Below are 53,925 nucleotides of genomic sequence, written 5' to 3' on the forward strand. Positions count from 1 at the left end.
CATGCTCAGCCTCGGCGGCCACAAACCAGTGCTCCCCGGCCGGGTTTAACCCACGGAAGCAGCAGGAGAGCCGAGATTTTGCCCGGATCGGGCGCAGACACACGGGAAAAGCCGTTTTTCCGGAGAATCTCCGTCGAATTCGTTCGAGACACGGCACCGAGTTCGGCAAGCGTGCGGCCGGGGTAGCAGATCGATGCACTCCGGGGAGAATCAGGGCACCTAGGCTGGGAGTGTGACCGGGCCGACTCAGAGCATCCTCCTGCCCGAGTGGTGGGATCCGGCCCGCGTCTTCGACACCCTCTACCGCAACAGCCCGTACGCGTTCTGGTTGGATGCGGGCAACGGCGCCGAAACCGGCCTCAGCTATCTTGGGTCTGCGTCGCGCGGGTCCCGGTTCGTCACCGCCTCGGTGCCGGAGGGGACCGTGACGGTCTCGGTCGCCGGCGATCCGTCCGTGCCGGGCCACCTCTCACCCGGGACGATCTTCGAGTTCCTGCGCGCGGAGCCGCCCGGCTTCCACGACGATGCCACCGACGATACCGGCACCGACGATACCGGCGGCTTTCGGCTGGGCTGGGTGGGCTGGCTCGGATACGAACTCGGCGCCCAGACCCTCGGCACGCCCGTGCACGACTCCCACTACCCGGATGCCGCCCTGCTCGAGGTGCACCAAGTGCTGGTGTTCGATCACGCGGCACGCACGGTCAGGGCGCTCGCTCGCCGCGCTTCCGGCGACGCGACGGATGCCCCGCAGGTGTGGGCCGATGCCGTGCTCAAGGCTCTCGCCGCGTCGGAGCCGCAGCCCGCAGCATCCGCGACCCGGCCGGTCACGTGGCCTGTCGGCCCCGCTGCCGGCCCCGTTGCCGCTGCCGGCGCAGCCCGGTGGCGGCACGACGTGCACCGCTACGCCGAGCTGATCGAGGAATGCCAGGCGTTCATCCGGGCCGGTGACGCCTACCAGCTCTGCCTCACCAACGAGATCCTGGTCGACGTGCGGCCGCATCCGGTCGACGCCTACCTGGCGTTGCGCGCCGGCAGCCCCAGCCACCACGGCGGGCTGCTGCGTTTCGGGGACACTGCCCTGCTCAGCGCCTCCCCGGAACAGTTCCTGACCGTGACCCCGGGCGGCCTGATCACCACGAAGCCGATCAAGGGCACCCGGGCACGCTCCCGGATGACCGACCGGGACCGCGAGCTCCGCGACGAGCTCGAGGGCAGCGACAAAGAGCGCGCCGAGAACCTGATGATCGTCGACCTGATGCGCAACGACCTCGGCCGGATCGCCGAGCTCGGCAGCGTGCAGGTCACGAACTTGCTCGCCGTGGAGAGTTACGCGCACGTGCACCAGCTGGTCAGCACGGTCGAGGCGCGCCTGGCCGCGGGGCTGACCGGGGTGGATGCCGTTGCGTCCTGCTTCCCCGCCGGGTCCATGACCGGGGCACCCAAGATCAGTGCAATGACCATCCTCGACGCCCTCGAGTGCGGACCGCGCGGGCTCTACGCCGGGGCCTTCGGCTATCTGGGGCGAAACGGCGCGGTCGACCTGGCCATGGTCATCCGCAGCATCGTGCTCAGCCCGGACGGGGCCTCCATCGGCACGGGCGGCGGCATCACGGCGCTGTCCGATCCGCTGGAGGAGATCGAGGAAACCCGGCTGAAAGCGGCGGCGCTCCTGGCCGTCCTCGGCGTTCCTCGATCCGGCGCCGCCACGGGCCAGGGCCAGGTTTAGTAACCTAAGAGCTTGGACGCCGCCTCCGCGCGGCCCTGTGCCTGCTGGCGCAATCCCCACTGCAACGAAGAGAGTCACGTGGCACACGAGTACGACCACACCCGCACCGGCCAGGACAGCGAAGAAAAAGTTTACGATTTCGCCGCCATCCAGGCGAAGTGGCAGCCGATCTGGGAAGAGCTCGACCCCTTCCGCACGAACGATCCCGACGACGTTCGTCCGCGCAAGTACGTGCTCGACATGTTCCCGTATCCCTCCGGCGACCTGCACATGGGCCACGCCGAGGTCTACGCGCTCGGCGACATCGTCGCCCGGTACTGGCGTCAGCAGGGCTTCAACGTGCTACACCCCATCGGCTGGGACTCCTTCGGGCTGCCCGCGGAGAACGCCGCGATCAAGCGCGGCATCGACCCGCGCGGCTGGACCTACGACAACATTGCGCAGCAGAAGAAGAGCATGAAGCTCTACGCGGCATCCTTCGACTGGTCCCGCGAGCTGCACACCAGCGACCCCGAATATTACAAGTGGAACCAGTGGCTGTTCCTGCAGCTGTACAAGAAGGGCCTCGCCTACCGCAAGGACAGCTGGGTGAACTGGGACCCGGTAGACCAAACCGTCCTCGCCAACGAGCAGGTGCTCGCCGACGGCACCTCGGAGCGCAGCGGCGCCGTGGTGGTCAAGAAAAAGCTCACCCAGTGGTACTTCAAGATCACCGACTATGCGGACCGCCTGCTCGACGACCTGAACCAGCTCGAGGGCACCTGGCCGGCGAAGGTGCTGAACATGCAGCGCAACTGGATCGGCCGCTCCATCGGCGCCGACGTGGACTTCGTGATCGAAGGCCGCGAGGAGCGCATCAGCGTCTTCACGACCCGCCCCGACACCCTCTACGGCGCGACCTTCATGGTCGTCGCCCCCGACGCGGACCTCGCCGTCGAGCTGGTCGCGGATGCCTCGCCCACCGTCAAGGAACGGTTCCAGGAATACCTGGTACAGGTTCAGAACAGCACCGAGATCGAGCGTCAGGCCACCGACCGGGAGAAGACCGGCGTGTTCCTCGAGCGCTACGCCGTCAACCCGGCCAACGGCGAACGCCTGCCGATCTGGGCCGCGGACTACGTGCTCGCCGACTACGGCCACGGTGCCGTGATGGCGGTGCCGGCCCACGACCAGCGCGACCTCGACTTCGCCCGCCGTTTCGACCTGCCCGTGGTCGTGGTCGTCGACACGACCGCCGCGGTCACCGGCATGATCCCCGTGATCACGCAGGACATGATCGACGGCACCGAGGAGCTCACCTCCCTCGACCCGGCTCGCACTGGCATCGCTATGACCGGGGAAGGCCGCCTGATCAACTCGGGCGCGCTCAACGGCCTTAGCAAGAACACCGCGATCAAGCGCATGATCGAGCAGTTGGCCGTCGACGGTACCGGCCGCGCCGCCAAGAACTACCGTCTGCGTGACTGGCTCATCTCCCGTCAGCGCTATTGGGGCACGCCGATTCCGATCATCCACGGCCAGGACGGCGCCGAGATCCCCGTGCCGGAAGACCAGCTTCCCGTGTTGCTGCCGCCCACCGACGGCCTCGACCTCAAGCCCAAGGGCACGTCGCCGCTGGGCGGCGCGGCCGACTGGGTCAACGTGCCCAACCCGATCGACGGCACCCCCGCACGCCGCGACGCGGACACCATGGACACCTTCGTCGACAGCTCCTGGTACTTCCTGCGCTTCCTGAACCCCACCGACGACACGAAGGCGTTCGACCCGAAGGAAGCCGAGAAGTGGGCGCCCGTCGACCAGTATGTCGGTGGCGTCGAGCACGCCATCCTGCACCTGCTCTACGCTCGCTTCATGACCAAGGTGCTTTTCGACCTCGGCTATGTCAGCTTCACCGAGCCGTTCACGGCTCTGCTGAACCAGGGCATGGTCATCCTTGACGGGGCCAAGATGTCCAAGAGCAAGGGCAACCTGGTCTACTTCACCGAGGAGGTCGACCAGTTCGGCGTCGACGCGGTACGGCTCACCATGGCTTTCGCCGGACCGCCGGAAGACGATATCGACTGGGCGGATGTCTCGCCGGTCGGCTCCGCCAAGTTTCTGGCCCGCGCCTGGCGCGTCGCCCGCGACGTCACGAGTACGCCCGACATCGATTGGAAGTCCGGCGACGCCGGTCTCCGCCGGGTCACCCACCGCTTCCTGGCCGATGCGCCCGGCCTGGTCGAATCGTTCAAGTTCAACGTGGTCGTCGCCCGACTGATGGAACTCGTCAACGCCACCCGCAAGGTGATCGACACCGGCGTCGGCCCCGCGGATGCCGCGGTACGCGAGGCCGCGGAGGTCACCGCCATGGTGCTCAACCTGTTTGCTCCGTACGCGGCCGAGGACATGTGGCAGCTCCTCGGCCATGAGCCGTGTGTCGCCCTCGTGCAGTGGCGCAAGGCCGACCGAACCCTGCTCGTGGAGGAGTCGGTCACGGCCGTCGTACAGGTCGACGGCAAGGTGCGCGACCGCATCGAGGTGTCCCCGAAGATCGCCGGCGACGAGCTGGAACGCCTCGCACGTACCTCGGCCGAGGTCATCCGCCGGATCGGTGACCGCGAGATCAAGAACGTGATCGTGCGCGCGCCGAAACTCGTCAGCATCGTCACCCGCGGCCAGTAGCACCGCCTGCCTCGCCTCCCCAGGGCGGCACCTCGCGGCGCCGCCCACAGGGTGCGGCCGTCCGCTGGGGGACCGGCACCCGTCGGCCTAGCCTGCCGGGATGGAGCCTGACCCGGTAATCAAGGCACTCGACCGCCTGGCCCCGAGCGCGCAGGGGCGCGCCCCGGCGCGCGTGCGCATCGGGGTGGGCGCAGCCGTCGTGCTGTTGATATTGGCGTTGGCCACCGCGGTAATCGTGTCCGCGCTCGGTCAGCAGGCCGGGCACCAGGTGGTGTCCCCGGCGCACCCGACCGCGGGTTCGGGTTCCGGTGGAGCCGACAACGGCCCGGCCCCGAGTTCCTCGGGGGCAGCCTCGGCATCCGGTGCCCTCATCTTCGTTCATGTGCTCGGCGCCGTGCGGCGTCCCGGACTCTTCGAACTCTCCACCGGCGCCCGGGTGATGGATGCCGTGGCCGCCGCCGGCGGGCTGACCGAGACCGCCGATCCGGCCGGCACCAATCTCGCTCGCAAGCTCAGCGACGGCGAGCAGCTCTACCTGCCCCAGCTCGGCGAAGTCCCCGCGGGACCGCCGCCGGGCAGCGGTGCATCCCTCGGCGGCGCATCCGACCAAGGTGGCGGCGGCCCGGCGGTCCTGGTCAACCTCAATACGGCCAGCCTGGCCCACCTCGACACCCTGCCGCGCATCGGCCCGGCCATGGCCCAGCGCATTCTGGATTTCCGCGACGCCAACGGGCCGTTCGCGGCCGTCGAGGACCTGCGCAATGTCACCGGTATCGGTGAGAAGACGTTCGAGGGGCTCAGAGCCCTGATCACCGTGTGAGAGTGGCCGTGAACGGAGGGTGCCTGAAGTCCTGACGCATCGATGCGGCGAGCGTATCCGGTGCTTGACGGAGGGTGCTCGGATCGAGCCGGTGACCGCACCTGGCCTGCACTCGATGGCGTGCACGGTCTTCTCCGACCCATGACGGCTAGGAACTGACCGACTGGCGGCAATGGGCGCTGTCGGCGGCCTGCTCGCGGGCTGAAGCGTGTCGTTTTTGACGAGCCGCTCCGTCGCCGCGGACCGGTGGCGAGGTCACCGGGCACGCCTCCACACCCCCGGTCCCGCGTCAACCGGGCACAGATTCCGGTAGCCACCGGGGGGAGCCGCGGGCGCACCTAGCCTCCCGGTATGGATTTTACGCGCGACATCGTAGCTCGCCGCCCGGATCACGGCATGACTGGGCTCGACCTGCGCCTGGTTTTCCCCGCGGCGACCGCCTGGCTGGCGGCCTGGTTGCTCATCGCCTTCCCCGGGTGGGCACCCGGCGCTCAGGCCGCGTTGTGGGCCGCCGCCCTGGGCGTGGGTCTGGTTGTGGCGCGTCGGCTGGTCCGCGCCCGGGGGGCGCCGGCCTGGGGTGTCGGCCTGGTCAGTTGCGCTGCGGCCGCGCTGATGGCATCCGCGGTCACGGTCGCTGCGCCCGGGCGGCTGCCGGAAACCGTGCGGGAGAGCGCCGCCCGGCAGGAGACAGTGACCGTGCTCCTCACAGTGGCGTCGATCCCGGTGCAGACCCAGTCGTTCGGTGCTCCCGCACTCTTCGGCCCGGCTGGCTCTGACTCCGGAGCGTCCGCCCGGGTGCGCTTCCGCGGCACCCTGACCGGGATCGAGCAGGGCGAGGTCGCCCGAAAGGGTGCTGGGCGGGGTCTGTCGGTTCCGGTGGTCGTGTTCGCAGAGACTGCGAGCGGACAGGCGACCGCGCTTCAGATCGGCAGTGGCGTGCGGCTGGACGCCACCCTCCGGCTCACGGCGGCCGGGGACGCGGCATCCGCCCTGGTGTTTGGGCGTGGTCCGCCCGAGCTCCTCGTGACACCGCCCTGGTGGCTCGGCTGGGCCGGGGAACTGCGCACCCTGTTCACGACCGCCGCGGGCGATCTGCCCGGCGACGGCGGTGACCTGCTGCCCGGCCTGGCCATTGGTGACACGAGCTCGGTCGAGGCAGACCTCGACGCGGCCATGAAGACGAGTTCGCTCAGCCACCTCACGGCAGTGTCTGGAGCGAACTGCGCCGTGGTGATCGCGGGCGTCATGCTGCTGACCGGGTTTCTGGGACTGCGCCGCGGCATCCGGATCGCGATCTCGCTCCTCACCCTGCTCGGGTTCGTGGTGCTCGTGACGCCCGAACCCAGTGTGCTGCGTGCCGCTCTGATGGCGACGATCCTGCTGCTCGGGATTGCCTCCGGTCGGCCGGGCCGAGGTGTGCCGTTGCTCGCACTCGTCGTGATCCTATTGCTGGCGGCCGACCCATGGCTGGCCCGCAGTTACGGGTTCGCCCTGTCGGTTCTGGCCACGGCCGGCCTACTCGTGCTGGCCGGGCCGCTGACCCGAATGCTGCATCGGTGGCTGCCCACCTGGCTCGCCGCCGTGATCGCCATCCCGCTGGCCGCGCAGCTGGCCTGTCAGCCGGTGCTCGTGCTGCTCACTCCCACCCTCCCGCTCTACGGGGTGCCCGCGAATCTGCTGGCCGGTCCGGCAGCCCCAGCCGCCACCGTCATCGGTCTGATCGCGTGCCTGCTCTTGCCCTGGCTGCCCGGTGTCGCCGGGGGAGTGCTCTACCTGGCCTGGCTGCCGGCCGCCTGGATCGCGGCGATCGCCCGAACATCCGCAGAGCTGCCCGGCAGCCGCCTACCCTGGCTGGGCGGCCCGCTCGGTGTTCTCGTGACCGTTCTACTGACGGTGGCCGCGGTGGCGCTGGTGATGCGGGGCCGGGGGCAGGTTCGGGCGCGCTGGCCGATAGCGGCGATCGCGGTGCTGGTTCTCGCCGCCGGAAGCCACGCGGGCAGCCTGATCGGGGCAGGCGTCGGCCGGGCCGTGGCCTTCCCCGCGGACTGGCAGATCGCGGCCTGCGACATCGGGCAGGGTGATGCGGTCGTCGTGCGCGACCGCGACCGGTACGCGCTCGTCGACGTGGGGCCCGACCCGGCCCTGCTCGCCGACTGCCTCGACACGCTGGGGATCGACCGAATCGACATCCTCGTGCTGACCCACTACGACCTGGACCACATCGGCGGGGTCGCCGCCGTGATCGGCCGCGTCGACACGGCGCTGGTCGGCATCCCGGAGAACGCCGACGATGAGCGACTGCACGATGCCCTCGCCGCGGGCGGTGCCGAACTGCGGGGCGCCGCCCGCGGCGACACGGGCACCCTCGGGGAGCTGCGCTGGGAGATCCTCTGGCCGGTGCGGGGCTCAGCGGTGATGCAGACCGGAAACGAGGGGAGCGTAACGATCGGATTCGACGGTCGCGGCATCCGTTCCCTGTTCCTCGGGGATCTCGGCGAGGAATCCCAGGACGCGCTCCGGCGCAGCTCCAGCCCGGGCGAGGTGGATGTCGTCAAGGTCGCCCACCACGGGTCGGGAGACCAAAGCCCGGAGCTCTATGCCGATCTCCGGGCAACGGTGGGGCTGATCTCGGTAGGCAGGGAGAACGGCTACGGCCATCCCACCGACACGGTTCTGGACATTCTTGCGGCCGCGGGCACACTGGCCCTCCGCACCGACCAGCAGGGACTGCTGGTGATCGCTCCGGGGCCAGGTGGTGGTGCGCTGACGGTCTGGAGCGAGACCGTGCAGAGCGAGGCCGTGGCGGACACCGACCCCGGATAGTCTTAATGGATTCCGCACAGCCTCAATCGAAGGAACCCCGAGTGGCCGCACGCACAGCTTCATCCGGCAGGACCGCGCCCCGCGCTGTGCCGAAGTCGGCCGCCATCCCGCAGCTGGCCTGGCACCAGGTGCGGCCGGCGCCGATCATCCTGGTCTCCGGAACCGAAGTGTTCCTGGCCGAACGCGCGATCCGCCAGCTGCGGGACTTCCTCAAACTCGAAGACCCCAGCCTGGAGATCAGCGACGTGCAGGCCGACAGCTATGCGCCCGGCGAACTGCTCACCATGGCCAGCCCGTCCCTCTTCGGCGAACCGCGGCTGATCCGCGTCAGCTCCGTCGAGAAGTGCAGCGACACGTTCCTCGCGGAGGCCCTGGACTACCTGCAGAACCCGGCCGAGGACACCTACGTCGTGCTCCGGCACGGCGGCGGCGTGCGCGGCAAGAAGCTGCTCGACACCATCCGTTCGGGCGTCGGCGGCGCCATCGAGGTCGTCTGCACCGAGCTGAAGAAAGACTCCGACCGGCACGACTTCGCCTCGGCGGAATTCAAGACAGCCGGCAAGCGGGTCACTCCCAGCGCGCTGCGGTCCCTGGTCGCCGCGTTCTCCGGCGATCTGGCCGAACTCTCCGCGGCCTGCCAGCAGCTCATCGCCGATGTCGGCACCGAAGTGACCGAGACGACCGTGGACCGCTACTACGGCGGTAGGGTCGAGGCCAACGCGTTCAAGGTAGCCGATGCCGCCATCGCCGGGCATCAGGGGGAGGCGCTCGTCATCCTGCGCCACGCCCTGTCCTCCGGCGCCGACCCGGTCCCGGTGGTGGCCGCGTTCGCCATGAAGATCCGCACCATGGCGAAGCTCTGCGGGGTGCGCGGCGGCTCGGCCCAGCTTGCCTCCCAGTTCGGCCTCGCCCCCTGGCAGGTCGAGCGGGCCCAACGCGACCTGCGCAGCTGGTCCGACGAGGGTCTCGCCCGCTGCGTCGTGGCGCTGGCCGAAACGGATGCCGCAGTGAAGGGTGCCGAGCGCGACCCCGTCTTCGCTCTCGAGCGGCTCATCGGTGTGATCGCCCGCCGCGGTGAGAGCTGACCAGACCCGGCTTTCGCGCGCCTCCTTACCCTCGACGGTGAGCTCCGCGCCAGGGAGGGGTCGCTCACCGTGGTGCGCGCCAGCTGATGCCCGAACTGAGAGGTGTGGGCCTGGGCGGACTCGGCGCGCACGACACGATCAGCTTGGCGAGCGGCAGATAGACGACGGCTGCCAGGACCGCCGTCAGGGCGATGCTGCGGCGCCTGACCGGGCCCGGCCGTGATGAATTTCAGGTGACCGGTCCCCGACGGTTCGAGCCCCTGCCCGGACACACGAAAGCCCCCACCGAGATGGCAGGGGCTGTTGTGTACGCCGGTCAGGGCCGGTGAACGATCCTGATCCCGGTCAGGCGCAGACTAGACGAGGGCGTTGACCGACTTGGCGATCGCGGACTTCTTGTTCGCGGCCTGGTTCTGGTGGATGACGCCCTTGCTGACGGCCTTGTCGAGCTTTTTCGAAGCGACGGCGAGGCTGGCAACAGCCTTGTCCTTGTCGCCCGAGGCGATCGCCAGGCGCGTCGCGCGGACAGCGCGCTTGAACTCGCTCTTGACCGACTTGTTACGCTCCTGGGCCTTTTTGTTGGTGCCGATACGCTTGATCTGCGACTTGATGTTTGCCACGTTTATACGCTTTCGTTAGATTCTTTTTCGGATGGGCCGCTTGGCGGTAGAGGGCGCCGTACGACAATAATCGTGTGGGGTGGGACCCAACACGCAAGCCAACAGGCAACGATACCAGTTATTCGTTCAGGTCGACAATCGGCCCGGGCCGGTCGATCGCAACCTCCGTGAGGATGCCGCTCAGCACCGCGGCGAAGCGTTCCGGTTGGGCCAGGCTGACGAGGTGCGACGCCCGGGGGACGATCACGAGGCGCCCGTCCCGGCAGGCGGCGAGGAAGCGGCGCTCATGCAGCCGGAACTGATCCAGAGAACCGTTGACCAGCCACACCGGGCCGGGATAGCGAGCCAGGCTGTCCAGCGGGCGGAGGCTGCCGGTGGCGCCGAGCCCGGCATCCATCACCGTCAGCGGCACACCGCCGGCGAGCGTGTCGGCGGCCCCTCCCGATGGAAGGAGCACGCGCACGAGTGTGGTGTGGAGCCACAGTCCCTGGTCGGGCAGTCGGCGGATCAGCCGGGCCAGGCCCCGGTAGGCGTCCAGCAGCCAGCCGGCCGGAAGCGCGCAGCTTCCCGCGGCGACCAGCCCGGCCACCTTCTGCGGGTGGCGCGCGGCGTACTCGATGGCGTAGTAGCCGCCGAGGGAGAGGCCGACCAGCAGCACCCGGCCGCCCAGAGCAGCGACGCCCTCGTCGATGGCGGCCAGGGCGCCCTCCACGGTGAACGTTTCGTCCATGCGGGCGCCGTGCCCCGGCAGATCGATCGCGAGTGCCGGATGCCCGGCCTCGCCCAGTATGGACAGCTGTCGTCGCCACATGGTGCCCGACGTGCGGATCCCGTGCACGAAAAGAACCGGGACGGCGGGTGTCATTCATTCCTCCTGGTGAGCAGCCGCACTAGAGGGTGACGGCGATACCGATGATAGACACCAGGGAGTAGCCGCACCAGATCAGCAGTGACAGCACCCGGTTCGCGGCAATCACTTCTGGCTCTTCCGTGGGTGAGCGCTCGGCCGGGCGCTGCGTCTGTGGCCAACTCAGGACATCCGTCGCACGGGTGGCCGGGCCACCGCGGACCAGTGCGGAACCGGTGCGGATGTCCGGCCTCGCCCGGTCGGATCTCCTGAGTTGGCCACACTACCCGCCGAAGAGCCACGGCACACCGCCGCCTCTCCAGCAGCGCCTCTGCGGGTCGGGCATCCACTACGCGCCCCGCCCCCGCCCCCGAGCCCGAACGAATTCGACGGAGATTTTGGCCGAAACGCTCCCCAACTGGTCGAAAAAGCTCGCTTTCGGGAGAATCTCCGTCGAATTGGTTCACGGCAGTGGTTCACGGCAGTGGTTCGCTGCGAGCCGCCGGGCGCGGCCGTTCCCGCGCGCAAGCCTGGAACGATGCGCGGCAACGGCGAAACCGGGACCCAGCCACCTATGGGAGAATTGCCAGACCATGTCACCGAGACCCCTCACGGCGCTTGAACCGGCCGCCACCCCGCCCGAGTTCATCCGCAATTTCTGCATCATCGCCCACATCGACCACGGCAAGTCCACGTTGGCCGACCGGATGCTGCAGATCACCGGCGTCGTCGACGACCGTTCGATGCGCGCCCAATACCTTGACCGGATGGACATCGAGCGCGAGCGCGGCATCACCATCAAAAGCCAGGCCGTGCGTATGCCGTGGGAACTCGACGGGCAGACCTACGCCCTGAACATGATCGACACCCCCGGCCACGTGGACTTCACCTACGAGGTGTCTCGCAGCCTGGCCGCGTGCGAGGGAGCAATCCTCCTCGTCGACGCCGCCCAGGGGATCGAGGCGCAGACCCTCGCCAACCTCTACCTGGCGCTGGAGAACGACCTCACCATCATCCCGGTGCTGAACAAGATCGACCTGCCGGCTGCCGACCCCGACAAGTACGCGAAGGAGCTCGCCAGCCTGATCGGTGGCAGTCCCGACGACGTGCTCCGGGTCTCCGGCAAGACCGGCGTCGGCGTCGCCGAACTCCTCGACCGCGCCACCCGCCTCATCCCGGCCCCGGTCGGCGACCCGGCCGCCCCGGCCCGCGCGATGATCTTCGACTCGGTCTACGACAGCTACCGTGGCGTCGTCACCTATGTGCGCATGATCGACGGCAAGCTGGGCCCGCGCGAGAAGATCCAGATGATGTCGACCCGTGCCACGCACGAGATCCTCGAGATCGGCGTCACCTCGCCCGAGCCCACCACCAGCAAGGGCCTCGGCGTCGGCGAGGTCGGCTACCTGATCACGGGCGTGAAGGATGTGCGCCAGTCGAAGGTCGGCGACACGGTGACCACCGCGCTCCGCCCCGCCACCGTCGCCCTGCCGGGCTACACCGAGCCGAAGCCCATGGTCTTCTCGGGCCTCTACCCGATCGACGGCAGCGACTACCCGGCCCTCCGCGAGGCCCTCGACAAGCTCAAGCTCTCCGACGCGTCCCTCGTGTACGAGCCCGAGACATCCGTCGCCCTCGGTTTCGGTTTCCGCTGTGGTTTCCTCGGGCTGCTGCACCTGGAAATCATCACCGAGCGGCTCGACCGGGAGTTCGGCCTCGACCTGATCACCACGGCGCCCAGCGTGATCTACGAGGTCACCACCGACGACAAGAAGTCTGTCACGGTCACCAACCCGAGCGAGTTCCCGAACGGGAAGATCGCCAAGGTCGAGGAGCCGATCGTGAAGGCGGCCATCCTCGCACCCAAGGACTACGTCGGCGTGATCATGGAACTCTGCCAGAGCCGCCGCGGCACCCTGCTCGGCATGGACTACCTCGGCGAGGACCGTGTCGAGATCCGCTACACGATGCCGCTCGGTGAGATCGTGTTCGACTTCTTCGACAATCTCAAGAGCCGCACCGCCGGCTACGGCTCGCTCGACTACGAACCCATCGGCTCTCAGGAGGCCGACCTGGTCAAGGTCGACATCCTGCTGCAGGGCGAACAGGTCGACGCGTTCAGCGCGATTGTGCACCGCGACAAGGCCTACGACTACGGCGTGCTGATGACGGGAAGGCTGCGCAAGCTCATCCCGCGCCAGCAGTTCGACGTGCCCATCCAGGCCGCGATCGGCGCCCGCATCATCGCCCGCGAGTCCATCAGTGCCATCCGCAAGGATGTTCTCGCCAAGTGCTACGGCGGTGACATCTCCCGCAAGCGCAAGCTGCTGGAGAAGCAGAAGGAGGGCAAGAAGCGCATGAAGATGGTCGGCCGGGTCGAGGTTCCCCAGGAGGCGTTCATCGCCGCCCTGTCCGGTGACGAGCCCCCGAAGAAGAAGTAGACGGATGCGCCGCGCCACCTTCACCGATACCGCCGTCACCTACGCGTCCATCGGCGGCACCCTCGCCCCGGACCTGCTCCGGTTCCCACCCAAGGGCTACCGGCCCCTCGAGCGCACCGTGCGCCTCGGCAGCGGTGAGGAGCGCTTCCAGCTGGCCTCGAAGTCGCTGATGACCTGGGGCGTGCAGCGGGGGAGCGGAATGACCGTCACCGACCTGCTGGACGGCACCGGCCAGCAGTACACGGGACTCGTCTTCGACGCCGACGGCCAGGCCGCCCGCGACCAGAAGCCCGAGCCGGACGAGGCCGTCTTCGCCGAGGACGGCACGCCCTACATCGTCAACGGCATGTCCGCGCACCTCACGACCAAGTTAGGCCCCTTCACCATCGACGCCCCCGTGCGCGTGGTCTACGTGATCGACGAACCCGACCGCCTCGGCTTCGCGTACGGCACCATGGCCGGGCACCCGGCCAGCGGCGAGGAATCGTTCATCGTCGACAGACGCGAGGACGACTCGGTCTGGCTGACCATCCGCGCCTTCTCCCGCCCCGGCACCTGGTTCTACCGGCTGGGCTGGCCGTTCGTGCGGCGGCAACAGGCCAAAATCACAGCACGGTACCTACGCGCGCTGCATCCGATCGGCGCGGTCTAACCGCATGGGCAGTGCCCTTCCCCTCGGCGACCCCGCACCCAGCGACGGACTGCTGCCGGCCTCGGCCGCCGTGGGAGCTGCCCAGCGCGATTTCGGCGTCTACCTGCACGTGCCGTTCTGCCGGGTCCGCTGCGGCTACTGCGACTTCAACACCTATACCGCCACCGAGTTGCGCGGCGCAAGCCAGCATGACTATGCCGGCCAGGCGATCACCGAGGTCCAGTCGGCCGGCCGGATCCTGACTCAGTCGGGCGTGCCCGCCCGCCAGGCGGCGACCGTCTTCTTCGGCGGCGGCACCCCCACCCTGCTCCCGGCCGACGACCTGGTGCGGATGCTGGAGGCCGTGCGCTCCACCTGGGGGATCGCACCCGGCGCCGAGGTGACCACCGAGGCGAACCCCGACTCCGTCGACGCCGCCTACCTCGGCCGCCTCGCCGAGTCCGGCTTCACCCGGGTATCCTTCGGCATGCAGTCCGCGGTACCGAGCGTGCTGGCCACCCTCGAGCGCACCCACGACCCCGAGCGGGTGCCGCTTGTGGTGCAGTGGGCGCGCGAGGCCGGCCTCGACGTGTCCCTCGACCTGATCTACGGCACACCGGGGGAGACCCTCGTCGATTGGCGCACCAGCCTCGAGCACGCCATCCGGCAGGCTCCCACCCACGTCAGCGCCTACTCGCTTATCGTCGAGGAGGGCACCAAGCTGGCCCGCCAGATCAAGCGCGGCGAACTGGCCCCTGTCGATGACGACGTTCAGGCCGAGTTCTATGAGCTGGCCGACGACCTACTGTCCTCGGCAGGCTACGGCTGGTATGAGGTCAGCAACTGGGCGACGGATGACGCGCACCGCTCGCGCCACAACCTCGCCTACTGGCGCAGCCAGGACTGGTGGGGTGTGGGGCCCGGAGCCCACAGCCACATCGGTGGGGTGCGCTGGTGGAACGTCAAGCATCCGTCGGCCTACGGCGATCGGATTCGCGCCGGCGACTCACCGGCCGCCGGGCGGGAGACCCTCGATGCGGCCACTCAGGAGGTGGAGCGGGTGCTCTTGCTCACCCGAATCCGCGAGGGTATCCCCATCGACTCGCTCAGCCCGCTCAGGCGCCACGAGGTGGCGGGACTCATCGCCGACGAACTCATCGACGCGAAAGCAGCCCTCTTCGGCTCGATCGAACTGACCCTCAGAGGACGCCTCCTGGCGGATGCCGTCGTGCGCCGCCTGCTTGCCGACTGAACTCAGTTCACGAACTTGATCGACAGCGGATACGTGTAGTACTCGCCCCGGTTTGCGGCCAAAGCGGCCAAGATGCCGAACACGACCATCAGAACGGAGGCAGCCAGGAGAACGAGGTAGCCGACGAGGATGATCGTCAGGACGCCGCCGACCGCGTAGGCGATCAGGAGCGTGAGCTGGAAGTTCAGTGCGGTCGCGGTGTGCGCCCGGATGAACGGGCCGCGGTCCTTGAGCACGATGTAGCCGATCAGGGCCGGCACGAAATAGAACAGAATGCCGCCGACGTGCACGAGGGTGGCCCACAGTTTTTCGTCGGCCGGGTTCATCGGGGTGGGAGCCTGGTTCGGGTTGGCGGGCGGCGGTGGGGTGGAATTGGTCATTGGTGCTCCTTCTGAAGAAAAACCGAGTGCGCCGGGCTACTTGATCAGGCGCAGGGCGAACGGGTACCGGTAGTGGTTGCCGTCCTTCGCCTGGAGGTAGCCGAGCACCGAGAAGACAACACCGAGGATGTACAGCACCCAGGCGAGACCGCCGATGACGCCGCCGATGCCGAATGTGAGGAAGCCGATGACCGTCGCAAAAAAGTTGATCGCGAAGTAGCCGATCAGAAGCGTGATCTGAAAGTTGAGCGCTTCCTTCGCCTCGACGCTGGTCAGAGGTCCGCGGTCCTTGAAGAGCAGCCACAGCACCAGGGACGGCACGAACATGAGGATCCCGCCCAGATGTGCGAGGGACGCCCATTGGCGGTCATCCGCCTCCGTCAGGGGTGCCGACGGTCCCGGGGCGGCAGGCTGGTAGGGCGGTTGCGGCGGCCGTTGGCCCTGGTACGGATCATCGGGTCCGGGACCAGTGAAATTACTCATGATCATGCCTTTCAGTGCACCGGGGAAGAGGTGCTACATGCCTAAGTTACTGCGCCCCAACATTGGGGAGCAATGGGTAAGCCCAGCCGGTCGCGGTATGATTGGCAGTCACATACCGCGAGTGCCAATCGATGCTGCACTCGCGACGCTGGGAGGAGGCGAGCGCCATGGTGTCCGATCGCAGTCTCGAAGTCCTGCGTGTGATCGTTCAGGACTATGTAGCCTCCCGCGAACCCGTCGGTTCCAAATCTATCGTCGACCGGCATTCCTTCGGGGTCTCGGCGGCCACGATCCGCAACGACATGGCCCTGCTCGAAGAGGAAGAGTTGATCGCGGCTCCGCACACCTCGTCGGGCCGCATCCCCACCGATAAGGGTTACCGTCTGTTCGTCGACCACCTCGCCGATCTGCGCCCGCTCTCGGCGGCGCAGCGCCAAGCCATCGAGACGTTCCTCGGTCAGTCGGCCGACCTCGACGAGGTGCTGGCCCGCAGCGTGCGGCTGCTCTCGCAGCTCACCCATCAGGTCGCCCTGGTGCAGTATCCGTCGCTGTCCCGCGCGAAGGTGCGCCACATCGAACTGGTGCCCCTGTCCGAGACTCGCCTCCTGTCGGTTCTGATCACGGATGCCGGACGGGTCGAGCAACGCGTCGTCGACCTGCCCCGGCCTCTGGCTGAACCCGTTCTGATCGAACTGCGCACCCGGTTGAATTCTGCCCTGGTCGGGCTCGGCATGAGCGAGGCCGCCAGCACCCTTACCGGCAGCTCTCTCACCGCCGGCTCCGGCCTCGGCCCGATTGAGCAGCAGGAGGCGGTGGATCTGATCACCGGCACCCTGCGGGACCAGGTCGGCGCGAACAGGCAGGACCGGCTCGTGATGGCCGGCGCCGCCAACCTCGTGCGCACCGAGGAAGACTTCACCGGCAGCATTTTCCCGGTGCTCGAGGCCATCGAGGAACAGGTCGTGCTTCTGCGGCTGTTCGGCGAGATGGCCTCTGACCAGCACGGCGTGTCCGTCAGTATCGGCCGGGAGAATGCTTCGTTCGGTCTGGCCGAGACATCCGTGCTCACCAGCGGCTACTCCTCGCAGGGCGGCAACCTGGCGCGCCTCGGCGTGCTCGGCCCCACTCGGATGGATTACTCGAACAACATGGCGGCCGTCCGTGCGGTCGCCCGCTACCTTTCACGCCTTCTCGGCGAGAATTGACCAGTTCCCCTCGGCCCAGAAGCCGGCGGAACACCACATTTCAGAACAGACCTAGGAGAGCCAGCTTTGGCTGACCATTACGAAGTACTCGGCGTTGCCCGCGACGCCTCGACCGACGAGATCAAGAAGGCCTACCGCAGGCTGGCCCGGCAGCTGCACCCCGACGTGAACCCGGGCGCGGATGCATCCGAGCGCTTCAAATCCGTCACGCACGCCTACGACGTGCTCAGCGACGTCAAGCAACGCGACAACTACGACCGTGGCGGCAACGGCCGCTCGGGCGGCGGCGGAGGCGCCGGTTTCGACGGCAACTTCGGCAACTTCGGCGACATTTTCGAGACCTTCTTCGGCGGCGGGGGATCCAGCCGCGGGCCTCGGTCGCGCCGAGAGCGCGGCCAGGACGCCCTGATCCGGGTCGACCTCGACCTCGATGAGATCATCTTCGGCACGCACCGGGAGCTCGAGGTCGACACGGCCATCATGTGCGCGACCTGCAGCGGCACGTGCTGCCAGCCGGGCACCGCGCCCGTCACCTGCGACATCTGCCACGGCACCGGCACCATCCAGCGCGCCGTGCGGTCGCTGCTCGGCAATGTCATGACGAGCAGCCCCTGCGGTTCCTGCCGCGGCTACGGAACGATCATCGCCACTCCCTGCGTCACCTGCCAGGGCCAGGGCCGCGTGCGAGCGCGTCGCACGGTCCCCGTCGACATCCCGGCGGGGGTCGACACGGGCCTGCGCCTGCAGATGCCCGGCAGCGGCGAGGCAGGTCCGGCCGGCGGTCCCAACGGCGACCTCTACCTTGAGATGAAGGTGCGCCACCACGACGTGTTCAGCCGTGACGGCGACGACCTGCTCTGCACCCTCGAGGTGCCGATGACGGATGCTATCCTCGGCAGGTCCGCGACCGTCAAGGCGCTCGACGGCGACATCGAGGTCGAGCTCAGGCCGGGCACGCAGAGCGCCGAGATCATCACGGTCAAGGACCGCGGCGTCACCCGCCTGCGCGGGAACGGACGCGGCGACCTGAAGGTCGGCGTGCACGTGGTCACGCCGACCCGTCTCGACCACAAGGAGCGGGAGCTGATCGAGGCCTTTGCGGCCCGCCACAAGGCGCCGGCTCCTGCCCTCAGCGCCTTCCAGCAGGGACTTTTCGCCAAGCTGCGCGATCGGTTTCGCGGCTAGGCGTCGATGGCACACTTCTTCATCGATGAGGCGCTCCACGCCGCCGATTGCGTGCCGGGGGCGGTCGTCGGCATCGGCGGCGCCGAGGCCCGGCACGCGGTCACCGTCAGCCGGGTGCGCCCGGGCGAGCGCCTGCGGATCGGGAATGGGGCCGGGCTCATGCTCGCCGCCACCGTCGTTGACGCAGATGCGAGGCTGCTGACCCTGCGCGTCGAGACGGTGACCGTGACCGCGCTGCTGACGCCGCGCATCCGTCTGGTCCAGGCTCTCGCCAAGGGAGACCGGGACGAACTGGCTGTGCAGGCGGCCACGGAGCTCGGCATCGACGGGGTGATCCCGTGGGCCGCATCCCGCTCCGTGACGCGCTGGGAGGGAGCCAAAATCAAGAAGGGCCGGGATCGCTGGTCCAGCATCGTGCGCGAGGCCTCGAAACAGTCGATTCGCGCGTGGCTGCCCACGGTCGGGGAACCGGCGAGCACCAAAATGCTGGCCGAGCTGGCCGGCACTACCCGGATGCTGCTGCTGGAGCCCACCGCGAGCGAACGGCTGACCTCGCAGGCGGCGCCGACCGACGACCGGGATATCCTGCTCGTCGTCGGACCCGAGGGCGGCATCTCCCCGGCCGAGCTGACCCTGCTCGAGCAGGCAGGCGCCACCCGGGTGCGCCTGGGCGACAATGTGCTGCGCACCTCCACCGCCGGCCCGGCCGCCCTCTCCATCCTGAACGTGACGCTCGGCCGCTGGTAGCGCGTGAGCTTAAGATAGAGATATGTCTTCCACCGGCCAAGAACCGTCCATCTTCACTCGCATCGCCGCGCGCGAGGTCCCGGCGACCATCGTCGCCGAAACCGAACGGATCATCGCCTTCACCGACATCGCCCCGCAGGCGCCCGTGCATGTCGTCATCACGCCGAAAACATCCGAGTACAGCAACGTGGTCGAGCTCGCGGCCGGAGACCCCGGGCTGCTGACCGAACTCATCGAGGTGGCGCATGCTGTGGCGGCCCGGCTGTCCAACGGCCAGTTCCGGCTCGTGTTCAACACCGGCGCCAGCGTCGGGCAGACCGTTTTCCACGTCCACGCTCACCTGCTCGCCCCGCAGGCCGCCGGCGGAACCCTCGGGGAGGGAACGCTTGGTTTCCGGTGAGCCCGGGCCGGGCCAGGCCGAGGTGCACATCACGGTCGACGGCATTGCCATGGTGCGCCTGCTCGGCACCGACGACCGTCTGCTCGCCGCCGTCGAGAAGGAACACCCCGGCGTCAGCGTGCACGTGCGCGGCAACGAGGTCACCCTCATCGGTGAGACCGAGCACGTCGAGGCGGCGCGTCGCCTGATCGAGGAGCTCCTGCTCATGGTGCGCGGCGGGCGTTACCTCGCCGAGTCCGAGGTGAGCACCTCCTCACGGATGCTCGACAAGGACAGCTCCACGAGCCCTTCCGAACGTCTGGGCCCGGCCATCCTCAGCTCCCGCGGCAAGAGCATCCGCCCCAAGACCATCGGGCAGAAGGAATACGTGGACGCCATCGACACCGACACCATCGTGTTCGGGATCGGGCCGGCCGGAACCGGCAAGACCTACCTCGCAATGGCCAAGGCTGTGCAGGCGCTGCAGCGCAAGGAGGTCGAACGGATCATCCTCACCCGCCCGGCCGTCGAGGCCGGGGAACGACTCGGCTTCCTGCCGGGCAGCCTCACCGAGAAGATCGACCCGTACCTGCGCCCCCTGTACGACGCCCTGAACGAGATGATGGACCCGGAACTCGTGCCCAAACTGCTCGCAGCCGGAACCATCGAGGTGGCCCCGCTCGCCTATATGCGCGGACGCACGCTCAACTCCTCCTTTGTCGTGCTCGATGAGGCGCAGAACACCACTGCCGAACAGATGAAGATGTTCCTCACCCGGTTGGGGTTCGGCTCGAAAATGGTCGTGACCGGGGACATCACCCAGATTGACCTTCCGGCGGGCTCGAGCGGGCTGCGCTTGGTGAGCCGGGTGCTCGACGGGGTCGACGACATCCGTTTCGTGCGTCTGACCAGTGCCGACGTCGTGCGGCACTCCCTGGTCGGCCGGATCGTCGACGCCTGGACCGCATACGACGCGCAGAAGCAGGCCGAGCGCTACGAAAGCGATCAGGCGCGGGAATTCGCAGGTCGCGGACCCGGCCGCCCCAACACTCCCCGCGACCGCCTTCCGAAACGGAGATCCTCTTGAGCATCGAACTCAACAACGAATCGACTATCCCGGTCGATGAGGCCGCCATCCTGCGTCTGGCCGCCTACGCTCTGGACTCCATGCACGTGCACTCTGACGCCGAACTGGCGATCGTCCTCGTCGACGAGGGTGCGATGGAGCAGCTGCACGTGCAATGGATGGATGAGCCGGGCCCCACCGACGTGCTCAGCTTCCCGATGGACGAATTGCGCCCGGGCACCGAAGACGCCGAGACCCCGCCGGGGCTGCTCGGCGACATCGTGCTCTGCCCGCAGGTGGCCCAGGGCCAGGCCGAGACAGCCGGGCACAGCGCCCTCGAGGAACTCCTGCTGCTCACCACGCACGGCGTGCTGCACCTGCTCGGATTCGACCACGTGGAACCCGCCGAGGAGAAGGAAATGTTCGGCATCCAGCGAGACATCCTGATCGGCTTCGCCCTGCAGGAACGCCTCCGCGACCGATGATCGGGTGGTTTCTCACGGCGGCCATCCTGTTGGTCGCTTTCGGCGGCCTGATGGCCGCGGTGGACTCCGCCGTCACGAGCCAATCCCGGGCCGACATTCTTGACCTGGCCGAGAAGTCCCGTGCCAAGCGCTCCCTGACGGCGATCGCCGCCGACACCGGGGCGCACCTGAACACGATCAGTTTTGTACGGATCATCGCCGAGACCACGGCGGCCGTGCTGGTGACCCTCGTCTTCGCGACCACGATCGAGGAGCTGTGGCTGGCACTGCTACTGTCCTCCCTGCTGATGACCGCGGTCTCCTTCGTGCTCGTCGGCGCCAGCCCGCGCAGCGTGGGCCGAGCCCACCCCGTGGAGTTGCTCTCCGCGACCGCCCCGTTGGTGCACTTCCTCCGGGTGCTCCTCGGCCCCATCGCCAACGCGCTTGTCGCCCTCGGCAACCGGGTCACCCCCGGGCGCACCCGGCTGGCCACGTTCACGTCGGAGGTCCAGCTGCTTAGCATGGTCGACGAGGCCACCGAGCTCGACGTCCTCGAGGAGGACGACCGGGAACTGATCCACTCGATCTTCGAGTTCAACGAGACCGTCGTGCGCGAGGTGATGATTCCGCGCACCGACATGGTCACCATCGAAGCGGACTCATCGATCGGCGCGGCGATGGGCCTGTTCCTGAGTAAGGGCTTCTCCCGGGTGCCGGTCATCGACGGCGAAGTGGATGACGTCACGGGCATCCTGTACCTGCGCGATGTGGCCCGGCTCGTCTACGAGCGGCCGCCGAACGCGGAGAGCCTCACGGTGCGGGAGCTCGAGCGACCGGCCGTCTTCGTGCCCGAGTCGAAGAAAGCCGACGCGCTGCTCCGCCAGATGCAGCTCGAGTCAAACCACCTCGCGATGGTGGTCGACGAGTATGGTGGCATCGCCGGACTGGTCACCCTTGAAAACCTGATCGAGGAACTCGTGGGAGACATTTCCGACGAGTACGACCGCGACGTTGTGGAGGTCGAGGGACTCGGCGACGGTCGCTTCCGGGTGAGCGCGCGGCTTCCGGTCGACGAGCTCGGTGAACTGTTCGACCTGGAACTGGACGACGACGAGGTTGATTCGGTGGGTGGCCTGCTGGCCAAGGCCCTCGGGCGCTTGCCGGTGGCGGGTTCGGTCGCCAGGGCGAGCGGGTTGGTCCTCACCGCCGAACGCACCGAAGGCCGCCGCAAACGAATCAGCACCGTGCTGGTTGAACGAGACCAAGCGCTGATAGACGCGCAGAACGCATTCCTCGGAGTGTCGGACGATGAGAGAGTGGATGGTCATGACTGAAGTAGAAGGATTCCGAGCGGGGTTCGTGTCGTTCGTGGGACGCCCCAACGTGGGCAAATCCACGCTGACGAACGCGCTGGTCGGGGAGAAGGTCGCGATCACGTCGTCGAAGCCGCAGACCACCCGGCGCGCCATCCGCGGCATCGTGCACCAGAAGAACGGTCAGCTGATTCTGGTCGACACCCCGGGTATCCACAAGCCGCGCACCCTGCTGGGCGAACGACTGAACAGCCTCGTGCAGTCGACGCTGTCCGGCGTGGACGTGGTGGGCCTCTGCATTCCGGCCAACGAGCCGATCGGCCCGGGCGACCGGTTCATCAACGAGCAGCTGGACAACTTTCCGCGGGCCCGCAAGGTGGCCATCGTGACCAAGATCGACATGTCCTCCAAAACCAGTGTCGCCAACCAGCTCCTCGCCGTGTCACAGCTGCGTGACTGGGAGGCGATCGTGCCGATCTCGGCGACCAGCCGCATCCAGCTCGATATCCTCAGCGCGGAGCTGCTGCGCCTGCTGCCCTTGTCGGATGCCCCGCTCTACCCGGCCGACGCGGTCACCGACGAGAGCCTCGAGTCGCGCATCTCGGAGTACATCCGGGAGGCGGCGCTCGAGGGCGTCACCGACGAGCTGCCGCACTCGATCGCCGTGACCATTGACGACATCATCGAACGCGACGACCAGGAACTGGTCGAGATCTACGCGAACCTGTTCGTCGAGCGCGACAGCCAGAAGGGCATCATCATCGGCAAATCCGGCAGCCGGTTGAAGGATGTTGGTGTGCGCGCCCGCAAACAGATCGAACCGCTGGTGGGAAAGCGGGTCTTCCTCTCGCTCCGGGTCAAGGTCGCCAAGGAGTGGCAGCGCGACCCGAAACAGCTGGGCCGCCTCGGTTTCTAGCCGGCACTCCGCCTGCACCCCGAACCGCCAGCACCCCGAACGAATTCGACGGAGATTTTGCCTGTATCGGCCCCGGACAGCCGGAAAACCGGCCATTTCCCGAAATTCTCCGTCGAATTCGTTCAACGCCGGATGCGATCGGGTGGCGTGACCCGATCCGCTGCCGAGGGTGCTGCCGAGGGTGGTAGCCTGCACTTATGTTTTTCGGTGAGCTGCTTCTTCGCTGCCGCGTCGAGTCCTAATCTGAGGCCTCCCTCGTCGCGGAGTTCGTCGTTGGCTACCCACCATTCGCGAGGAGATCCCAGATCATGAAAAACAATCAGACCGCATCCCAGATGCCGATTCACAAGTACCGCCCGTATCAGGAGCAGTTCACGATCGAGCTGCCCGACCGTACCTGGCCGGACAAGCACATCACCGCGGCCCCGCGCTGGTGCGCCGTCGACCTGCGGGATGGCAACCAGGCGCTGATCGATCCGATGAGTCCCGAGCGCAAGCGCATCATGTTCGACATGCTCGTTCGGATGGGCTACAAGGAGATCGAGGTCGGCTTCCCGTCGGCCAGCCAGACCGACTTCGACTTCGTGCGCAGCCTGATCGACGGAAATGCCATTCCAGACGACGTGACCATCCAGGTGCTCACCCAGGCGCGTGAGCACCTGATCCGGCGCACCTACGAGTCGATCGCGGGCGCCAGGCAGGCCATCGTCCACCTCTACAACTCCACCAGCGTGCTGCAGCGCAAGGTCGTGTTCCGCGAAGACAAGCAGGGCATCATCGACATCGCGTTGGCCGGCGCGCGTCTCTGCCGCGCCGCCGAGGCATCCGTCCCCGGCACCACGGTCTACTACGAGTACTCCCCGGAGAGCTACACCGGTACCGAGCTGGGATTCGCCGTCGACGTCTGCAACCAGGTGCTGGAGGTCCTCGAGCCCACGCCGGAGCGCAAGGTCATCATCAACCTGCCCGCGACCGTCGAGATGGCCACACCCAACGTCTACGCCGACTCCATCGAGTGGATGTCCCGCCACCTCGCCCACCGCGAGAACGTGCTCATCTCCCTGCACCCGCACAACGACCGCGGCACAGCCATCGCGGCCGCGGAACTGGGCTACCTGGCCGGGGCCGACCGCATCGAAGGCTGTCTGTTCGGCAACGGGGAGCGCACGGGCAACGTCGACCTGGTGGCGTTGGGCGTCAACCTGTTCACCCAGGGCATCGACCCGCAGATCGACTTCAGCAACATCGACGAGGTCAAGCGCACCGCGGAGTACTGCAACCAGCTGCCTGTGCCCGAGCGCAGCCCCTGGGCCGGCGACCTGGTCTTCACCGCGTTCAGCGGCTCGCACCAGGACGCCATCAAGAAGGGCTTCGAGGCCATGGCAGTGGATGCCGCCACGCAGGACTGCGGCGTCGACGACCTGCTCTGGGCGGTCCCGTACCTGCCGATCGACCCGAAGGACCTCGGACGCAGCTACGAAGCCGTGATCCGGGTCAACTCCCAGTCCGGCAAGGGCGGCGTGGCCTACCTGCTCAAGACCGACCACGCCCTGGACCTGCCGCGCAAGCTGCAGATCGAATTCTCCGGCGTCGTGCAGTCCAAGACCGACCAGGAGGGCGGCGAGGTCACCAGTGAGCAGATCTGGGAGATCTTCAACGACGAGTACCTGCCGGCCAGCCACACCACGCCCGACGCGAAGTGGGGTCGGTTCGAGCTGCACGCCACGCGCACCTCGAGCGACCTCTCCGGTTCGGTCGAACTGTCCGTTGACCTGCGCGACGACACGACCGTGTCCAGCGCGGTCGGCGCGGGCAACGGCCCGATCGCGGCGTTCCTCGGCGTGATGGCCGAACGCGGCATCGCCATCACCCTCTACGACTTCGTCGAGCACGCCATGTCGGCCGGCGGCGACGCCCTCGCCGCGGCCTACGTCGAACTCGACGTCAACGGCACGCGGTTCTGGGGCGTCGGCATCGACGCGGACATCTCGACCGCCTCGCTCAAGTCGGTGGTGTCGGCGGTCAACCGCGGCATCCGCGCCGAGGCTGGCGAGCGGTCTCTGGCGGACGCGACCGCCTGACCCCGGGTAGCCTCAGCCGGCACGTGAACTCAGTCGGCGCGTGAGCAAAAAATCGCCAGCCCGGCCGAGTGCCTTCCCCGGGGGAGGCGCTCGGCCGGAGCGATGGTTCTCGGCTGCGTGCTGTCAGTCCGGCTCTAGACCCGCGCCGTGTCCTTCGTCTTCGCCCGGTGCGTCGGAGTGACGTGAGTCGGGTCGGCAGTCGCCCTGGCCGGTCGTGCCTTGGGCGCAGGGGTCAGCACCATCGTGCAGTCGTCGATCGCGCCGGCGAACAGGTCGTAGAGCTGGCCGTCCGGGTCGGGAACGCACGCTTCCGCGATGCCCTGCACGGACACCCGGATGATGGTCTCCGCCGTGCGGTCCGTGAACTTGCTCCGAGACCAGGACCCCATCGAGGCGATGAATTCTCGCGCCCACCGTTCGGTCGCCGGTGCCGCGTCAAACGAATTGCGGATGCGCAGGGCGACGTCGTCGGGAATGGTGCCGTTGGCCTCGGTCAGGTACCGTTCGCAGTTGAGGATCCCCACGGCGAGGGCCCGTTGGTGGTCTGCACTCGTGACCGGGAGGGCGGATGTGGCCGCCCGCAGAGCGATCAGCAGGCGCACCCGTGGGTTGTCCCCGCGCAAACCGATCACCGACGGGATCAGCGGGACCAGCCGGGCCCGGGCGGTGTCCGACGTGCAGTCGTTCACCATCCGAGCGACGGAGGCGAGTAACGGATGAGTGCAGGCAGGGTGGTCACTCCAGGCCACTCCGGCGAGATAGGAGGCGAACTCCATGAAACAGGCGCCGGAACGCGGGTTTCTGTGCTTGCCTCGGGACAGGACCGGCATCAAATCCGGCATCGAATCGGGCACGTTGCCCTTCATCATGTTCATGAGGTTCCTCCAAACGACGTGAGATCTTCTTACCAGTCTGACCCGGGACGCAATGAAAGGCGAGAGCGGAATCCGTCGTTTGTGGACCAGTTTCGGGCCCAGTCGGGGCCTCAGGCCCCGCGGTTCCTGCGCCGCCGGAAGGCGACGATATTGTCGCGCCGCCACCGGGGCCAACTGCCGATCGCGCGCTGCTGCGGCAGGCTCCAGCCGTACCGCGCGGCGAGGATCCGGATGAGCGTCGTCACCACGACGCAGGCGATCCCGGCGATGGTGACGGGCACCTGCAGCATGAAGAGCACCACGAGCAGGCCGCTGCCGACCCCGGCCGCGACGGCGTAGAACGAGCCGACGTGCATCACGGCGATCGGCACGTTCAGCATCATGTCCCGCAGGGCCGACCCACCCACCGCCGTGACGACCCCGACGAACAGGGCCGGGACCTCCGGCAGGCCGACGGCGAGTGCCTTGCTCGTGCCGAGGGCGCCGAACAGCCCGATGGTCACGGCGTCGAGGGCGATGATGAACGGGCCGAGCCGGTTGAACAGGCTCTGCAGCAGCATGCCGAGCAGAGCCGCCCCCGCGCACACCGGCAGGTACCAGTTACTCTGCAGCGCGGCCGGCACGCCGCCCAGCAGGATATCGCGGAGCAAACCGCCGCCGAGCCCCACGGTGACGCCGATCAGCGCGATGCCGAGCAGGTCGAAGCGGCGGTCGGTGAAGCGGCCGGCGAACATGGCGCCCTGCACGGCTCCGATGGCCACGGCCGTGAGGTCGAGCCAGAGCGGGATGAAGAATGAGGTGGAGGGCACCCCTAATGAAACCACTGAAACGGTGGGTATCGGCGCGCTTGACGACCCCGCGCTCCCGCCAGGTGGGAGAATTCAAGGGTGCCTGTCTACCGTGATGATGTCGTCGTGCTGCGCACCCAGAAACTGGGCGAAGCCGACCGCATCGTCACCATGCTCACGCGCCAGCACGGGAAGGTGCGCGCGGTCGCCAAGGGTGTGCGCCGCACCGCGTCGAAATTCGGGGCCCGGCTCGAACCGTTCATGGTCGCCGACGTGCAGCTTTGGGAGGGGCGGAGCCTCGACGTCATCACGCAGGCGGAGTCCATCGCTTCTTACGGAGCCCTGATCACGGCCGACTACCCGAGCTACACGGCGGCCAGCGCCATGGTCGAAACCGCCGACAAACTCACCGAGGCGGAGGGTTCGCTGCAGCAATACCTGCTGCTCGTGGGTGCCCTCCGGTCGCTCTCCCGCCGTGAGCACGGCGCCGGCCTCACCCTCGACTCCTATCTGCTCCGAGCACTGTCGATGGCCGGCTGGGCACCCAGTTTCCAGGACTGCGCACGGTGCGGAGCCCGGGGAGCCCACTCCGCGATGGTTGTGCAGGCTGGCGGGATCGTCTGCGACGATTGCGCAGCCCCTGGTTCGCCGAGGCTCGATCCGGCCACCATCACCCTGCTCGGCTCCCTCCTGACCGGCGACTGGGAGCACACCAAATCCACCCCGCCCCAGACCAGAGCCCAGGCCACCGGGGTTGTCGCCGCCTACACGCAGTGGCACCTCGGACGCGGCCTTCGATCGTTGGAACACGTGAGTCGATGACCCCTGCGCCCTTCCTCAATCCCTTCGGCCAGAAGCCCCTGACCCACAAGGATGCGGTGCCGTTCAAACCCTCGGACTGGACGGGCCTGTACCCGCCCGCCCTGCCGAAGCAGGCCGTTCCCGAGCACGTGGCGGTTGTGATGGACGGCAACGGCCGGTGGGCGAACGCGCGCGGGCTGCCTCGGGTGGAAGGCCACAAGGCGGGGGAGGCCGCGCTTCTCGACGTCGTCGCCGGGGCCATCCAGATCGGCGTCAAACACCTGAGCGTCTACGCGTTCTCCACCGAGAACTGGAAGCGGTCACCCGACGAGGTTCGCTTCCTGATGGGATTCAACCGGGACGTTCTGCACCGCCGGCGCGATCAGCTCAACGAATGGGGGGTGCGCGTGCGGTGGGCCGGACGCAAGCCCCGGCTGTGGGCATCCGTCATCAAGGAACTGCAGTTCGCCGAACGGCTGACCACCGGAAACGACGTGCTCACCCTCACCATGTGCGTGAACTATGGCGGGCGCACCGAGATCGCGGATGCCGTGCGCGCCTTGGCTGAGGACGTGGCCGCAGGCAGGTTGAAGCCCGCCGGGATCACCGAGAAGTCGATCCAGCGGTACCTGTACACCGCGGACCTCCCCGACGTGGACTTGTTCGTGCGCAGTTCGGGGGAGCAGCGCACCAGCAACTTTCTGCTCTGGCAGAGCGCCTACGCGGAGATGGTGTTTTTGGACACCCTCTGGCCGGACTTCGGCCGTGGGGACCTGTGGCGGGCGATCGAGCTCTACGCGGCCCGTAACCGCCGCTACGGCGGCGCCGTGGACGCGCCGACCGTCTAGGCCGGGAATACAACGTGGGGCTCCATCGGTTGACCTCACAGTGAGTGAAGCCATCAAAGTAGACATCTGGTCCGACGTTCAGTGCCCCTGGTGCTACATCGGAAAGCGCAAGTTCGAGGCCGGGGCGGCCCTGTTCGACGGGAACGTCGAGGTTGAATATCACAGCTTTGAACTCGCCCCGGATACCCCGGTCGACTTCGATGGCAGCCCCGTCGACTACCTCAGTCAGCGTAAGGGCCTGCCGGTCGCCGAGGTCGAGCAGATGCTCGAGCGCGTCACCGGCATTGCCGAGAGCGTCGGGCTGCACTACGACTACGACTCCGTGCATCAGACCAACACTGTCATCTCGCACGAGCTGCTGCACTACGCGAAGGCGCACGGCCGCCAGCTCGACATGAAAGAACGACTGCTCAAGGCCTACTTCGTCGACGGCCGCCACGTCGGCCGGATCGCCGACCTCGCAGACCTCGCCGCCGAAATCGGCCTGGACCGTGACGACGTCATCCGCGCCCTGACCGCCCACGACTTCCTCTCGGATGTCAAGGCCGACGTCGCTCAGGCCAACGCCTACGGCATCCAGGGGGTGCCCTTCTTTGTCATCGACGGCAAATACGGGATCTCCGGCGCCCAGGACCCCGACACCTTCGCCCAGGCCCTCCGCCAGGCGCACACCGAAAAATCCGAGGACAAGAACAAATGAGCGACGCACCCGACACCACCACCCCGGTCGCCCCCGCCGAGGCCGCGTCCGTTCCCACGATCGAACTTCTCGGCCAAGCCGCGGCCGGCGGATGCTGCGGCGGCGGCTCCTGTGGCGTCTAGCCGGGTCGTCAGGTAGGCGTCCCGGCGTGGGGGAGAATTGAACGGATGACTTCCGTAACCCAGACCAGCCCGGCGAACCTCACGATCGGCCCGCTCACGCTTGACGTGCCCGTCGTTCTCGCGCCCATGGCAGGGATTACCAACACGGCGTTCCGTCGTCTGTGCCGTGAATACGGCGCAGGCCTCTATGTCAGCGAGATGATAACCTCCCGTGCGCTGGTCGAACGCACGCCGGAGTCGATGCGACTGATCAACCATCACGAGAGCGAAAAGACCCGCTCAATCCAGCTGTACGGCGTGGACCCGAAGACCGTTGCCGAGGCGGTCACCCTGCTTGTGGCCGAGGACCGGGCCGACCACATCGACCTCAACTTCGGCTGCCCGGTTCCCAAGGTCACCCGCAAGGGCGGCGGCGCCGCCCTGCCCTGGAAGCTCGGGCTCTTCCGTCAGATCGTCGAGGGTGCCGTCACCGCGGCCGGTGACGTGCCGGTTACCGTCAAGATGCGCAAGGGCATCGACTCCGACCATCTGACCTATCTGGAGGCCGGCAAGGCGGCGGAGGGCGCCGGTGTCGCGGCCATCGCCCTGCATGCCCGCACGGCCGCCGAGTACTACTCCGGCCAGGCCGATTGGTCCGCCATCGCGACCCTCAAGAAAACCGTCACGAGCGTGCCCGTGCTCGGCAACGGCGACATCTGGTCCGCCGAGGACGCCCTGCGCATGGTCGCGGAGACCGGCTGTGACGGCGTCGTCGTCGGGCGCGGCTGCCTGGGCCGCCCCTGGCTGTTTGGTGACCTCGCCGCGGCCTTCCGCGGCGGCGAGTCCGGCGCGGCGGCTGCCAGGATCCAGCCCAACCTGGGCCAGGTCGCCGACGCCTTCCGCCGCCACGCGGTGCTCTTGACCGAGTTCTTCGAGAGCGAGGAGCGAGCCTGCCGGGACATCCGCAAGCATGTGGCCTGGTATTTCAAGGGCTACCCGGTCGGCGGCGACCTGCGGGCGAGCCTGGCCTCGGTCGTCTCGCTCGCGCAGCTCGACGATCTGCTGGGCACCCTCGACGGCGATCAGGACTACCCCGGCGAGGGCGCTGAGGGGCCCCGGGGTCGGGCCGGCAGCCCGAAGAAAACCTCACTTCCTGAACACTGGCTCGACTCCCAGGAGCTGGTGTCGGCGGAGCGCGCCAATCTGACCGAAGGTGAAGGGGACACAAGCGGTGGCTAATGAGACCGGATACAGCAGGCACGACGAGGAACGCTGGCTGCCTGAGGAGCACGGCTCCAGGCGCAGCGATTTCGCTCGCGACCGGGCCCGGCTTTTGCACTCGAGCGCTCTGCGCCGGTTGGCCGCGAAGACCCAGGTGTTGAGCCCGGCCGCCGGTCTCGATTTCGCGCGCAACCGACTCACCCATTCTCTCGAGGTCGCCCAGGTCGGGCGCGAACTCGCTCTGCGGCTGGGCCTCGACCCGGACATCGTCGACACCGCCTGCCTGGCGCACGACATCGGCCATCCGCCCTTCGGCCACAACGGCGAGAAGGCCCTCAACACCTGGTCTGCAGACATCGGCGGCTTCGAGGGCAACGCGCAGACGCTCCGCCTGCTCACCCGACTCGAACCCAAGGTCTTCGGCCGCCACGGCCGCAGCTATGGGCTCAATCTCACCCGGGCGAGCCTCGACGCGAGCTGCAAATACCCCTGGCCGGCCGACTCGTCGGTTGCCGATCCGAGCGGCCGCGCCAAGTACGGCTTCTACCCGGACGACAGGGAGGCCTTCGAGTGGATGCGCACCGGCGCCGCGGAGCGCCGGCGCTGCATCGAGGCGCAGGTGATGGACCTCTCCGACGACATCGCGTATTCCGTGCACGACTTCGAGGACGCCGTCTTCAACGGCTACATCGACGTCGGCCAGCTCGGCAGCCGGACCAACCACGAGTCGCTTCTGGCCACGATGACCGAGTGGACCGGCGATGGTCTCTCCGAGGAGGACCTGGCCGACGCCTTCGACCGGCTGGACTCGCTCAACGCCTGGCTTGAGACCTGGTCGGGCAGCCGCCGCGAGCAAGGCCTGCTGAAGAACCTGACCAGCCAGCTGATCGGCCGCTTCAGCGGTGCCGCCGTGCGCGCCACCCGCGACGCCAACCCGGGGGGCGACCTGATTCGGTTCGGCGCCCACGTGGTCGTGCCGCGGGAGGTCGAGGCGGAGATCGCCGTGCTCAAGGGCATCGTGGCGACCTTCGTGATGACGCGACAGACCCGCAAGCCCATCTACGTGGAGCAGAGGCAGGTGCTCACCCTGCTGGCGCGCACGCTGCACGCGACGGGGGACGAACACCTCGACGCGGGATACCGGGAGGACTGGCACGCAGCCGCCGACGCCGCAGCCCGCAAACGCGTCGTCGTCGACCAGGTCGCCAGCCTTACCGACCAGTCCGCGCTGGCCTGGTACGAACGCCTGGTAAAGCACTGACCCGCGCGAACAACAGCACGGACAGCACGGGCAGCACCGCACAGAACGACGACACCACACCGAACACCGACACGGGCAGGACTAACATTCAACTATGGCAGGCCTGATTCGACAAAACGACATCGAAGAGGTCAAGGCCCGAACCAACATCGCCGACATCGTCGGCGACTACGTGAGTCTCAAGTCCGCCGGCGTGGGATCGATGAAGGGACTGTGCCCCTTTCACGACGAGCGCAGCCCAAGCTTCCACGTGCGCCCACAGGTCGGTTTCTACCACTGCTTCGGTTGCGGCGAGAGCGGCGACGTCTACTCCTTTCTGCAGAAGATGGACCACGTCAGTTTCAGTGAGGCCGTCGAACGGCTCGCCGGCCGGGTCGGTATCGAGTTGCACTACGAGGGCGGCGCCGGCGAGGCTCCCGACCACACCAATCGGGCCCGCCTGTACGCCGCCAACCAGGCCGCGGCCGACTTCTTCGTGGAACGCCTCGGCAGCCCCGGCGCCCTGGTCGGGCGTACTTTCCTCGGTGAACGCGGCTTCGACTCCCTCGCGGCCGCCCGGTTTGGGGTCGGCTTCGCCCCGAAAAGCTGGGACGAGCTCACCAACCACCTGCGCGCCAGGGGGTTCTCCACCGAGGAACTCACGCTGTCCGGTCTCGTTTCCAGCGGCGACCGCGGCGTGTACGACCGGTTCCGCGGCCGCCTGGTCTGGCCGATCCGGGACATCACCGGGCAGACCATCGGCTTCGGGGCGCGTCGGCTCCTCGAAGACGACAAGGGACCCAAATATCTGAATACCCCCGAAACGCCGATCTACCACAAGTCTCAGGTGCTCTACGGGCTTGACCTCGCCAAACGCGACATCTCCCGAGGCCACCAGGTCGTCGTCGTGGAGGGCTACACCGACGTCATGGCCTGCCACCTTGCCGGGGTGACGACCGCGGTCGCCACCTGCGGCACATCCTTCGGGGTCGACCACATCAAGGTGCTGCGTCGCGTGCTCGGCGACGACAGCGGGGTCGGCGAGGTCGTGTTCACGTTCGATCCGGATGCCGCCGGCCAGAAGGCCGCCGTGCGCGCATTCAGCGAGGAGCAGCGTTTCTCCGCCCAGACGTACGTGGCCGTCGCGCCCGAGGGACTGGACCCCTGCGACCTGCGACTGCAGCGCGGCGATGACGCCGTGCGCCGGCTGATCGACTCGAAAAAGCCCATGTTCGAATTCATGATCCGGCAGTTGCTCGGCCAATACAACCTCGACACGGTGGAGGGTCGCGTCGCCGCGCTTCGCGCCGCGGCGCCGATCGTCGGCGACATCCGTGACCCGACCCTGCGACCCGGTTACACGCACGAGCTGGCGCGCATGCTCGGCATGGAGCTCGGCGAGGTCGGCAAGGCCGTCTCCGCCGCCCTGTCGCGCTCCCGGAGCACCGGTACGGCCACTCCGGGAGCTCGGTCGGGGGAGAACGAGCCGGCGCCCCGGGAGCAGCCGTTCTCCATGATCGACCTGGCGACCGACCCCGTCACCCGGCTGGAACGCGACGGCCTGATGGCCATGCTGCAGCGCCCTACCGTCGTCGGGGTGGATCTGATCCAGCGCGCCGCGGCGACGAACTTCGTGAACACCTCCCTGGCGGTGGTGCGCGACGCCATCGCGGCCACCGCGCCCCACCACGACGCCGTCGACTGGCTCGACCGCATCGTCGCCGAGGTTCCGGCCACGCTGGAAAACCTGGTCAAGGAGTTGGCGATGGCTTCCCTGCCCGAACGGTCCGAACGCGAAATCGGCCGCTACGTGCGCGACATCACCGTGGCCCTGATCGACCGGGACCTGCTTCGCCAGAAGGCCGAACTCCTCGGTCGGCTCCAGCGCGCGGATGCGACCAATCGCGACGTCTATGTGGCACTCCAGCGGGAGCTGGTGCGAGTCGAGTCCGAGCGCCGCAACCTCCGGGAGGAGTAGACCGGGCTCGTCTCGCCCGGCTCCTCCTTGGTTGCAGCTCGATAAAGATGCATCGTATTGCGCTGGGACACCGCGCATTCTGTGCTACTTCTTTTCCTACAGCAATGCTGGCCGCGCACGATTCCTGCGCCCGGCATCGGTTTTCTAGAGGAAGAGGCTCACGGCTATGGCATTCTCATCCACTTCACGCGCGAGAGGGCTCAGCGCCGCCGCGGTTGTCGCGGTCGCCGCGTTGACCCTGGCGGGCTGCTCCGCCGGCGGAACCGACGACGAGACCAGCTCGGGTGGCGAAGCCATCACGATCGGCACGACCGACAAGATCACGTCGCTCGACCCGGCCGGTTCCTACGACAACGGCTCGTTCGCGGTTCAGAACCAGGTCTTCCCATTCTTGATGAACACGCCCTACGGCAGTCCGGACGTCGAGCCCGACATCGCCACGGCCGCCGCGTTCACCAGCCCCAACGAGTACACGGTCACCCTCAAGCCCGGTCTGAAGTGGGCCAACGGCAACGAGCTCACCTCCTCCGACGTCAAGTTCACCTTCGACCGCCAGCTAGCGATCGCGGACGACAACGGCCCCTCCTCGCTGCTCTATAACCTGGACAGCGTCGCGGCCCCCGATGACACCACGGTTGTCTTCACCCTCAAGCAGGCGGACGACCAGATCTTCCCGCAGATCCTGTCCAGCCCGGCCGGCCCCATCGTCGACGAGGACACCTTCTCGGCCACGAAACTCACGCCGGACCAGGACATCGTCGACGCCAACGCGTTCGCCGGCCAGTACGTCATCACCAGCTACGACTTCAACAACCTGCTCGGCTACAAGGCCAACCCGGACTACGAGGGTCTCCTGGGCGCGGCCAAGACCGACGTCGTCAACGTGAAGTACTACGCCGACGCCTCCAATCTGAAGCTCGAAGTGCAGCAGGGTGATATCGACGTGGCGTTCCGTAGCCTGTCGGCCACCGACATCGAGGACCTGCGCGGCAACGACAAGGTCAAGGTCGTCGACGGACCCGGCGGCGAACTCCGCTACATCGTCTTCAACTTCGACACCCAGCCGTTCGGCGCCAAGACCGCCGAGGCCGACCCGGCCAAGGCCCTTGCCGTGCGCCAGGCCGTGGCCGACCTGGTCGACCGCGACGAAATCGCCGAGCAGGTCTACAAGGGCACGTACACCCCGGTGTACTCCTACGTTCCCGCCGGACTGACCGGTGCCACCGAGTCCCTCAAGGGCCTCTACGGCGACGGTGAGGGTGCCCCCGACGTCGACAAGGCCGCGGCAACCCTCAAGGCCGCCGGCGTGACCGGTCCGGTAAAGCTCAACCTCCAGTACAGTAACGACCACTACGGCCCGTCGTCCGGCGACGAGTACGCCCTGGTCAAGGACCAGCTGGAAGCCTCGGGCCTCTTCACCGTCAACCTGCAGACCACCGAGTGGGTTCAGTACTCGAAGGACCGCACGACGGATGTGTACCCCATCTACCAGCTCGGTTGGTTCCCGGACTACTCCGACGCCGACAACTACCTGACCCCGTTCTTTCTCGAAGGCGGCTTCCTCAAGAACCACTACAGCGACACGGTGGTCGACGCCCTGATCCTGAAGCAGGCCGTCACCGCCGATCCCGCCGAGCGCACCAAGCTGATCGAGGAGATCCAGGACAAGGTCGCCGCGCAGCTGTCGACCGTGCCGCTGCTCCAGGGCGCCCAGGTTGCCGTCACCGGCCCCGATGTGACCGGAACCAGCGACACGCTCGACGCGTCGTTCAAGTTCCGTTACGCGGCACTGGTCAAAGGTTAGTTCGTCAACCGGTTAGAGTTTCTCTAATTTGAATCCCGGGGGCATCCAGCCGCTTGCGCGCTGGGTGCCCCCGTCACGTTCTAATCGCACAGTCCTATCGTTAGGCAGGAATGACCACTGTGACCACGCGCCCCCCGTCGCCCCGCGCGACGGGACGCAAGAAACGTCCCGCAACTGACGGCGGGATCGGCCGGTACATCCTGATCCGCTTTCTGCTGATCTTTCCCACCATCTTCATCCTTGTGTCCATGGTCTTCTGGCTGATGCGCACGACCGGTGACCCGATCACGGCCGCTCTCGGCGGGCGTCTCGGGCCCGAGCAGCTGGCCGAGCGCATCCAGGCCGCCGGCTACGACCGGCCCATCTTCGTGCAGTACATCGAGTACCTGGGCCAGGTGTTCACCGGCAACTTCGGCACGACCATCAGCACCAACCGTCCCGTCTCCGAGATTCTGGTCACCTATGGGCTGGCCACGTTCGAGCTCGTCTTCTACGCCCTCGTCGTCGCGTTCATCGTCGGGATTCCCCTGGGCATGGTCGCCGCCTATTGGCGGGACAAATCCGCGGACGCCTTCCTCCGGGTTTTCGCGATCCTCTGCTACGCCACGCCGGTGTTCTTCTCCGGGCTGTTGTTTAAACTCGTCTTCGCCGTCTACCTCGACGTGCTTCCCGTCTCCGGGCGGGCCTCGACCGGTTCCGAGCTGCAGATGCAGCTGTTGCCGAACCAGACCGGCCTGTACACGATCGACGCCATCCTGACCGGGGACCCGACCGTGCTCGGGGACGTTCTCGAGCATGCCGTGCTCCCCGCGCTGACGCTCGGGCTGCTCACTGCGGGGGTCTTCCTCCGCCTCGTGCGCACCAACGTGATCGGAACCCTCGGCACCGATTACGTCGACGCCGCTCGCTCGCGTGGGGTGAGCGAGTTCCGCCTGGTGCGGAAGCACGCCTACCGGCCGGCCCTGATCCCGATCATCACCGTGATCGGCCTCCAGATCGCCCTGCTGCTCGGCGGCGCCGTGCTGACCGAGACCACCTTCGAATGGAAGGGCCTGGGCTTCATGCTCTCCGAGTTCCTCAAGGCCCGGGACTTCGTGGCCGTGCAGGGGATCGTCGCCCTGCTCGCCGTGATCGTCGCCCTCTCCAACTTTGTCGTCGATATCATCGCCGCACTGATCGACCCGAGAGTGAGGTACTGAGATGAGTGACGCCACCGTGATCTCCGCCCGGCAGAAGCGCAGCGTCTGGTCCCGCCTCCCCGTCGTGCACCAGCTCAGGCAGAGCATCGGACTCCAGCGCGGGATGCTGATCGCCGGCCTGGTGATCACCACTCTCTTCGTGCTGACCGCCATTTTCGCCCCCGTGCTCGCGCCCTACGGCTTCAGCCAACTGCGCGACGCCAACGGCGCCTTCGGAGCCCAGCAGCCGCCCGGGGGCGCGCATCCGCTGGGCACCACCGTCAGCGGCTACGACGTGCTCTCCCGGGTGCTGTGGGGTGCCCAGACCGCCCTGTTCGTGATCATTGTGGCCGTCCTGCTGTCGATCTTCGCCGGGGTGTTCCTCGGGCTGGTGTCGGGCTATTTCGGCGGCTGGCTCGACCGGATCCTGGTGGTCGTCTCCGACGCCGTCTACGCGTTCCCGTCGCTGCTTCTCGCCATCGTGATGTCGATCGTCATCTCCGGGGGCAAGTCCAACCTGATCGGCGGTGTGCTGGCGGCGGCGATCTCGATCACCGTGGTCTTCATCCCGCAGTACTTCCGGGTGATCCGCGCCGAAACGGTGCGGATCAAGGCGGAGGCCTACGTGGAATCCGCACGCGTGTTGGGTGCCGGCAGCGGCCGGATCATGTTCCGGCACGTGTTCCGCAATGCCACCCGCACCCTTCCGCTGATCTTCACCCTGAACTCGTCGGAGGCCATCCTGACCCTCGCGGGCCTCGGCTTCCTCGGGTTCGGCATTGAACCGACGGCCGCCTCCGAGTGGGGCTACGACCTCAACAAGGCCCTCTCGGACGTCACCAGCGGCATCTGGTGGACGTCACTGTTCCCCGGCCTGGCCATCGTGCTCGTCGTGCTCGGCATTACGCTGGTCGGCGAAAGCCTCAACGACCTGGCCGATCCCCGCCTGCGCGGACGCCGCGCAGTCGGCCAGTCGGCCGGGATCGTCGCGCAGACCTCGGTCGTTCCCGGTGGCACCCTCGTCGCCGGCTCCGGCGGGCTCGACGGACTGGAAGGCGCCGCAACCCATCCCACCGAAGGACTCGAGGAGCGACCATGACCGACGTGCTCACCATCACCGATCTGGGCATTTCGTTCGCGACCGACGCCGGAGCCGTTCGGGCCGTTGACGGCGTCACCCTGCGGGTCGCTCCCGGCGAGGTCCTGGCCATCGTCGGCGAGAGCGGGAGCGGCAAGACCGTCACCGCCAAGACCATCCTCGGGCTGCTGCCGGAGACGGCGACCGCCTCCGGGGCCGTCATCCTCAGCAGCAAGGATGGCTCGAGCGAGAGCAACGTCATCGCGCTCAGCACAGCCCAGCTGCGGCAGGTTCGCGGCACCGACGTCTCCATGGTGTTCCAAGAACCCTCGACCGCGCTGAACCCCGTCTTCACGGTGGGTTGGCAAATCATGGAGGGCATCCGCGCGCACGGCCAGTTCAGTCGCAAGGAAGCCCGCAAGAAGGCCATCGAGATCCTCGGGCGGGTCGGTATCCCCGACGCGGAAACCCGCGTCGACTACTACCCGCACCAGTTCTCCGGCGGCCAGAAGCAGCGCGTCGTGATCGCCATGGCCCTGGTGCTCGACCCCGGCCTGATCGTCGCCGACGAGCCGACCACGGCGCTCGACGTGACCGTGCAGGCCGAGATCCTGGACTTACTGCGCCGCTGCCGCGACGAATTCGGCACGGCGATCGTGCTCATCACCCACAACATGGGCGTGGTCGCAGACCTCGCCGACCGGGTTGCGGTGATGTACCAGGGCAAGGTCGTCGAAGAGGCGGATGCCCAAACCCTCTTCCGCTCGCCGCAGAACGACTACACGAAGAAGCTGCTCGCCGCCGTGCCTCACGTGGGCCAGGGGGTCGTGCACGCCGCCGCCCGTGCCACGGCCCGCGCGGCCGACTGGGAGCAGCAGGCGCCGGTCGTCGTCGCCGACCAGCTCCGAATCGAATACCCCGGCCGGCTCGGCCGGTCCGGTTTCACCGCCGTCGACGGCGTGAGCTTCCTGATCCGGCCCGGTGAGGTTCTCGGTCTGGTGGGGGAGAGCGGTTCCGGCAAGACTACGATCGGGCGGGCCATCGCCGGCCTGACCCGGGTGACCGGTGGCTCCCTGACCGTGATGGGCCACGAGATGAACGGGTTCAAGGAGCGTGCGTTCCGGAAGTTCCGCAGCGACATCGGGTTCGTCTTCCAAGACCCGGCGTCGAGTTTCAACCCGCTGCTGACCATCGCCGACTGCGTCGCTGAACCGCTGGTGGTGCACGGTCGGGCGAAGAACGCCGCCCACGCTCGCCCGCGGGTCAACGAGCTCCTCGAGGCCGTGCAGCTGCCGCGTGCCTACGGCGACCGTTACCCGCACGAGCTGAGCGGCGGCCAGCGCCAGCGCGCGAGCCTGGCGCGGGCGCTCGCCCTGGAGCCGCCACTGCTGATCGCCGACGAGCCCACCAGCGCTCTCGACGTCTCCGTGCAGGCGCGGGTGCTGGAGCTGTTCGCCGAACTCCAGCGGGAGTTCGGCTTTGCCGCGCTGTTCATCAGTCATGACCTGGCTGTCGTCGACCTCGTCGCGGACCGGATCGCGGTGCTGTACCGAGGAAAACTGGTCGAGGAGGGCACCAGCGCCGAGGTTCTCGGTGCACCCAAGGATCCCTACACCCAGCGGCTCCTGGCCTCCCTGCCCGTGCCGGACCCGGCCGAGCAGGCCCTGCGCCGGGAGGGACTGCGCCGGCTGCGTGAGGCAGGATAGACACATGATCCGCGGCGCCGCACCGACAAGTCCGACCAGTCCGATCTCCACCAGTGACCTGACGGTCGAGTACCCGCCCCACGGTGCCAGCGGCGCATTCACGGCCGTGCGTGGCCTTACCCTGCAGATCGGGGCCGGCGAGGTGCTCGGACTGCTCGGGCAGAGCGGTTCGGGCAAGAGCACGCTGGCCCGGGTTCTGTCGGGCGCCGCGTTCAGCCACGGCGGCGGAGGCACCGGCGACGTTCGACCAGAGATCACCGGGGGAGAGGCGACGGTGCTCGGGTACCGGCTCCGCGGCATCCGTCGGCGCAAGCTGGCCCGGCTCACCTTCGGGGTGGGGCACCTCGCCCAGGATGCCGCCGACACGCTGCCCTCGACTCTGACGGTGGCGGAGATCGTGGCCGAGCCCGTGCTCGACCGAGACCGGCGCTACGACCGGCACATCCTCGACGAGCAAGTGGCGACCATGGTCGACGCGGTGCGGCTTCCGTTGTCGGTGCTCACCAAATTCCCCTACGAGCTGAGCAATGGTCAGCGTCAGCGGGTGGCGCTGGCCCGGGCGCTGGTATTCGGGCCGTCGGTCCTGATCGCGGACGAGCCGACGGCCGGCGTCGATGCCACCGTCCGGGACGCCGTGGTCGACCTGATCGGCGAGCTGCAGCGCGAGCGGGCCTTCTCGGCGCTGGTGATCAGTTCCGACCTCAGCGTGCTTCGCCGGGTCGCGGACCGAATCGCCGTGCTGCACCAGGGCGTGCTGGTGGGGCTGGGCACGATTGACGAGGTGTTCGACGACCCGTGGCATCCGTATGTCGCCGGCCTGGCTGCGGCTCTGATGGGGGAGGCGCCGGACGAGGAGAACGACGACGACAACTACGACTACGAGAGTGAATCCGACGAACATGTCATCGAAAACTGAATCCGTGCAACACCAGGCCGTTCTCACCGACGAGGTCACGCCCCTTCCGGCGCACCGACGACCGGCCCCCGGTCCGATCACCATCCTGCCGCGGCCGGAACCGGCCTTCTCCCGGGCGGTCGAGGCTGCCGGGGGAACCGTGACGGAGCTCTCCGACGAGACCCGCGGACTGATCTGGCTGGACTACGGCCGGGCCGACGAGCTGCGCGCCACCCTGCACGCGCATCCCGGCATCGGGTGGGTGCAGCTCCCCTGGGCAGGCGTCGACGCCTTCAGCGGGGTGCTGGCCGGCCTGGACCGCCCGGATCTTCTCTGGACCAGCGCGAAGGGCGCGTACGCGCAGCCCGTCGCCGAACACGCCCTGGCTCTCACCCTGGCGCTGTTGCGGGTGCTGCCGAAGCGCGCTCGGGCCGAGGGCTGGAGCAATCTGTCCGAGGGGCGCTCGCTCTACGGCCTCAACGTGACCATCATCGGCGCTGGTGGGATCGCCCGTGAGCTGATCCGCCTGCTCGCGCCGTTCGGCACCCACGTCACAGTGGTGCGCCGCAGCACCGAGCCGGTGCCCGGTGCGGCTCAGACGGTGGTGACGGACGCCCTCTCCGGCGTTCTCCAGACCAGCGACGTCGTCGTCGTGGCGGCTGCGCTCACGGGCGGCACCCGCCACCTGATCGGCCGGGCCGAACTCGAGCTGATGCGGCCCGAGACCGTGCTCGTCAACATCGCCCGCGGCCCGCTCGTCGACACGGACGCTCTGGTGGCAGCTCTGGCCGCAGGCACCATCGCCGGCGCGGCCCTCGACGTGACGGATCCGGAGCCGCTGCCGCAGGGGCATCCGCTCTGGGCCGAGGCGCGGTGCTTGATCACGCCGCATTCGGCCGACACGCCCGAGATGACCGCCCCGCTCCTGGCCGAGCGGATTCGCCTGAATGTGGGTGCCTTCCTTGCGGATGGGCGGTACGTCGGGGTCGTTGACCCTCGAATCGGCTACTGACGGTTGACGCCGATTTGGCAGATCACCAACTTTTGATAAAGTGGCAGAGCTGTTCAAGCGACATTCCTCGATAGCTCAATTGGCAGAGCAGCGCACTGTTAATGCGCAGGTTCTTGGTTCGAGTCCAAGTCGGGGAGCGAAAGGCCACCAAGGGCTCCACCCCTGGTGGCCTTTTTTGTATCCCGTTCACTTCCGTGCGACGCGGTCGCAGAAAAGGCGGCATCCGTGGAGTCCTGGCTTACCGTGAGCACCGTTCTGGCCGTGCTCGTCGTCGGGCTGCTCGCCCTCTGGCTGGTCACCCTTGTCCGGGCCCGGCGCGTGGTCTTCGACCGCACGGCGGCCGAACGGCTGCGCATTGACCTGCAACTGTCTCTTGCCGAACAACAGGGCCGGCTCGGCATCATCCGGGATCTGCAGGACGTGGCCGTGCTGTCCGTCGCGCGGCTGATCACCCGTGCCGAAGGTGCCCGCTACACGGTCGAGAGCGACCCGTCCAGCGCCGTGCGGGTGGCGACGGCATTGGTCGACGACGGCCGGGTGGCGCTGGCCGACATGCGCCGCGTGCTGACGATCGTGCGCGAGGGTGAATCTGTCGCCGCCGCCCAGCCGGGCCTGCAGTCGGCGAACGACCTGTTCCGGGTCATGCGTGACGCGGGCGTCACCGTGGTCTTCACCGAGTCAGGCGAGCGGTTCCCGCTCAAGCCGGGCGCCGAACTGGCCGTCTTCCGTATCCTGCAGAGCGCGCTGGCCAACACTCTCACCCATGGCGGACGAGGCACGGAGGCTCGGGTCACGATCACGTGGACTCAGGACGGGCTGCAGCTGCTGGTCGCGGATGACGGCATCCGTGCGGTGGCTCGCCGGGACAGTGCCGACGCCGCCGACTTCGCCGCGCGCACGAAGTACACGATCGACGACGACCTCAAGGCACTGAGTGCGAACGTAGCCGGGGCAGGCATCACCCAGATGCGCGAGCGCACCGCGATGTTCGGTGGCATTTTCAACGCCGGGACCGTGCCCGGCGTCGGGTTCACGGTCACGGCCATCTTCCCGTCATTGCGCTTCCACAACGGCATCCACGGAGTGGACCTCGACCGCAGCTGACTCTTTCGCCGGGCCAGCGGATCAGGCCGGGCCTACCTGGTCAATCTTCAAGGTTGTCGACGCCGGGCATCCAGCTGAGCCCGGGCGTGCCCCAGCCACGCTTGCGGGTCACCTTGAAGGCGATCTTGGCGTAGAAGTGCTCGAGGCGATCCACGTACAGGGTGCCATCGAGGTGGTCGTACTCGTGCTGGAAGATGCGGGCCAGCCAGTCTTCGGCGTGAATCTCGAAGGGCTTCTGCTCAAGGTCCACCGCGCGCAGGATGGCAGAGGGGGAGCGTAGCAGCGGGAAGCGTTCGCCCGGATAAGACAGGCAGCCCTCGACGTCCTCGTCCTCGTCGGCCTCGCCCGAGGGAACCGGGGTGATCCACAGTTCCGGGTTGATGGCCGCGCCACGCCACAGGTGGTCGTCGTCATCGAGGTAGTTGTAGGTGAAGAGCCGGAGCGGCACTCCCACCTGCGGCGCCGCCAGACCGACGCCGGGCGCGGCATCCATTGTCTCGAACATGTCCCGCACGAGTTCATGCAGATCGTCGTCGAAATCAGTGACGGGGAGGGCGGAGAAGTGGAGAACGGGATCTCCTGAAATTACTATCGCACGAACGGCCATTCTTCAAGGATAACGGGCCGGTTCTCGATAGGCTCGTTCGAGTGAACCCCGACCTGACCGACCTGGCTGCGGAAATCGCAATCAATCCGCGTCAGGCCATCGGGATTCCGCTCGCCCTGGTGGGTGCCGTGTTCCTGTCGCTGGGAGCTCAATTCCAGCATCGCGGCGTCACGAAGGTCGAGGCCAAAACGGCTGTGGTCACCGGCGGACTCAACCCGCGCCAGTTGATGCTGCTGCTCGGTCGGCCTTCCTGGGTCTTCGGCACGATAATGCTCGGGCTGGCGATCGTTTTCCAGCTCTCCAGTCTGGCCTTCGCCCCCATCATCATGGTTCAGCCGCTCGGCGCCGTCGCCCTCGTGATCACGTCCATCCTGAACTCCCGCATCACCCGGGTCCCCGTCAACCGCGCGTCGAAGATCGCGATCGCGATGTGCGTCGGCGGCGTGGCCCTTTTCGTCACCGTGGCCGCGTTCACCGCCGTGGACAAACCAGTCACCGACGGCAACCTGATCACGATCCTGATCGTGCTCGGCGTCGTGTTGTCCCTCTTCGGCGTCGCGTTCCTCAAGCTGCGTACCCGGTTCAAGGCGATGTTCTACATTGTCGGCGCCGGGGTGCTCTACGGGTTCGTCGCGACGCTGGCCAAGGTCGTCATCAACCGAACCCAGAACGGCAACTTCGAGTGGCTGACCCTGACCTGCGTCATCGGGCTTTTGCTGGCGTCGGTGCTCGGCGCCTACTTCGTGCAAAACGCTTACGCGTCCGGCCCGCCGGACCTGGTCATCGCCGGACTCACCGTGATCGATCCGCTGATCGCCGTCGGCATCGGCATCGTCGTTCTGGGCGAGATCGAACAGGCTCCGCCGTGGGCGGCTGTCGCCTTCCTCGTCGCGGGTGTCGTCGCCATCGTCGGGGTCTTCCTGTTGGCCCGGTATCACCCTCTCGCCGACGACTGACGGCGCTCCAAGCACTCCGTTCGGCGTCCGCGTGGGCGCGCCGCCCCCGGTATGGCTGTTGCAGCACCGGTTTAGAATAGGGTTCTAGAAGACCTCGTCAGCGTGCGCGCCGTCGAAAACATGATTTCTCGCCGGATGACGAACTCCGGCTCACTTACGTTGGGACAGTGTCTTTTGTCAGATTTGACCGATTTGCCGAGCGAGTCGTCCCCCCGCGAGCCGGCGAAGAAGCCTCTCCGCATCCTGATCGCGGCGGACACCTTTGCCCCCGACGTGAACGGCGCGGCCCGGTTCGCCGAGCGTCTTGCCGCCGGGATGGTGGCCCGCGGGCACGAAGTGCACATCATGGCTCCAGCCGCGTCACGCAAGTTCGGCACTTGGACCGAGGTGCATGAAGGCCAGCCGATGGTCGTGCACCGTCTGCAGAGCTGGCGCTGGTACCCGCACGATTGGCTGCGGTACGCCCTGCCGTGGTTCATTCCGCGAGAGACCCGGAAAATCCTTGATACGGTCAAGCCGGATGTCGTCCACTTCCAGTCCCACATCAACGTGGGTCGTGCCGTCACGATCGAGGCAGCGAAGCGGGGCATCCGCATTATCGGCACGAACCACTTCATGCCTGAGAACATGCTGGAATTCACCCTGGTCCCAAAGGGCCTGCACGATCGCCTCATCAAGGCCGCTTGGCGGGCTGCGAGGCGTACCTACGGCCGGGCGGAAGCGGTCACCACCCCGACCCTGCGAGCCGCCCAGTTCCTGGAGCGCTACACCGGCCTCGAGGGCGTGCTGGCAATTTCATGCGGCATCGACGCCCACAACTACTCGCCGACTTTCGCGCCACGCACCGAGAACCGCATCCTTTTCGTTGGCCGCGTGACCGGCGAGAAACAGATCGACGTGCTGCTGCGGGCCGTGGTCCTGCTCTCGCCCGACCTCGATGTGAAGGTGGAGATCGTCGGTGGCGGCGACCAGAAGCGCAACCTCGAACATCTGTCGCAGACGCTCGGACTCAGTGGTCGGGTCACGTTCACGGGTTATGTGACGGATGCCGAACTGGCGACCGCCTACACCCGCGCGACGGTGTTCGCGATGCCGTCGATCGCGGAGTTGCAGAGCATCGCGACTATGGAGGCGATGGCGTCTGGATTGCCGATCGTGGCCGCCAACGCCATGGCGCTCCCACACCTCGTGCACGATGGCCAGAACGGCTACCTGTTCGAGCCCGGAAACGCTCAGGACCTCGCCGACAAGCTCACGACAGTTCTGATGGCCGCACCCGACGACCTGAACGCGCTCAAAAACAGCTCCCTCCGGCTCATCGGTGTGCACGACATCAACCGCACCCTGAACACGTTTGAGTGCCTGTATCGCGGGGAACCGGTTATCGACGCGGTCACCTCCGACGCGGCCGCCCGCGGCGCGGAGTAGGCGGGCGAGCCCGCCTTTCGAGCCTGTATCGTTGAATCCAGTGATCCACCCGATCACCACAGAATCGGTCGCACACTCGTCAGAGCAGTCGCGTCGATTGGGGCGGTAGCTCAGCTGGTCAGAGCAGCGGACTCATAATCCGTCGGTCCCGGGTTCAAGTCCCGGCCGCCCTACTGTAATATGCTGGTCAGATGTCATATTTCTGTTTTTGTTTATTTCATGTTTGAAGTCAGCTACCTATGCAGCTACCTGGGTCATTTCGTGGGCGTTTTTCAATCCCCAAAGAATGACTGATATCCGCCGAACCAGGCTCTGGAGAAACTGCTGTCGGGCCTCTTTCTTGATGAGTCCTTGGCGGGTAGAACACGGGCAGGCGGAAACGGTGACCGTTCCCGCTGCAGGGCTCTGCGACAACGACCTCATTCCCGGATCGTCGAATTCATCGTGCAGCGACACGGCGACGTCGTCGAACCCCTGCTAAAAGGACGTATCCGTTCCTCGTAGGCCGTTGGGAACACGCGCTGCTCGCAAGTACAGATTCCGGTGGGTGGTCGATGCTGATCAGCCGGGCGGAGTCCTCGACGCCTGCCCTAGTAGTCAGGGCAAGTGTGATTCCACATCGCCCCAAACTATCCCGGGGAATCCGCTTGCCCCGTTACTTTCTTTGTAGCCCTTGATCGTGTAATCGTTTGAGGGTGTTGGCCTGTCAGGCCCGGCATGATCGTTGCCCCCAGTCGCCCATGATCCGGGGGGTGTTGTCACCGGGTTTGACTGGTATCGGGTGATCGCTGATAGGGGCTGGACCGGGACTTGTCCTAGGCCGTTCGTAACGTGGATGCCGAGACTCGATGCCGCGGTTCAGGTCAACGGAAACGAGACCTGGAACGGAGCATTCATAATCGAGAACTACGACAGCGTTGACGTCTTCATCGGCGTTGATGTTGGCTAGGGCGAGAACCACGCAGTCGCCCTGGACCGGGCCGGGAAGGTGCTCTTCGACAAGGCCCTGCCGAACGTTGAAGCCAAACTGCGGGCCCTGATCGGGAAGCTGAAACAACACGGCCAAGTGCTGTTTGTCGTCGATCAGCCCGCGACGATCGGCGCGCTTCCGATCGCCGTCGCGCAATCCGAACAAGTGCTCGTGGGCTACCTCCCCGGGCTGGCGATGCGGCGAATCGCTGACCTGCACGCGGGCGAAGCAAAAACGGATGCCCGCGACGCAGCGATCATCGCCCAGGCGGCACGAACACTCCCGCACGCGCTCCGATCCCTGCAACTCGCTGACGACCAGGTCGCGGAACTCTCCATGCTCTGCGGCTTCGATGATGACGTCGTTGGCCAGATCACCGCCACGAACAACCGCATCCGCGGGCTCCTCACCCAGATCCACCCCGCGTTGGAGAGGGTCCTCGGCCCGCACCTGGACCATCCCGCAGTGCTCGATCTGCTGCAGCGATACCCGTCACCGGCCGCGATGAAAGCCGCCGGCACCCTCCGGTTTGGCAACCGCCTGACCAAGCTCGCGCCCCGGATGGGCCGCCGCCTCACAGATGAAATCACCCGGGCACTGGGCGAGCAGACCGTCGTCGTGACAGGCACGAACGCGGCCAGCACCGTGCTTCCCCGGCTCGCTGAACAACTCGCCGCATTGCGCCGTCAGCGGGCAGAGATCGCGGTCGAGGTTGAACGCCTCGTGGAGGCGCACCCTCTTCAACCCGTCCTGATCAGCATGCCCGGAGTCGGGATCAGGACCGCCGCCAGACTCCTCACCGAAGTCTCCGGGAAGGACTTCGCGACCGCCGGCCACCTCGCCGCCTACGCAGGCCTCGCCCCCGTGACTCGGCGCTCCGGAAGCTTTATCCGCGGCGAACACCCGTCCCGGCGAGGCAACAAGATCCTCAAACGGGCACTGTTCCTCTCGGCTTTCGCCGCCCTTCGCGACCCGGTCTCACTGGCCTACTACGACCGCAAGATCGCCCAGTGCAAGCGCCACAACCAAGCCCTCATTGCCCTCGCCCGACGCCGCTGCGACGTCCTCTATGCCATGCTCCGAGACGGCACCCTCTATCAAACCGACCACCCACTCGCCGCTTGGCAAAAACATAGGGGCACCCCCCACCAGAGGAGCAATGCGCCAGATACTTCGAGTGCGATGAACCAGTTCGCGATGTTGTTGGTCGCGCCTTTGTCGCTCTTAGAAGTCTCCTACTGCTCTCGGGCCATCGATCAGGTCAAGAATCTGGCGAAAACCGACTGTGACACACGCGCATCGCCGGTTGGCCTTGGCTTTCAGAACTAGTCCGAGTGTAGGGGCGCCTCCACCTCCGCCTGCGGACGCTCACGCACACCTCCCACATGGCCCCCACTTAAAGGCACAATTCTCGGCAGGGAGTGCGTGCCAGAGCCGTTCGCCACGCGGTGGGCATCCGCACCGCTGACACACGAGCCCTGAGCACGGCGTGCACGCGCAGGTCAACGCAGGGGGCCTCCAGGTGGAGCTCGCGCCAGTTCATGCAACGCACCAACTTCCGTCGTTTCCAGAGTCGAGTGAGGATTGAATTCCCGCCCACCGCAGTGAGTAGCCGGGGACATAAGTCAAGCGAGTCACCGATGATGTCATCGGAGGTCCCCGTTCGTTCGCTCCTCCTCGGTCTAGTAACGCTACGGTGGGCCGATGACCGACCAAGACGAGCGATGGCGCGATTCGGCACGCCGGCAGCTCCACCTGGTCTCGGCTGTGCCCGTCGTCCTCCTGATTTGGCTCGTCACCTACGTCCTCGCCTTCATCACATGGTGCGGTGACTTCGGCGGTGAATGCCTCTTTCCTGACCAGGAGGCCAACTAGGCAGGAGAAGCGATCTTCACGCTCGCCGTCGGCGGCTTGATCGCCGGAGCGGTGATGGCCGCCGCCCCTTGGTCCCGACGGTGGCTGCCCCGGGTGATTGCAGGAATCGTGACGCTGGGAATCACCCTCGGCACCGGGCTCCTCTACATCGAGTACATCAGCAGATAGACCGCTGCGAGGTGCGCACAATGTTGCCGGAGCTTGCCCCCGATGTGCTGCCCCAGCCGGGACAGCGTCTCTTCGAGCTGCTTACTCGGTGAAACTCAATGCCGGAGGCTCTCTTTTCGTTGCGTTAGCTAACCCATACCCAATTAAGGTCGTTCAGGGCAAGTTTCGATCCACCGGTGAGGCGGGGAATTGACGGCGCGAGGGCTCATTTCGACTGACACGAAAATCATCTCGTGCTCACGCTGAGTTCGAGCGAGCGCTCATCTCGACCGCTGATGCAGAGTCTCGGCCGAGAGTTCTGGGAGAATCCGGCACAGGCTTTCGTTTGAGCCCCAACGTGCTTGCGTTGTTGCCCCAGGCGACTACGGCGCCGTCTTGCCGAAGCGTGAGGCTGTGCGCAAACCCAGCGGTCATCGCCCCGACATTGTCGAGGTTGTGCGGAGGACAGTCCCTCCCTCGGTCAGCAACAGATTGTGGTTGCTCCGGCCGGCGATGGCTCAAGTGCTCAAGCATGGCAGAGGGCTGCGCCGCGGAAGCCCATCAATTCGCGCAAGAGTTTTGTAGGAAGTCAAGCTGGCGCGATGCTCAAGTCTCCAGTTGACCGTACGGCACCCCTGAGCGGCGGTTCTACTCAAACTGGCCTTGCTCGCCGCCAGTCCCGCTCGCCCGCAGGCAGGATTCGCAGTCAGGCGCGTCGAAAGGAACGCCCGTCCCGTGAATAGCGTCCGGAACCTCACGCCCTCCGCCTCCACATCTGAATGACGTTGTCCGCGGCCTCTGTCTCGACCATAACCTGCTCCCGTTCCCGCTCCGCGGCCTGACGTGCTCGGACTTTCCCTGCCACGTCGAGCAGGTCCCACATTTGTTCGCCGGTTACTGACATCGAGGGCACCGATGAAGGCCCCTACTGGTGCTGCCCAGAGCGCAGGATCGTTCGACTCACTTGACGACCCTCTCCCTGATGATGCTCAGAAGGTGACAGGACGATCCCATTGCTGACGAGGCTGGGGGAGAGCTAGCTTCAACTGCATGTGCGGCAGATACGTGGTCCCCAATACGACAGACGAGCTACTGAGCCTCTTCGACGCCACCGGCGACAACGCCGCCGACTGGAAGCCCTCCTACAGTGTCGCCCCCACGGTCCCCGCACCCATCGTGCGCGAATGGATCCACGACGAAACGGTGCAGCGGGACGTGGACCTGGCCTCGTGGGGATTGAAGCCAGGCTGGGCAAAGCCGGGAGGCCCGGCCCCCATCAACGCACGCCTGGAATCGGTGGCCAGCAACGGCATGTTCCGCAGCGCGTTTGCCAGCCAACGGTGCCTGGTGCCCATGGCCGGCTACTACGAGTGGCAGCAGATGGAAGACGGGAAACAGCCCTACTTCATCCACGGCGATGGCGATGTGCTGGCTGCGGCCGGCCTCTATGCGGCTCGTCAGGACGATGACGTGTGGAGGATCTCGTTCACAATCATCACGCGCGCAGCACAGGACGCGTCCGGAGAGATCCACGACCGCATGCCCGTGTTCTTGACCCCGGGCGTGTGGGGCCAATGGCTGAGCCCGGAGAAGATCAGCGACAAGGAAGAAGCACTCTCAATGCTGGACCGCAGCTCTGTCGCTGTTGCCAAGACTGTGACGGCGTATCCGGTGGCCCGGACAGTCAACAATGTCCGCACGGCCGACAATGAGGATCCGCGACTGATCGATCCGATTGGCTCGTAGAGCCACAGTCAACTGGGAATCCAGCGTTGCGGACAACCTGGCAAGGCCTCAGTCGAAAAGTCGTCGTCCACTTCGTTCACGCGTGGGCCGGGTCGCTGGGGGCGCTTCGCGGCGAGTGGTCACTGGCCAGTGGTGAGTGAGGGCTCCCGGATTGAGTGCAGGTATCTAACGTCTTCACCAGTCACGGAGGCCCTCACGTGGCACGTTAACGTGATTGTGGGCTTTCGTGGGGAATTGCTCGGCACCTGACGCGGTCAGAGAAACCGGTTGGGATGCGTTACGCCGAGCGTTTTGAGGGCGCGTGTGAGCATTTCTTCGATTCGTTCGGGGAGGTCGGCGCGTTCCGTGAGTCGATTGGAGATTTCCTGCACGCCGTAGAAGTACGCGACCAGGTGCCACGCCTCCTGGTCATGGTCCAGGCCGGCAGGTATCTCTTCGGCGGCCTCGGCCTCGCGGAGTAGCAGCCCTATGCGCGCGACCCAGCCGACATACGGTGTTGGCAGGGTGGCTGGGATCAGTTGGTACTCCCGCATCAGTCGCACTGCGGCCCGCACGCGGACGTCGTTTTGGAAGGCGTCGGCCACGCCCCGGATCGAGGCGACGATCGCTTCCATCCCGTGAATGGGCAGGGCGTCGTCGAGCACGTTGGCGAACGGTGCTCGGGAGAACGCGGAGCGTACAAGTTCCAGGGCGATGTCCGACTTGGCGCTGAAGTGGTACTGCACCTGGCCCTTTCCGGTTGCTGCTGTCTCGGCGATGAGGCCAATCGAAGCGCCTGCGTAGCCACGGTCGGCGAATTCAACGGCAGCGGCGGCCAGAATGCGTTCGCGCATCTCGGCCGACCGGGAATCGTTGCGTGCCAATCGTGCCTCCCGAGATTATCCAAAGTCCGAGCCTGACCCGCGCTGCGGTGTTGACTCCGTGAACGAGGCCACATCCGGACGGACATCCGCTAGCACTGCTGTACAAGCGTAGCCATCACCCCCCGAAAGCCCGCGCCCCAGAGTACTGTACGATCGTACAAGTACCGGCGAGATTAACGTCTCGATGCAATGTGGGGATACCGGGGGGTCCGGGACGATGGCTTCCCCAGTCAGATTTATCTCTGACTGGGGTCGCCAACCCGACTGCTTCACGGGTCAGAGCGAAGACGGCGTCAGATGACTGCACCGCTGCAGTTGCACCGCCGCTTCGAGCGGCACGCCTCGCGCGGCGGCAGCTGGCGGCTTACTGGACCGCGTGCAGGCCAGGAGCGGGCCGAACGGCTGCGCGCCTGCTCGGCTGAGCGTCCAACGAGTTCCGTCGTAGCCGCGAAAAAGCCCCGGCGTCGCTGCACCTGGGGGAGGTGAGGAATCTGCCGGGGCCAATCCTTGTGGAGTGGGGGGACTCCGTCAATAAGAGTACGAAGGATCGGCTAAATACCGGCTGGGCGAGCCCGCGTGTCGATGAATAGCTATCAGACCGACTAGCCACCCAAAAAAGACCACCTGGAGGCGTCGCCCGAGCGTGGATGGGGCGAGAGTCCGCACAGAAGCGCCATTGGCAGGCTTGTATCTGTGGTGACCGTGTACCCGTGTCGACTGCGAGCATGACGTGCGCCGTGCCGCTGGCGATGCAGGCAAACCCCTTGTCCGGGCGGTCGCAGAGCACCTCGAATCCGCAAGGGCACACACCCGAAATCCAGCCGGTGTCGGTTGTAGACGGGACCGGAAGGGCATCCGGACGCTCTGCGGGACGTTGGCCTCCTCGATCGAGCGGGGAACGTCATGCCGGCGGGTGGGTCGCCTCTGTTCGCCAGACCGCGCGGAGAATTGCGATGGTGTCTTCGAGGGTGACGAGTGCGCCTTCGCTGGCTTCCGCGAGGGCGCGGGCGTGCTCGATGACTGCCTGTGGCGCCCGGGATGCGCCAGGGGCCACGCGGGTGCCGGCGGCGGTGCGGGTGACGATGAGGCCGTCGCGTTCCAAAGACTTGTAGGCCTTTGCGGCTGTGGCCTGTGCGACGCCGAAATCTCGAGCAGTTTGTCGGACGGTTGGCAAGCGTTCGCCGTCACCGAGTTGTCCGGAGCGGATCGCCCCACGGAAGAGCGCATCAATTTCATCCGCAGAGCTCGGCGTGATCCCGGTCATCGCCGTGGTCCGTTGGTCGAGACTTCATACTCCAACGTTGCGAGGCGCGAGCGTCGTGTTGCGATTGCGGCGCGGGCGGTGTCTACCGCAAGGCGGAGGAAGAACGCGACTCCGCCAGCCTGGAGTGCATAGCCCAGGAGGTTCATGGGGCGGGCGATCGCGTCGTAGCCCCCGGCTACGAGAATGCGCGGGTACGCCTGATTGTCGGAAACCCACTGCTCGTCCAATCCGACCAAAGCTTGACCGGAAGAACCGGTGTGCATCCACACAGCTCCGAGCGTTGTGATCAGTCCACCGAGCAGGATGAACGTGAACAGTCGAACGGTCAGTTCTCGTTCCGAACGCACGCTGGAGGCGGTCGATCGGGCGAACACGGGCCGGTTGGCGTCCGTGTGAAGCACGGCGAAAAAGACGGTGCAGGCCAGTGCCAGCGCCACGAGAGTGGCGAGATGGTTCGGCCATCCTGCCCCGGACAGGTAGCCGTACCCGCTGTCGAAGCTCATGTAGATCGGGAGGTCGGTGTAGTCGGGAACGTTTCCAAAGAACGGTCCGTCTTCAGGCGCGGTCCTGGCGATCGCAATCTGCCACACTGCAGTCAGCGCGAGCAACGTCGCGGTGATTCCGGAGATCCAGAGCAAGGTGCGAGACGCGAACGCATGCCACGGGCGCCGCGGAACAATTGAACGCTCACCCGGCGCGGGAAGTGGCATCCGTCGAAGGGCTACGGCCGCCGCAGCCACCACCAGTGTCGCCGCGAATAGCGGGGCGGGCCGGCGCCACCAGCCGTCATACCCGGATACGTCAGGCGCCGACACGGCAATCGCGCTGACCGCCGTCGCGACGACAACCACGAGCAAGGAACCCGCTACTCCCGCCCAGGTGAGAGTTGCCGTGCGCCGCCCAGTCTGGGGGAGTGAAACCATCCGCCGGGGACGAACCCACGACAGAGCGAAGAGGACCAGGCCGAAGGTGACGGCCACTTCCAGAGGTAGCAGATCTTGAACGGCGTGCACGAAGAGAAAGAGGAAGTTCATCTAGGCCCCCAGAAGATCGAATCCCTCGCGAGCATCGCGAGCGTTGTGCTATAAAAGTAGCACAATATTGTGCTATCGAAACAGTGCAAGTTGTCGCAGGGCGATTCGCGTCCGATCGGCGAAGGTCTATCGGGCGACGCTCACGAGCGCAATCACAATCACACGTGCCCAGGTCAGAGCGAGCTTCGGCTCTGGGTCTGAGTTCGAACAATGAGCGCGATGACTACTGTCACGACGCCGACACACAGGAGAGCGAATGCTGCCGCCATCACCGCCGCATCGCCGGGGAGCATGGCGCCCGCTGCCGGTGAATCGTCGTAAGGGCACGTTCGCCAGGGCTGGAAGAAATACAGCACAGTCCCAAACAGTCCAATGACGGATGCCGCAATGCCGATCAGTAACAACAACCGTGCTGCCATGTCACGAGTAAAGCACAACGAATGACGAGCAGTTGGCGCCTGTGGGCAGTGTTCGACAGGGAACGCTTTGCGGGCGCTCGGAATTTGTCAAGGTGAATGAGGCCAGCGTGAGTTTAGGCGGCTAGTTGTGGCTGGCTTTCTTGCTCTTTGGCGGGCTGG

47 protein-coding genes, 2 tRNA genes and 1 pseudogene are annotated in these 53,925 nt (G+C 66.8%); 38 read left to right on the top strand and 12 right to left on the bottom strand.

The window, feature by feature from the left end; all coding sequences use genetic code 11:
• Window positions 1-232: 232 nt before the first annotated feature.
• The 5 genes from CXY82_RS03300 (at window position 233) to holA (ending at window position 9,118) form a co-directional block, all read left to right on the top strand.
• Window positions 233-1,729: an anthranilate synthase component I family protein gene (locus CXY82_RS03300; RefSeq protein ID WP_104169673.1), complete on the top strand. Its 1,497-nt coding sequence runs from the start codon at window positions 233-235 to the stop codon at window positions 1,727-1,729.
• Between the two features lie 78 nt (window positions 1,730-1,807).
• Window positions 1,808-4,390: a leucine--tRNA ligase gene (gene leuS / locus CXY82_RS03305; protein WP_104169674.1), complete on the top strand. Its 2,583-nt coding sequence runs from the start codon at window positions 1,808-1,810 to the stop codon at window positions 4,388-4,390.
• Window positions 4,391-4,490: 100 nt separating this feature from the next.
• A complete protein-coding gene (locus tag CXY82_RS03310) occupies window positions 4,491-5,210 on the top strand; it encodes a helix-hairpin-helix domain-containing protein (RefSeq protein WP_104169675.1) in 720 nt (239 codons plus the stop codon).
• A 396-nt stretch (window positions 5,211-5,606) separates the two neighbouring features.
• On the top strand, window positions 5,607-8,033 hold the full coding sequence (locus tag CXY82_RS03315) for a ComEC/Rec2 family competence protein (RefSeq protein WP_158252119.1): 2,427 nt from the start codon (window positions 5,607-5,609) through the stop codon (window positions 8,031-8,033).
• A 41-nt stretch (window positions 8,034-8,074) separates the two neighbouring features.
• Window positions 8,075-9,118 carry a DNA polymerase III subunit delta gene (gene holA / locus CXY82_RS03320; protein WP_233191251.1) on the top strand — a complete coding sequence of 348 codons (1,044 nt, stop codon included), beginning with the start codon at window positions 8,075-8,077 and terminating at the stop codon, window positions 9,116-9,118.
• A 356-nt stretch (window positions 9,119-9,474) separates the two neighbouring features.
• Here holA and rpsT read toward each other — a convergent pair whose 3' ends face one another.
• Together rpsT and CXY82_RS03330 are read right to left on the bottom strand one after the other, a co-directional pair.
• Window positions 9,475-9,738 carry a 30S ribosomal protein S20 gene (rpsT, locus tag CXY82_RS03325; RefSeq protein WP_104100003.1) on the bottom strand — a complete coding sequence of 88 codons (264 nt, stop codon included), beginning with the start codon at window positions 9,736-9,738 and terminating at the stop codon, window positions 9,475-9,477.
• A 118-nt stretch (window positions 9,739-9,856) separates the two neighbouring features.
• Window positions 9,857-10,603, bottom strand: coding sequence for an alpha/beta fold hydrolase (locus CXY82_RS03330; protein WP_104169677.1), 747 nt, complete (start codon window positions 10,601-10,603; stop codon window positions 9,857-9,859).
• A gap of 575 nt (window positions 10,604-11,178) precedes the next feature.
• On the opposite strand from CXY82_RS03330, the gene lepA reads away from it, so the two are divergent.
• The 3 genes from lepA to hemW are packed head-to-tail and all read left to right on the top strand — an operon-like array spanning window position 11,179 to window position 14,909.
• The gene (lepA, locus tag CXY82_RS03335; protein WP_104100001.1) at window positions 11,179-13,026 is read left to right on the top strand and encodes a translation elongation factor 4; all 1,848 of its coding nucleotides are present in this window, start codon (window positions 11,179-11,181) and stop codon (window positions 13,024-13,026) included.
• 4 nt (window positions 13,027-13,030) lie between these two features.
• Window positions 13,031-13,678, top strand: coding sequence for a DUF1990 family protein (locus CXY82_RS03340; protein ID WP_104169678.1), 648 nt, complete (start codon window positions 13,031-13,033; stop codon window positions 13,676-13,678).
• Window positions 13,679-13,682: 4 nt separating this feature from the next.
• Entirely contained in the window at window positions 13,683-14,909 is a 1,227-nt protein-coding gene (hemW, locus tag CXY82_RS03345; protein WP_104169679.1) for a radical SAM family heme chaperone HemW, read from the top strand.
• Window positions 14,910-14,911: 2 nt separating this feature from the next.
• Here the strand turns inward: hemW and CXY82_RS03350 are convergent, their stop codons facing one another.
• Both CXY82_RS03350 and CXY82_RS03355 read right to left on the bottom strand, forming a co-directional pair.
• Window positions 14,912-15,289 (bottom strand): DUF4870 domain-containing protein, encoded by a 378-nt coding sequence (locus tag CXY82_RS03350; protein WP_233194123.1) that lies wholly within the window; start codon window positions 15,287-15,289, stop codon window positions 14,912-14,914.
• 36 nt (window positions 15,290-15,325) lie between these two features.
• A complete protein-coding gene (locus CXY82_RS03355) occupies window positions 15,326-15,772 on the bottom strand; it encodes a DUF4870 domain-containing protein (protein WP_104169704.1) in 447 nt (148 codons plus the stop codon).
• 167 nt (window positions 15,773-15,939) lie between these two features.
• On the opposite strand from CXY82_RS03355, the gene hrcA reads away from it, so the two are divergent.
• The 9 genes from hrcA to leuA all read left to right on the top strand — a co-directional run bounded on the left by hrcA (window position 15,940) and on the right by leuA (window position 25,128).
• On the top strand, window positions 15,940-16,977 hold the full coding sequence (gene hrcA / locus CXY82_RS03360) for a heat-inducible transcriptional repressor HrcA (RefSeq protein ID WP_104169705.1): 1,038 nt from the start codon (window positions 15,940-15,942) through the stop codon (window positions 16,975-16,977).
• Window positions 16,978-17,043: 66 nt separating this feature from the next.
• Window positions 17,044-18,162 (top strand): molecular chaperone DnaJ, encoded by a 1,119-nt coding sequence (gene dnaJ, locus CXY82_RS03365; RefSeq protein ID WP_104169680.1) that lies wholly within the window; start codon window positions 17,044-17,046, stop codon window positions 18,160-18,162.
• Between the two features lie 6 nt (window positions 18,163-18,168).
• Window positions 18,169-18,909 (top strand): 16S rRNA (uracil(1498)-N(3))-methyltransferase, encoded by a 741-nt coding sequence (locus tag CXY82_RS03370; RefSeq protein ID WP_104169681.1) that lies wholly within the window; start codon window positions 18,169-18,171, stop codon window positions 18,907-18,909.
• Window positions 18,910-18,931: 22 nt separating this feature from the next.
• A complete protein-coding gene (locus CXY82_RS03375) occupies window positions 18,932-19,309 on the top strand; it encodes an HIT domain-containing protein (protein ID WP_104169682.1) in 378 nt (125 codons plus the stop codon).
• A 49-nt stretch (window positions 19,310-19,358) separates the two neighbouring features.
• Window positions 19,359-20,375, top strand: coding sequence for a PhoH family protein (locus CXY82_RS03380; protein ID WP_104169706.1), 1,017 nt, complete (start codon window positions 19,359-19,361; stop codon window positions 20,373-20,375).
• Window positions 20,372-20,839 carry an rRNA maturation RNase YbeY gene (gene ybeY, locus CXY82_RS03385; protein ID WP_104169683.1) on the top strand — a complete coding sequence of 156 codons (468 nt, stop codon included), beginning with the start codon at window positions 20,372-20,374 and terminating at the stop codon, window positions 20,837-20,839. Before CXY82_RS03380 ends, ybeY begins: the two co-directional genes overlap by 4 nt.
• A complete protein-coding gene (locus CXY82_RS03390) occupies window positions 20,836-22,152 on the top strand; it encodes a hemolysin family protein (RefSeq protein ID WP_104169684.1) in 1,317 nt (438 codons plus the stop codon). Before ybeY ends, CXY82_RS03390 begins: the two co-directional genes overlap by 4 nt.
• On the top strand, window positions 22,145-23,047 hold the full coding sequence (era, locus tag CXY82_RS03395) for a GTPase Era (RefSeq protein WP_104099992.1): 903 nt from the start codon (window positions 22,145-22,147) through the stop codon (window positions 23,045-23,047). Before CXY82_RS03390 ends, era begins: the two co-directional genes overlap by 8 nt.
• Before the next feature lie 308 nt (window positions 23,048-23,355).
• Window positions 23,356-25,128 (top strand): 2-isopropylmalate synthase, encoded by a 1,773-nt coding sequence (leuA, locus tag CXY82_RS03400; protein WP_104169685.1) that lies wholly within the window; start codon window positions 23,356-23,358, stop codon window positions 25,126-25,128.
• A 134-nt stretch (window positions 25,129-25,262) separates the two neighbouring features.
• On the opposite strand, the gene CXY82_RS03405 is transcribed toward leuA, so the two are convergent.
• Both CXY82_RS03405 and CXY82_RS03410 read right to left on the bottom strand, forming a co-directional pair.
• Entirely contained in the window at window positions 25,263-26,003 is a 741-nt protein-coding gene (locus CXY82_RS03405; protein ID WP_199180871.1) for a hypothetical protein, read from the bottom strand.
• A 110-nt stretch (window positions 26,004-26,113) separates the two neighbouring features.
• Window positions 26,114-26,812 (bottom strand): trimeric intracellular cation channel family protein, encoded by a 699-nt coding sequence (locus CXY82_RS03410; protein WP_233194007.1) that lies wholly within the window; start codon window positions 26,810-26,812, stop codon window positions 26,114-26,116.
• Between the two features lie 78 nt (window positions 26,813-26,890).
• Here CXY82_RS03410 and recO point away from each other — a divergent pair, with 78 nt between their 5' ends.
• The 15 genes from recO to CXY82_RS03480 all read left to right on the top strand — a co-directional run bounded on the left by recO (window position 26,891) and on the right by CXY82_RS03480 (window position 42,457).
• Complete coding sequence (gene recO, locus CXY82_RS03415) at window positions 26,891-27,613, top strand: DNA repair protein RecO (RefSeq protein ID WP_104099989.1); 723 nt, start codon at window positions 26,891-26,893, stop codon at window positions 27,611-27,613.
• Entirely contained in the window at window positions 27,610-28,440 is an 831-nt protein-coding gene (locus tag CXY82_RS03420) for an isoprenyl transferase (RefSeq protein WP_104169686.1), read from the top strand. The genes recO and CXY82_RS03420 overlap by 4 nt, the downstream gene beginning before the upstream one ends.
• A gap of 40 nt (window positions 28,441-28,480) precedes the next feature.
• On the top strand, window positions 28,481-29,140 hold the full coding sequence (locus CXY82_RS03425; protein ID WP_104169687.1) for a DsbA family protein: 660 nt from the start codon (window positions 28,481-28,483) through the stop codon (window positions 29,138-29,140).
• The gene (locus tag CXY82_RS18250; protein ID WP_255408566.1) at window positions 29,137-29,262 is read left to right on the top strand and encodes a hypothetical protein; all 126 of its coding nucleotides are present in this window, start codon (window positions 29,137-29,139) and stop codon (window positions 29,260-29,262) included. Before CXY82_RS03425 ends, CXY82_RS18250 begins: the two co-directional genes overlap by 4 nt.
• Window positions 29,263-29,307: 45 nt before the next feature.
• Window positions 29,308-30,480, top strand: coding sequence for a tRNA dihydrouridine synthase DusB (gene dusB, locus CXY82_RS03430; protein ID WP_104169688.1), 1,173 nt, complete (start codon window positions 29,308-29,310; stop codon window positions 30,478-30,480).
• The gene (locus CXY82_RS03435; RefSeq protein ID WP_174843654.1) at window positions 30,473-31,723 is read left to right on the top strand and encodes a deoxyguanosinetriphosphate triphosphohydrolase; all 1,251 of its coding nucleotides are present in this window, start codon (window positions 30,473-30,475) and stop codon (window positions 31,721-31,723) included. The genes dusB and CXY82_RS03435 overlap by 8 nt, the downstream gene beginning before the upstream one ends.
• Window positions 31,724-31,817: 94 nt before the next feature.
• Complete coding sequence (gene dnaG / locus CXY82_RS03440) at window positions 31,818-33,680, top strand: DNA primase (protein ID WP_104169690.1); 1,863 nt, start codon at window positions 31,818-31,820, stop codon at window positions 33,678-33,680.
• A 166-nt stretch (window positions 33,681-33,846) separates the two neighbouring features.
• Entirely contained in the window at window positions 33,847-35,484 is a 1,638-nt protein-coding gene (locus CXY82_RS03445; protein ID WP_104169691.1) for an ABC transporter substrate-binding protein, read from the top strand.
• 110 nt (window positions 35,485-35,594) lie between these two features.
• Window positions 35,595-36,683: an ABC transporter permease gene (locus CXY82_RS03450; protein WP_104099982.1), complete on the top strand. Its 1,089-nt coding sequence runs from the start codon at window positions 35,595-35,597 to the stop codon at window positions 36,681-36,683.
• 1 nt (window position 36,684) lies between these two features.
• Window positions 36,685-37,761, top strand: coding sequence for an ABC transporter permease (locus CXY82_RS03455; RefSeq protein ID WP_104169692.1), 1,077 nt, complete (start codon window positions 36,685-36,687; stop codon window positions 37,759-37,761).
• The gene (locus CXY82_RS03460; protein WP_104169693.1) at window positions 37,758-39,446 is read left to right on the top strand and encodes an ABC transporter ATP-binding protein; all 1,689 of its coding nucleotides are present in this window, start codon (window positions 37,758-37,760) and stop codon (window positions 39,444-39,446) included. Before CXY82_RS03455 ends, CXY82_RS03460 begins: the two co-directional genes overlap by 4 nt.
• A gap of 4 nt (window positions 39,447-39,450) precedes the next feature.
• Window positions 39,451-40,362, top strand: coding sequence for an ATP-binding cassette domain-containing protein (locus CXY82_RS03465; protein ID WP_104169694.1), 912 nt, complete (start codon window positions 39,451-39,453; stop codon window positions 40,360-40,362).
• Complete coding sequence (locus tag CXY82_RS03470) at window positions 40,346-41,353, top strand: D-isomer specific 2-hydroxyacid dehydrogenase family protein (RefSeq protein WP_104169695.1); 1,008 nt, start codon at window positions 40,346-40,348, stop codon at window positions 41,351-41,353. The genes CXY82_RS03465 and CXY82_RS03470 overlap by 17 nt, the downstream gene beginning before the upstream one ends.
• 64 nt (window positions 41,354-41,417) lie before the next feature.
• Window positions 41,418-41,490 (top strand) — tRNA-Asn (locus CXY82_RS03475).
• A gap of 88 nt (window positions 41,491-41,578) precedes the next feature.
• Window positions 41,579-42,457: a sensor histidine kinase gene (locus CXY82_RS03480; RefSeq protein ID WP_104169696.1), complete on the top strand. Its 879-nt coding sequence runs from the start codon at window positions 41,579-41,581 to the stop codon at window positions 42,455-42,457.
• A gap of 40 nt (window positions 42,458-42,497) precedes the next feature.
• On the opposite strand, the gene def is transcribed toward CXY82_RS03480, so the two are convergent.
• Entirely contained in the window at window positions 42,498-43,064 is a 567-nt protein-coding gene (gene def / locus CXY82_RS03485) for a peptide deformylase (protein ID WP_104169697.1), read from the bottom strand.
• 41 nt (window positions 43,065-43,105) lie between these two features.
• Between def and CXY82_RS03490 the strand changes: the two genes are divergently transcribed.
• From CXY82_RS03490 to CXY82_RS17225, 5 genes and pseudogenes are all read left to right on the top strand, one after another.
• On the top strand, window positions 43,106-44,020 hold the full coding sequence (locus CXY82_RS03490; RefSeq protein ID WP_104169698.1) for a DMT family transporter: 915 nt from the start codon (window positions 43,106-43,108) through the stop codon (window positions 44,018-44,020).
• Window positions 44,021-44,203: 183 nt separating this feature from the next.
• Window positions 44,204-45,448, top strand: coding sequence for a glycosyltransferase (locus tag CXY82_RS03495; RefSeq protein WP_369828343.1), 1,245 nt, complete (start codon window positions 44,204-44,206; stop codon window positions 45,446-45,448).
• Between the two features lie 99 nt (window positions 45,449-45,547).
• Window positions 45,548-45,621: transfer RNA gene (locus CXY82_RS03500), tRNA-Ile, on the top strand.
• A gap of 662 nt (window positions 45,622-46,283) precedes the next feature.
• Window positions 46,284-47,519 (top strand): annotated as a pseudogene (locus CXY82_RS03505) (IS110 family transposase); the annotation flags it as partial.
• Window positions 47,520-48,122: 603 nt separating this feature from the next.
• Window positions 48,123-48,293 carry a hypothetical protein gene (locus CXY82_RS17225; RefSeq protein WP_158252120.1) on the top strand — a complete coding sequence of 57 codons (171 nt, stop codon included), beginning with the start codon at window positions 48,123-48,125 and terminating at the stop codon, window positions 48,291-48,293.
• A gap of 405 nt (window positions 48,294-48,698) precedes the next feature.
• On the opposite strand, the gene CXY82_RS18490 is transcribed toward CXY82_RS17225, so the two are convergent.
• Complete coding sequence (locus CXY82_RS18490) at window positions 48,699-48,974, bottom strand: RCC1 domain-containing protein (protein ID WP_146069042.1); 276 nt, start codon at window positions 48,972-48,974, stop codon at window positions 48,699-48,701.
• 516 nt (window positions 48,975-49,490) lie between these two features.
• On the opposite strand from CXY82_RS18490, the gene CXY82_RS03510 reads away from it, so the two are divergent.
• A complete protein-coding gene (locus CXY82_RS03510; RefSeq protein WP_104169700.1) occupies window positions 49,491-50,186 on the top strand; it encodes an SOS response-associated peptidase in 696 nt (231 codons plus the stop codon).
• Window positions 50,187-50,440: 254 nt separating this feature from the next.
• On the opposite strand, the gene CXY82_RS03515 is transcribed toward CXY82_RS03510, so the two are convergent.
• The 4 genes from CXY82_RS03515 to CXY82_RS03530 form a co-directional block, all read right to left on the bottom strand.
• Entirely contained in the window at window positions 50,441-51,049 is a 609-nt protein-coding gene (locus CXY82_RS03515) for a TetR/AcrR family transcriptional regulator (protein ID WP_104169701.1), read from the bottom strand.
• Window positions 51,050-51,950: 901 nt separating this feature from the next.
• Window positions 51,951-52,313, bottom strand: a complete 363-nt coding sequence (locus tag CXY82_RS03520; protein WP_104169702.1) for a GntR family transcriptional regulator — start codon at window positions 52,311-52,313, stop codon at window positions 51,951-51,953.
• Window positions 52,310-53,347, bottom strand: a complete 1,038-nt coding sequence (locus CXY82_RS03525; protein ID WP_104169703.1) for a hypothetical protein — start codon at window positions 53,345-53,347, stop codon at window positions 52,310-52,312. Before CXY82_RS03525 ends, CXY82_RS03520 begins: the two co-directional genes overlap by 4 nt.
• A 173-nt stretch (window positions 53,348-53,520) precedes the next feature.
• The gene (locus tag CXY82_RS03530; protein ID WP_104169707.1) at window positions 53,521-53,766 is read right to left on the bottom strand and encodes a hypothetical protein; all 246 of its coding nucleotides are present in this window, start codon (window positions 53,764-53,766) and stop codon (window positions 53,521-53,523) included.
• Window positions 53,767-53,925 lie beyond the last annotated feature (159 nt).

This window comes from Cryobacterium sp. M23 (assembly GCF_002929655.1).
Lineage (GTDB): Bacteria > Actinomycetota > Actinomycetes > Actinomycetales > Microbacteriaceae > Cryobacterium > Cryobacterium sandaracinum.

Coding starts and splice junctions, on each gene's coding strand:
- hrcA (WP_104169705.1), top strand. CDS start 15,940: ATGGTGTCCGATCGCAGTCTCGAAGTCCTGCGTGTGATCGTTCAGGAC.
- dusB (WP_104169688.1), top strand. CDS start 29,308: ATGACTTCCGTAACCCAGACCAGCCCGGCGAACCTCACGATCGGCCCG.
- CXY82_RS03310 (WP_104169675.1), top strand. CDS start 4,491: ATGGAGCCTGACCCGGTAATCAAGGCACTCGACCGCCTGGCCCCGAGC.
- CXY82_RS18250 (WP_255408566.1), top strand. CDS start 29,137: ATGAGCGACGCACCCGACACCACCACCCCGGTCGCCCCCGCCGAGGCC.
- CXY82_RS03370 (WP_104169681.1), top strand. CDS start 18,169: ATGGCACACTTCTTCATCGATGAGGCGCTCCACGCCGCCGATTGCGTG.
- CXY82_RS03450 (WP_104099982.1), top strand. CDS start 35,595: ATGACCACTGTGACCACGCGCCCCCCGTCGCCCCGCGCGACGGGACGC.
- CXY82_RS03510 (WP_104169700.1), top strand. CDS start 49,491: ATGTGCGGCAGATACGTGGTCCCCAATACGACAGACGAGCTACTGAGC.
- CXY82_RS03375 (WP_104169682.1), top strand. CDS start 18,932: ATGTCTTCCACCGGCCAAGAACCGTCCATCTTCACTCGCATCGCCGCG.
- leuA (WP_104169685.1), top strand. CDS start 23,356: ATGAAAAACAATCAGACCGCATCCCAGATGCCGATTCACAAGTACCGC.
- CXY82_RS03390 (WP_104169684.1), top strand. CDS start 20,836: ATGATCGGGTGGTTTCTCACGGCGGCCATCCTGTTGGTCGCTTTCGGC.
- CXY82_RS03350 (WP_233194123.1), bottom strand. CDS start 15,289: ATGACCAATTCCACCCCACCGCCGCCCGCCAACCCGAACCAGGCTCCC.
- CXY82_RS03380 (WP_104169706.1), top strand. CDS start 19,359: ATGGTGCGCCTGCTCGGCACCGACGACCGTCTGCTCGCCGCCGTCGAG.
- CXY82_RS03445 (WP_104169691.1), top strand. CDS start 33,847: ATGGCATTCTCATCCACTTCACGCGCGAGAGGGCTCAGCGCCGCCGCG.
- CXY82_RS17225 (WP_158252120.1), top strand. CDS start 48,123: ATGACCGACCAAGACGAGCGATGGCGCGATTCGGCACGCCGGCAGCTC.
- CXY82_RS03355 (WP_104169704.1), bottom strand. CDS start 15,772: ATGAGTAATTTCACTGGTCCCGGACCCGATGATCCGTACCAGGGCCAA.
- CXY82_RS03530 (WP_104169707.1), bottom strand. CDS start 53,766: ATGGCAGCACGGTTGTTGTTACTGATCGGCATTGCGGCATCCGTCATT.
- CXY82_RS03465 (WP_104169694.1), top strand. CDS start 39,451: ATGATCCGCGGCGCCGCACCGACAAGTCCGACCAGTCCGATCTCCACC.
- hemW (WP_104169679.1), top strand. CDS start 13,683: ATGGGCAGTGCCCTTCCCCTCGGCGACCCCGCACCCAGCGACGGACTG.
- CXY82_RS03315 (WP_158252119.1), top strand. CDS start 5,607: ATGACTGGGCTCGACCTGCGCCTGGTTTTCCCCGCGGCGACCGCCTGG.
- CXY82_RS03405 (WP_199180871.1), bottom strand. CDS start 26,003: ATGAACATGATGAAGGGCAACGTGCCCGATTCGATGCCGGATTTGATG.
- CXY82_RS03420 (WP_104169686.1), top strand. CDS start 27,610: ATGACCCCTGCGCCCTTCCTCAATCCCTTCGGCCAGAAGCCCCTGACC.
- CXY82_RS03520 (WP_104169702.1), bottom strand. CDS start 52,313: ATGACCGGGATCACGCCGAGCTCTGCGGATGAAATTGATGCGCTCTTC.
- CXY82_RS03525 (WP_104169703.1), bottom strand. CDS start 53,347: ATGAACTTCCTCTTTCTCTTCGTGCACGCCGTTCAAGATCTGCTACCT.
- era (WP_104099992.1), top strand. CDS start 22,145: ATGACTGAAGTAGAAGGATTCCGAGCGGGGTTCGTGTCGTTCGTGGGA.
- lepA (WP_104100001.1), top strand. CDS start 11,179: ATGTCACCGAGACCCCTCACGGCGCTTGAACCGGCCGCCACCCCGCCC.
- CXY82_RS03340 (WP_104169678.1), top strand. CDS start 13,031: ATGCGCCGCGCCACCTTCACCGATACCGCCGTCACCTACGCGTCCATC.
- CXY82_RS03460 (WP_104169693.1), top strand. CDS start 37,758: ATGACCGACGTGCTCACCATCACCGATCTGGGCATTTCGTTCGCGACC.
- dnaG (WP_104169690.1), top strand. CDS start 31,818: ATGGCAGGCCTGATTCGACAAAACGACATCGAAGAGGTCAAGGCCCGA.
- def (WP_104169697.1), bottom strand. CDS start 43,064: ATGGCCGTTCGTGCGATAGTAATTTCAGGAGATCCCGTTCTCCACTTC.
- CXY82_RS03455 (WP_104169692.1), top strand. CDS start 36,685: ATGAGTGACGCCACCGTGATCTCCGCCCGGCAGAAGCGCAGCGTCTGG.
- CXY82_RS18490 (WP_146069042.1), bottom strand. CDS start 48,974: ATGCTTGAGCACTTGAGCCATCGCCGGCCGGAGCAACCACAATCTGTT.
- CXY82_RS03330 (WP_104169677.1), bottom strand. CDS start 10,603: ATGACACCCGCCGTCCCGGTTCTTTTCGTGCACGGGATCCGCACGTCG.
- CXY82_RS03470 (WP_104169695.1), top strand. CDS start 40,346: ATGTCATCGAAAACTGAATCCGTGCAACACCAGGCCGTTCTCACCGAC.